The 55697-nt window shown below is 55.4% G+C and carries 63 protein-coding genes and 4 pseudogenes (1 of these 67 running past the window's edge); 4 read left to right on the forward strand and 63 right to left on the reverse strand.

The features are described 5' to 3' along the window. The 3 genes from NE609_RS03675 to NE609_RS03685 form a co-directional block, all read right to left on the reverse strand. The coding region (locus tag NE609_RS03675) for a hypothetical protein (protein WP_370867129.1) at positions 1–259 on the reverse strand (259 nt) is incomplete at its 3' end. Between the two features lie 35 nt (positions 260–294). Then, positions 295–831, reverse strand: coding sequence for a hypothetical protein (locus NE609_RS03680; protein ID WP_256151765.1), 537 nt, complete (start codon positions 829–831; stop codon positions 295–297). A 206-nt stretch (positions 832–1037) separates the two neighbouring features. Continuing rightward, positions 1038–1496, reverse strand: coding sequence for a hypothetical protein (locus NE609_RS03685; protein ID WP_256151766.1), 459 nt, complete (start codon positions 1494–1496; stop codon positions 1038–1040). Between the two features lie 671 nt (positions 1497–2167). Between NE609_RS03685 and NE609_RS17600 the strand changes: the two genes are divergently transcribed. Beyond that, positions 2168–2689, forward strand: coding sequence for a hypothetical protein (locus NE609_RS17600; RefSeq protein WP_305144845.1), 522 nt, complete (start codon positions 2168–2170; stop codon positions 2687–2689). A gap of 144 nt (positions 2690–2833) precedes the next feature. Next, complete coding sequence (gene brnQ, locus NE609_RS03695) at positions 2834–4159, forward strand: branched-chain amino acid transport system II carrier protein (RefSeq protein WP_256151767.1); 1326 nt, start codon at positions 2834–2836, stop codon at positions 4157–4159. A 124-nt stretch (positions 4160–4283) separates the two neighbouring features. On the opposite strand, the gene NE609_RS03700 is transcribed toward brnQ, so the two are convergent. From NE609_RS03700 to NE609_RS03965, 55 genes and pseudogenes are all read right to left on the reverse strand, one after another. Then, positions 4284–4706 carry a hypothetical protein gene (locus NE609_RS03700; RefSeq protein WP_256151768.1) on the reverse strand — a complete coding sequence of 141 codons (423 nt, stop codon included), beginning with the start codon at positions 4704–4706 and terminating at the stop codon, positions 4284–4286. After that, on the reverse strand, positions 4703–6232 hold the full coding sequence (locus NE609_RS03705) for a DNA methylase (RefSeq protein ID WP_256151854.1): 1530 nt from the start codon (positions 6230–6232) through the stop codon (positions 4703–4705). The genes NE609_RS03700 and NE609_RS03705 overlap by 4 nt, the downstream gene beginning before the upstream one ends. 102 nt (positions 6233–6334) lie before the next feature. Then, positions 6335–6724 (reverse strand): annotated as a pseudogene (locus NE609_RS03710) (DUF1016 N-terminal domain-containing protein); the annotation flags it as partial. A gap of 76 nt (positions 6725–6800) precedes the next feature. Then, on the reverse strand, positions 6801–8426 hold the full coding sequence (locus NE609_RS03715) for a recombinase family protein (protein ID WP_256151769.1): 1626 nt from the start codon (positions 8424–8426) through the stop codon (positions 6801–6803). Next, positions 8423–9244, reverse strand: coding sequence for a recombinase family protein (locus tag NE609_RS03720; RefSeq protein ID WP_256151770.1), 822 nt, complete (start codon positions 9242–9244; stop codon positions 8423–8425). Before NE609_RS03720 ends, NE609_RS03715 begins: the two co-directional genes overlap by 4 nt. Then, the gene (locus NE609_RS03725; RefSeq protein ID WP_256151771.1) at positions 9244–10842 is read right to left on the reverse strand and encodes a recombinase family protein; all 1599 of its coding nucleotides are present in this window, start codon (positions 10840–10842) and stop codon (positions 9244–9246) included. Before NE609_RS03725 ends, NE609_RS03720 begins: the two co-directional genes overlap by 1 nt. Positions 10843–10958: 116 nt before the next feature. Further along, positions 10959–11120 carry a hypothetical protein gene (locus NE609_RS03730; protein ID WP_256151772.1) on the reverse strand — a complete coding sequence of 54 codons (162 nt, stop codon included), beginning with the start codon at positions 11118–11120 and terminating at the stop codon, positions 10959–10961. Continuing rightward, positions 11072–11497, reverse strand: a complete 426-nt coding sequence (locus NE609_RS03735) for a type II toxin-antitoxin system PemK/MazF family toxin (protein ID WP_256151773.1) — start codon at positions 11495–11497, stop codon at positions 11072–11074. Before NE609_RS03735 ends, NE609_RS03730 begins: the two co-directional genes overlap by 49 nt. Positions 11498–12002: 505 nt before the next feature. Further along, a complete protein-coding gene (locus NE609_RS03740) occupies positions 12003–12440 on the reverse strand; it encodes a sigma factor-like helix-turn-helix DNA-binding protein (protein WP_256151774.1) in 438 nt (145 codons plus the stop codon). Between the two features lie 297 nt (positions 12441–12737). Then, the gene (locus NE609_RS03745) at positions 12738–12974 is read right to left on the reverse strand and encodes a hypothetical protein (protein ID WP_256151775.1); all 237 of its coding nucleotides are present in this window, start codon (positions 12972–12974) and stop codon (positions 12738–12740) included. After that, positions 12952–13677 carry an ImmA/IrrE family metallo-endopeptidase gene (locus NE609_RS03750; RefSeq protein WP_256151776.1) on the reverse strand — a complete coding sequence of 242 codons (726 nt, stop codon included), beginning with the start codon at positions 13675–13677 and terminating at the stop codon, positions 12952–12954. Before NE609_RS03750 ends, NE609_RS03745 begins: the two co-directional genes overlap by 23 nt. 18 nt (positions 13678–13695) lie before the next feature. Beyond that, positions 13696–14298, reverse strand: coding sequence for a transcriptional repressor LexA (lexA, locus tag NE609_RS03755; protein ID WP_256151777.1), 603 nt, complete (start codon positions 14296–14298; stop codon positions 13696–13698). A gap of 140 nt (positions 14299–14438) precedes the next feature. Continuing rightward, positions 14439–15407, reverse strand: coding sequence for a YafY family protein (locus NE609_RS03760; protein WP_256151778.1), 969 nt, complete (start codon positions 15405–15407; stop codon positions 14439–14441). 34 nt (positions 15408–15441) lie between these two features. Then, a complete protein-coding gene (locus NE609_RS03765) occupies positions 15442–16329 on the reverse strand; it encodes a DUF4261 domain-containing protein (RefSeq protein WP_256151779.1) in 888 nt (295 codons plus the stop codon). Continuing rightward, on the reverse strand, positions 16326–17039 hold the full coding sequence (locus NE609_RS03770; RefSeq protein ID WP_256151780.1) for a hypothetical protein: 714 nt from the start codon (positions 17037–17039) through the stop codon (positions 16326–16328). The genes NE609_RS03765 and NE609_RS03770 overlap by 4 nt, the downstream gene beginning before the upstream one ends. Positions 17040–17050: 11 nt before the next feature. Continuing rightward, a complete protein-coding gene (locus NE609_RS03775; RefSeq protein WP_256151781.1) occupies positions 17051–17830 on the reverse strand; it encodes a hypothetical protein in 780 nt (259 codons plus the stop codon). A 24-nt stretch (positions 17831–17854) separates the two neighbouring features. Then, positions 17855–18796, reverse strand: coding sequence for a DUF3885 domain-containing protein (locus NE609_RS03780; RefSeq protein WP_256151782.1), 942 nt, complete (start codon positions 18794–18796; stop codon positions 17855–17857). Positions 18797–18810: 14 nt separating this feature from the next. Then, a complete protein-coding gene (locus tag NE609_RS03785) occupies positions 18811–19170 on the reverse strand; it encodes a hypothetical protein (protein ID WP_071432722.1) in 360 nt (119 codons plus the stop codon). A gap of 20 nt (positions 19171–19190) precedes the next feature. Further along, complete coding sequence (locus NE609_RS03790) at positions 19191–19769, reverse strand: hypothetical protein (RefSeq protein WP_256151783.1); 579 nt, start codon at positions 19767–19769, stop codon at positions 19191–19193. Positions 19770–19782: 13 nt separating this feature from the next. Next, positions 19783–20295: a hypothetical protein gene (locus NE609_RS03795; RefSeq protein ID WP_256151784.1), complete on the reverse strand. Its 513-nt coding sequence runs from the start codon at positions 20293–20295 to the stop codon at positions 19783–19785. A gap of 74 nt (positions 20296–20369) precedes the next feature. Continuing rightward, a complete protein-coding gene (locus tag NE609_RS03800) occupies positions 20370–20987 on the reverse strand; it encodes a DNA alkylation repair protein (RefSeq protein WP_256151785.1) in 618 nt (205 codons plus the stop codon). Between the two features lie 101 nt (positions 20988–21088). Next, positions 21089–21838, reverse strand: a complete 750-nt coding sequence (locus NE609_RS03805) for an SMI1/KNR4 family protein (protein ID WP_256151786.1) — start codon at positions 21836–21838, stop codon at positions 21089–21091. A gap of 36 nt (positions 21839–21874) precedes the next feature. Further along, entirely contained in the window at positions 21875–22264 is a 390-nt protein-coding gene (locus NE609_RS03810) for a hypothetical protein (protein ID WP_256151787.1), read from the reverse strand. Between the two features lie 53 nt (positions 22265–22317). After that, a complete protein-coding gene (locus tag NE609_RS03815; RefSeq protein ID WP_256151788.1) occupies positions 22318–23430 on the reverse strand; it encodes a hypothetical protein in 1113 nt (370 codons plus the stop codon). Then, the gene (locus NE609_RS03820; protein WP_256151789.1) at positions 23427–23705 is read right to left on the reverse strand and encodes a hypothetical protein; all 279 of its coding nucleotides are present in this window, start codon (positions 23703–23705) and stop codon (positions 23427–23429) included. Before NE609_RS03820 ends, NE609_RS03815 begins: the two co-directional genes overlap by 4 nt. A 28-nt stretch (positions 23706–23733) precedes the next feature. Further along, positions 23734–24597, reverse strand: a complete 864-nt coding sequence (locus NE609_RS03825; protein WP_256151790.1) for a CbrC family protein — start codon at positions 24595–24597, stop codon at positions 23734–23736. Between the two features lie 15 nt (positions 24598–24612). Continuing rightward, positions 24613–30211 (reverse strand): annotated as a pseudogene (locus NE609_RS03830) (DUF2185 domain-containing protein). A gap of 11 nt (positions 30212–30222) precedes the next feature. Further along, positions 30223–31071, reverse strand: coding sequence for a hypothetical protein (locus tag NE609_RS03835; protein WP_256151791.1), 849 nt, complete (start codon positions 31069–31071; stop codon positions 30223–30225). Positions 31072–31150: 79 nt separating this feature from the next. After that, a complete protein-coding gene (locus tag NE609_RS03840) occupies positions 31151–32122 on the reverse strand; it encodes a hypothetical protein (RefSeq protein ID WP_256151792.1) in 972 nt (323 codons plus the stop codon). A 10-nt stretch (positions 32123–32132) separates the two neighbouring features. Next, complete coding sequence (locus tag NE609_RS03845) at positions 32133–32543, reverse strand: hypothetical protein (RefSeq protein ID WP_256151793.1); 411 nt, start codon at positions 32541–32543, stop codon at positions 32133–32135. Beyond that, positions 32540–33490, reverse strand: coding sequence for a hypothetical protein (locus NE609_RS03850; RefSeq protein WP_256151794.1), 951 nt, complete (start codon positions 33488–33490; stop codon positions 32540–32542). Before NE609_RS03850 ends, NE609_RS03845 begins: the two co-directional genes overlap by 4 nt. A 15-nt stretch (positions 33491–33505) precedes the next feature. Then, positions 33506–33802 carry a hypothetical protein gene (locus tag NE609_RS03855; protein ID WP_370867134.1) on the reverse strand — a complete coding sequence of 99 codons (297 nt, stop codon included), beginning with the start codon at positions 33800–33802 and terminating at the stop codon, positions 33506–33508. After that, positions 33788–34222: pseudogene (locus NE609_RS03860) on the reverse strand (Imm51 family immunity protein); the annotation flags it as partial. The gene NE609_RS03855 and the pseudogene NE609_RS03860, both read right to left, overlap by 15 nt. Before the next feature lie 23 nt (positions 34223–34245). Further along, entirely contained in the window at positions 34246–34704 is a 459-nt protein-coding gene (locus NE609_RS03865) for a C-GCAxxG-C-C family protein (protein WP_256151795.1), read from the reverse strand. Next, entirely contained in the window at positions 34692–35561 is an 870-nt protein-coding gene (locus NE609_RS03870; RefSeq protein WP_256151796.1) for an NADAR family protein, read from the reverse strand. Before NE609_RS03870 ends, NE609_RS03865 begins: the two co-directional genes overlap by 13 nt. Before the next feature lie 10 nt (positions 35562–35571). Beyond that, complete coding sequence (locus NE609_RS03875) at positions 35572–36744, reverse strand: hypothetical protein (RefSeq protein WP_256151797.1); 1173 nt, start codon at positions 36742–36744, stop codon at positions 35572–35574. Positions 36745–36758: 14 nt separating this feature from the next. Then, positions 36759–38240, reverse strand: coding sequence for a hypothetical protein (locus NE609_RS03880; protein ID WP_256151798.1), 1482 nt, complete (start codon positions 38238–38240; stop codon positions 36759–36761). Between the two features lie 15 nt (positions 38241–38255). After that, the gene (locus NE609_RS03885; protein ID WP_256173856.1) at positions 38256–38492 is read right to left on the reverse strand and encodes a hypothetical protein; all 237 of its coding nucleotides are present in this window, start codon (positions 38490–38492) and stop codon (positions 38256–38258) included. A 22-nt stretch (positions 38493–38514) separates the two neighbouring features. Then, positions 38515–38703, reverse strand: a pseudogene (locus tag NE609_RS17735) (DUF4241 domain-containing protein); the annotation flags it as partial. Between the two features lie 5 nt (positions 38704–38708). Continuing rightward, positions 38709–39035 (reverse strand): DUF5713 family protein, encoded by a 327-nt coding sequence (locus NE609_RS03890; RefSeq protein ID WP_193536958.1) that lies wholly within the window; start codon positions 39033–39035, stop codon positions 38709–38711. A gap of 16 nt (positions 39036–39051) precedes the next feature. After that, positions 39052–39597, reverse strand: coding sequence for a hypothetical protein (locus NE609_RS03895; protein WP_204801843.1), 546 nt, complete (start codon positions 39595–39597; stop codon positions 39052–39054). A gap of 16 nt (positions 39598–39613) precedes the next feature. Further along, the gene (locus NE609_RS03900) at positions 39614–40618 is read right to left on the reverse strand and encodes a DKNYY domain-containing protein (RefSeq protein WP_256151799.1); all 1005 of its coding nucleotides are present in this window, start codon (positions 40616–40618) and stop codon (positions 39614–39616) included. Further along, complete coding sequence (locus NE609_RS03905) at positions 40615–41169, reverse strand: SUKH-3 domain-containing protein (RefSeq protein ID WP_256151800.1); 555 nt, start codon at positions 41167–41169, stop codon at positions 40615–40617. Before NE609_RS03905 ends, NE609_RS03900 begins: the two co-directional genes overlap by 4 nt. An 11-nt stretch (positions 41170–41180) precedes the next feature. Continuing rightward, the gene (locus NE609_RS03910) at positions 41181–41684 is read right to left on the reverse strand and encodes a DUF2004 domain-containing protein (RefSeq protein ID WP_256151801.1); all 504 of its coding nucleotides are present in this window, start codon (positions 41682–41684) and stop codon (positions 41181–41183) included. A 13-nt stretch (positions 41685–41697) separates the two neighbouring features. Next, positions 41698–42537 carry a DUF2262 domain-containing protein gene (locus NE609_RS03915; protein WP_256151802.1) on the reverse strand — a complete coding sequence of 280 codons (840 nt, stop codon included), beginning with the start codon at positions 42535–42537 and terminating at the stop codon, positions 41698–41700. Positions 42538–42551: 14 nt separating this feature from the next. Next, the gene (locus tag NE609_RS03920; RefSeq protein WP_370867131.1) at positions 42552–43010 is read right to left on the reverse strand and encodes a hypothetical protein; all 459 of its coding nucleotides are present in this window, start codon (positions 43008–43010) and stop codon (positions 42552–42554) included. Positions 43011–43155: 145 nt separating this feature from the next. After that, positions 43156–43776, reverse strand: a complete 621-nt coding sequence (locus NE609_RS03925) for a hypothetical protein (RefSeq protein ID WP_256151804.1) — start codon at positions 43774–43776, stop codon at positions 43156–43158. Positions 43777–43780: 4 nt separating this feature from the next. After that, complete coding sequence (locus tag NE609_RS03930; protein ID WP_256151805.1) at positions 43781–44860, reverse strand: ankyrin repeat domain-containing protein; 1080 nt, start codon at positions 44858–44860, stop codon at positions 43781–43783. A gap of 7 nt (positions 44861–44867) precedes the next feature. Continuing rightward, positions 44868–45212 (reverse strand): hypothetical protein, encoded by a 345-nt coding sequence (locus NE609_RS03935; RefSeq protein WP_148316778.1) that lies wholly within the window; start codon positions 45210–45212, stop codon positions 44868–44870. Between the two features lie 12 nt (positions 45213–45224). After that, positions 45225–45737, reverse strand: a complete 513-nt coding sequence (locus NE609_RS03940; RefSeq protein ID WP_256151806.1) for a hypothetical protein — start codon at positions 45735–45737, stop codon at positions 45225–45227. A gap of 65 nt (positions 45738–45802) precedes the next feature. Next, a complete protein-coding gene (locus NE609_RS03945; protein WP_256151807.1) occupies positions 45803–46198 on the reverse strand; it encodes a hypothetical protein in 396 nt (131 codons plus the stop codon). Beyond that, a complete protein-coding gene (locus tag NE609_RS03950; RefSeq protein ID WP_055270385.1) occupies positions 46195–46407 on the reverse strand; it encodes a hypothetical protein in 213 nt (70 codons plus the stop codon). Before NE609_RS03950 ends, NE609_RS03945 begins: the two co-directional genes overlap by 4 nt. A gap of 13 nt (positions 46408–46420) precedes the next feature. Continuing rightward, positions 46421–46654 carry an Imm17 family immunity protein gene (locus tag NE609_RS03955; RefSeq protein WP_087170178.1) on the reverse strand — a complete coding sequence of 78 codons (234 nt, stop codon included), beginning with the start codon at positions 46652–46654 and terminating at the stop codon, positions 46421–46423. 12 nt (positions 46655–46666) lie between these two features. Next, positions 46667–48049 carry a DUF6138 family protein gene (locus NE609_RS03960; RefSeq protein ID WP_256151808.1) on the reverse strand — a complete coding sequence of 461 codons (1383 nt, stop codon included), beginning with the start codon at positions 48047–48049 and terminating at the stop codon, positions 46667–46669. 14 nt (positions 48050–48063) lie between these two features. Then, positions 48064–49179, reverse strand: coding sequence for a hypothetical protein (locus tag NE609_RS03965; protein WP_256151809.1), 1116 nt, complete (start codon positions 49177–49179; stop codon positions 48064–48066). A gap of 431 nt (positions 49180–49610) precedes the next feature. On the opposite strand from NE609_RS03965, the gene NE609_RS03970 reads away from it, so the two are divergent. After that, positions 49611–49970, forward strand: coding sequence for a helix-turn-helix domain-containing protein (locus NE609_RS03970; RefSeq protein WP_117546494.1), 360 nt, complete (start codon positions 49611–49613; stop codon positions 49968–49970). Between the two features lie 248 nt (positions 49971–50218). Here NE609_RS03970 and NE609_RS03975 read toward each other — a convergent pair whose 3' ends face one another. Then, entirely contained in the window at positions 50219–50539 is a 321-nt protein-coding gene (locus tag NE609_RS03975) for a helix-turn-helix domain-containing protein (protein ID WP_117546495.1), read from the reverse strand. 149 nt (positions 50540–50688) lie between these two features. Here NE609_RS03975 and NE609_RS03980 point away from each other — a divergent pair, with 149 nt between their 5' ends. Beyond that, on the forward strand, positions 50689–51129 hold the full coding sequence (locus NE609_RS03980) for a hypothetical protein (protein ID WP_256151810.1): 441 nt from the start codon (positions 50689–50691) through the stop codon (positions 51127–51129). Positions 51130–51258: 129 nt separating this feature from the next. Here NE609_RS03980 and NE609_RS03985 read toward each other — a convergent pair whose 3' ends face one another. The 4 genes in view from NE609_RS03985 to mobP3 are tightly spaced (at most 42 nt apart) and all read right to left on the reverse strand, a layout consistent with a single transcriptional unit that may run on beyond the window. After that, positions 51259–51519, reverse strand: a complete 261-nt coding sequence (locus NE609_RS03985; RefSeq protein ID WP_256151811.1) for a helix-turn-helix domain-containing protein — start codon at positions 51517–51519, stop codon at positions 51259–51261. Between the two features lie 18 nt (positions 51520–51537). Beyond that, the gene (locus tag NE609_RS03990) at positions 51538–53289 is read right to left on the reverse strand and encodes a VirD4-like conjugal transfer protein, CD1115 family (RefSeq protein WP_256151812.1); all 1752 of its coding nucleotides are present in this window, start codon (positions 53287–53289) and stop codon (positions 51538–51540) included. Positions 53290–53331: 42 nt separating this feature from the next. Further along, positions 53332–54258: a DUF3991 and toprim domain-containing protein gene (locus tag NE609_RS03995; protein ID WP_256151813.1), complete on the reverse strand. Its 927-nt coding sequence runs from the start codon at positions 54256–54258 to the stop codon at positions 53332–53334. A gap of 14 nt (positions 54259–54272) precedes the next feature. Then, positions 54273–55697: the 3' portion of a MobP3 family relaxase gene (mobP3, locus tag NE609_RS04000; RefSeq protein WP_256151814.1), read on the reverse strand. 51 nt of this gene lie beyond the right edge of the window; the window shows 1425 of its 1476 coding nt (coding positions 52–1476); the start codon falls outside the window, past its right edge; the stop codon is at positions 54273–54275.

The raw sequence follows: 55697 nt of genomic DNA on the forward strand, positions 1-55697 counted from the left end.
CGTCCTCGTTGTGGCGCCGCTCCTCGGACGGGCTTTCGCCGCTTGCGGACCCGCTTTCGGGAGGCTGCTCCCCACCCGGTTTGCTCTCCTCCGCGGGCGCGGCTTCGCTCGCCGGCGCGCTTCCCTCTCCGGAAGCTCCCCCGACGATATCCTCCGCGTATGTAAAGACCGGGATCGTACTCATCAGCATCAGCACCGCCAAAAGCAGCGCCGTATGCTTTCTCCAACCCATTCTCTTTTCCCATCCCTGCGACTTCATTCCTGATTCCCTCCATGCCTTAACGATTCCATATTTTAAACAGACGTTTGATTCTCAGGTCCCAAATCCAGCGCGCTCTCCAAAAGGTAGCTGAGCTCCAGCACGCTTCGGAACTTCCGTTCCTCCTTCGCCTCCAGCCAGCGGACCGTTCCCTGCCAGCTGCTGTTCTGCCGTGCGTACACATGCACCGAGAAGGTCGCGCAGCTGCCCCAGCCTTCCTGCATCACCCGTTCGTTCCATGGTTGTTCCAGCCGGGGAAGCAGGTCCTCTTTCATCTGATGGTAGCGCCTGATTCCATTCTTTCCAAAGGATCTGAGCGCGGTGTCCCGCTGGGGAAATGCCAAATGATCCAGCAGGGCGTCCAGTTTCATGACCAGGTCGTGGAACCCGGTAAACGGAATCTTTTCCGTAAAGCAACCGTTATGCAATTCACCCTGAACGATTCTCAGGGGAACGGCCTCCGTAAGGCTTCCGCCGCCCGAACGGCGGCGAACCACACACTCTAAAATCGTATTGACGTTAACGATCGTCACCGGGATGTTGCCGGAATACTGTCTGATCGCGGCTTTCATCCGCCCGCCCTCCGTTCGTTACCGCTTATAAGTCCCAAAAATGTCACAAAAGGTACACTTTTTGTGACCCAATTAGTCAAGAAATTTTAAGATTTTATGAACAATTTCTATTGTAATATGGATCTTTATGTGCTATACTTTTAACAGTATTTTCCTATATATACTAATATTATTCAGAACTAATAATATTTTACTGGGAATTCTACCTATTTCATATCGTGTACTTTTTGAGAATTTTTCCAACCGCCCCCGTAAAGAACAAAATGTCCAAATGCGCTTTGTAATTTATTTTTCATTTTCCAATTTGGAATCTTTAAAATTTGTGACCAAAAGGCCGCGTAAAAACCCAAAAGGTTTTCACGCGGCCTTTTTTGCGGGATTCCGCCCTTAATCACGTACCCGTTTCCCTGAAATTCGTATGAAATCCAATGGGATTTAATCCCTGAACAGGATATCCCCGAGGCCCGCGAAACCGTCCGCGGGCGGTATCCGCGGACCCGCCTCCGGTCACAGCGCCGCCGCAGGCCGCCGGGAACGAGTGAAAAAACACGCGCAAAACCGAATCCGGAGAGCAAAGTGGACAGCCGCAAAACAATTAGTCCCTTTTGGGGGTTTTTACTTTTTCCGGAGGAGCCCGAACGCGGTAAAAAACGAATGGAATCCATCGAAAGCCATCCGGCATTTTTGACCGGGCGGAGACCGGAACGGCATCCCCGCTCCCTGAATAAAATGGAGAGAGAACATTGGGATTTTTCCCTGAAAAGGATGAACGCATATGACAACCGAACGTTCAAACGAATACCACTGTCCCGGCTGCGGCCGGCCCTCCTGCTGCGGGCCCACGGGGCCCACGGGGCCAGCCGGACCCACGGGACCAAGGGGAAATACCGGACCCGCCGGGCCTGTGGGGCAGCCGGGCATGCAGGGACCCACGGGTCCGATGGGGCCCATGGGGCTTCCCGGCTTGACAGGGCCCACCGGGAACACGGGAGTGGCCGGCCCGCAGGGGAACACCGGGGCGACCGGACCGTCGGGACCCGCCGGCGCCACCGGACCAGCTGGCCCGCAGGGACCCGTCGGCGCGCAGGGGCCCATCGGCGCACAGGGTGTCACGGGACCTGCGGGTATAACCGGACCGGCAGGTCCGCAGGGACCCACCGGAAACACGGGCGCGGCGGGGCCTGCGGGCGGTACCGGCCCCACGGGGCCCACGGGCGCGACAGGCGCTTCTGTGACAGGTACAACCGGCCCCACCGGGCCTACCGGTGTCACAGGAGCTACCGGCGCGACGGGCGCCACAGGCGGCACCGGCCCCACGGGCGCGGCAGGCGCTTCTGTGACAGGTCCGGCCGGACCCACCGGAGCCACGGGGCCGACGGGACCGACCGGCGCGACGGGGCCCACTGGTGCGACGGGGCCGACCGGGCCGGTCATCGGCGCGGCGGCTTCCCTTTCGAGTCACGACGCCCAGACCTTCAACGGGCCCAACTACGGTCTGGTCACCTTCGACCAGACGGGCAGCCTGCACAATTTTTCCCTTTCCAACAACCGCCAGAACCTCATCGCCGGGATCGCGGGGCTCTACCTGATCGAATACGGCGTGCGCGCGACGACGGGTACGCCGGGGTACTGCACCGTCTCCTTTACGCCCGGCGGGTACGACGTGGCCGGGCGGGTCCCGCTCACGGCGAACACGATGGTGAGCGGCTCGATCATCAGCCGGCTGGGCGCGCAGACATGGGTGGGCCTGCACGTCGCGGCCGCCGACAACAACACCCCCGTATCCCTCCCCGCTACGCCCGATTACCGCAACGCTTACCTGACGATCACACGCATCGGCCCCTACCCCGACGCCTGACCGCCGCAACCGGGGCCGCGGGAACCCCCGCGGCCCCGGGTCCCGGCAGCGGGAGCGGGCCGGTATGGAGTGTTTTCACATTGCCAGCGCCCGCTATGCATGATAAAATGAAAACGGTGATTTTCAAGGAACGGGGAGGATGTCATGCAGCTGCGGGGAAAACGATTGCTTTTGGTGGGGTTCACCCTTTTTTCAATGTTCTTCGGGGCGGGGAACCTGATCTTCCCGCCCTTTCTCGGCGCGCAGGCCGGGACAAGCACCTGGCCCGCCATGGCCGGGTTCGCGCTCAGCGCCATCGGCTTCCCCATCCTCGGGGTGGTCGCCGTGGCGCGGTCGGGCGGGCTCTCCCGGCTGGCCGGACGGGTGCATCCGCGCTTTGCTGCCGTCTATACGATGCTCATCTATCTTTCCATCGGGCCCTGCCTCGCCATTCCCCGCACCGCCAGCACCTCCTTTGAAATGGCCGTCTCCCCCTTCCTCCAGCCGGACGCACCGTTCGGACCCCTTCAGCTCGGCTACTCCGCCCTCTTCTTCGGCGTGGCGCTCCTGCTCGCCCTCAAGCCGGAAAAGCTCACCGACCGGTTGGGCAAGGTCCTCTGTCCCACCCTGCTGCTGCTCATCCTCGTCATCTTTCTGGGCTGCGCCCTGCGGCCCCCGGGCGGGTACGGCGCGGTGACGGACGCGTACGCGTCCAACCCTGCGGTGCAGGGGTTTCTTGTCGGCTACCAGACGATGGACACGATCGCCGCGCTCAACTTCGGCATCGTCATCGCCCTCAACATCCGCGCGGGCGGCGTTACGGACGACGGCGCCGTCGTGCGCGGCACCGTCCGTGCCGGCTGGCTCGCCGGCGCCGTCCTGCTGGCCGTCTACGCCATGCTCGCCCATATCGGCGCCCTTTCGGGGAGCGCGTTCCCCGGCAGCCAAAACGGTGCGGAGGCCCTCACCCGGCTCGTCTCCGCCCTCTTCGGGCCCTTTGGGAGCGTTTTGCTCGCCGCCGTCTTCGTCATCGCTTGCCTCAACACCTGCATCGGCCTCATCAGCTGCTGCAGCGAGTACTTCCATGAGCTGTTCCCGCGCGTCTCCTACCGCTGGTGGGCACTCTTCTTCGCGCTCGTGAGCATGGCGATCGCCAACCTCGGTCTCAACCAGATCCTCGCCGTCTCGGTTCCCGTGCTCGGCGCGATCTATCCGGTGGCGATCGTGCTCATCCTGCTCTCCTTTTTCCACCGCTGGATCGCTCCGCTCGGGAAGATCTATCCCGTCGCCATCCTCTTCACCGCGACCGCCAGCGTGCTCTACGCGCTCGCGGACGCCCATCTCTCCATCCCCCTCCTCACCCCCGCGATGAAGGGCATCCCCCTTGCGGGACTTGGACTCGGCTGGGTGCCGCCCGCCGCCGCGGGCATCCTGCTCGGGGCGCTGCTCTCGCTCGCACCGGGGAAAAAGAGCAAAAAAGGGACCGCATGACGCGGTCCCCGCGCGGCCGACGTGAAACGGAAAAGGCTCCCGGGCGACTGAATTCAGTCGCCCGGGAGCCTTTTTTGGCAGGGGCGGTCAGTTTAGATCTCCTATCCCATGGGGAAGGCTAATATCAAGGATCATCCTGAAAGCTTTCACTCCTTATTTCCAATAAATCCTCTAAAGGAATCTGGTTTCCATCCGTCAGAGTAAGTCTGCCCTCCCGGGAATCGATCCTCTTGAGTTTTCCCGTGGCAGTATGGTATTGACCACCGGCTTTTTTCTTGTCCGGTGAAAACCATGTGACGGTGATCTCCGGTTGTTCATCTATCCGCTCCAGCAGGAGCTGCAGCGTCTGGTCCAGCTGTTCTTTGGCGTCCTCATCCAGCTCGATCCTTCGGTCGGTGACACGGGCGGTTTCCTCGATGGCGGCCCCGTGGCCGGTGAGGGCGGCAAAGGGGGAAAACTGTGCCGCCCGGTCTGCAATGGGCATCCGAGGGTGCCTTTTCGAGGTGGGATGGGGCAGATGGAGAATATCGTCATAGGGGCCCGTCATGCCTGGTGCCCTCCAATCTTTTCATTCTGGTCCTTTGCGGTGGCGCCTTCTTCCAGGTTCATTCCCTTGAGGATGGCGTTTTTTCCATACCGCTTTTTCACCCCCAGCATCGCCTCCTGGAGCTTGCGCTCCTTCGCGTGGGCGGCGGCCTTTTCTTCGGCCTGCTTCTGCTGGGCAGCATAGTCGGTGAACAAATCCAGCTGTTCCGGTGCTTCTTTTTCCCGTGCGGAGATTTCGTCCAGCAGGCGGTTGGCGCTGATGGTCAGCCGCCGGATCAGCAGGCCGGGGTCCGCCACCCGGTCATACAGGCCGGAAACGGCCTCCAGCAGGTCGCTGGCGGAGGAGGTGTAGCCCTCCAGGTTTGCCGTGCCGTGGCCATGTTTGGGGATCTTGCGCCCATAAGGGTCGGTGGTCACCGGCCCGGCATAGGCCCTCCGGCGTTCCGGGTCATTGAGGTTCTCAATATCATATCCCACTGTGAGGGTTAGCTGGTTGGTGACCAGCCCCTTATCCACCAGATCCAGTGCCAAGGCGTCCGCCATCTCCCGCACCACCAGCCGGGCCTTTTCAAATCCATAGGGACATTGCAACACCTGGCCGGATACGATGCTCTTGTTCTCCGGCTTGTAGGACTTCACATCCGCGATGGTGCAGGGCTCCCAACCCCAGGCGTGGTCGATGAGTAACTCTGCGTTGACCCCGAAGAGACGGTAAAGGAGTTCCTCGTTGTGGACTTCGTCCGATCTTCCGATAGAGCACCGGGCGATGTCCCCCATGGTGTAAAGGCCGTGAGCCTCCAGTTTGGCGGCGTAGCCCCTGCCCACCCGCCAGAAGTCAGTGAGGGGGCGGTGGGTCCACAGCTTCTGCCGGTAGCTCATTTCGTCAAGTTCAGCGATTCGTACCCCATATTCATCGGCGGGCACATGCTTGGCTTCGATATCCATGGCGATTTTGGCCAGGTAGAGATTTGGCCCAATCCCAGCCGCGGCAGTGATGCCGGTGGTTTTCAGAATGTCCAGGATGATGGCCCGGGCATATTCCCGTCCGGTCATTCGGAAGGTCTGAAGGTAGCTGGTGGCGTCGATAAACACCTCGTCAATGGAATAGACATGGATGTCCTCCGGAGCAGCATACTTAAGGTACACCTCGTAGATCCGGGTGCTCCATTCAATATAATGGGCCATCCGGGGCGGAGCTACAATGTAGTCCAGGGCTAGGGAAGGATTTTCCCGCACCTCCGGGTCGTTCCAGGAGGAACCGGTGAACGCCCGGCCAGGAGCCTGCCGCTTCCGCTGGGCGTTGACCTCTCCGACCCGCTGCACCACCTCGAAGAGCCGCGCCCGCCCGGAGATGCCGTAAGCTTTCAGGGAGGGGGTCACCGCCAGGCAGATGGTTTTTTCGGTGCGGCGCTGGTCCGCCACCACCAGGTTGGTGGTCAGAGGGTCCAGCCCTCGTTCGATGCACTCCACCGAGGCGTAAAAGCTCTTGAGGTCGCAGCAGATGTAGCACTTCTCCTTCTCTTTCACGCTCGGTTCCCTCCTTTCCCGGCCAGCAGTTTCACTGCCTTTAGTATACCACAAAGGCTGGGAATCATCGAGGGCGGCTTCACTCAAATGGGCGGATTCCGCCAACCTTTCTTTCAGAGTAGTCTTCGTCCACCCAAACCGCAGGGCAGCGTTCAGATACCAGGCCCGTTCCTCTAAGGTCAGATCCGCTTCCAGGATCAGCACATTGCGGGTCCAGCCAATCCGCATCGCCAGTTTCAGCAGGTCGGGATGGTTCCCATAGGTCTGATAAAAGGCCCGCATCCGGCGCAGGTTCCTGGGAGAAAAGCCGGAAAACTCCGGGTGGGTTTCCCGAAGGTAATCGGCGGCAGCCACCGCCGCGCCCTTTTCTGGCCGCAGGGCAACAGCCTTCCCGATGGCGGCATACTGATCCATCTGGTTTTTATTCCGGCACAAGGCTGTTTCCAACTGAGCATACAAATCGGTATAGTCCACCGGTTTACGGATATTCATGGCTTTCCTCCTTTCTGAATGCTATGTAAGACGCAAAAAGGGCGGCAAACCGCCCTTCGACTTGTTGGATTTCCCGTTATCCTCCCACTTTTTCCCGGATCTCCATCCCACCCTTTAAGCAGACTAAGATCTCGTGGGCCGAGAGGACCTTCACCGTTTCCACCGTCTGCCGGACCAGGGATTCATCCCACTCGGTGATCTCCGCAGGAGTACCAGCGAGCAGCGATTCCGCTTCCTGGAGCTTTCCGGTGATCGCCAGGTCCGCTTGCTGGACCTCCAGCAGCTGGACGCGCCTCGTCTGGAGGGTGGTCATCTGTTCGTTGATGGCCATGAACTCCTCCTGATAGGACAGAAAGTCCCCGCCGCAGTTCTGCACTTCCTCGAGGAGGGCCTGGAACCGGCTCTGCAGTTCCTCCAGGGATCGGTCGATCTCGGTCAGGGTCTGGAAGTCGTCCGTTTTGGGGGCCATCTCCTGGCGGATGGCGTTTCCAATGCGCTCTATGAGCACCTCTTTGGGTCCCATCACCGAATTGAGGGCCCTTAGGATCGCCTGCTGGAGCGGCCCTTCCTCCATCGTGGGGGAGTCCTTACAGTATTTGCTGCCATAGTCCAGCCGGCTGCTGCACCGCCAGACGATCTTTTTCCCACCCTTGCGGGTCCAGGTACAGCGGCGGTAGAGGGTGCCGCACTCTCCGCAGACCAGCCGGTCGCTGAGGGCATACCGGGAGGTGTAGCTGGAGAGCCCGGTGGCCGCCGCCCGCTTGTTAGGGGACCGGCGGGAACTGCGCCGGGCAAATTCCGCCTGGGCCGCCTGGTAGGTTTCCCGTCTGACGATCCCCTCGTGGTGGTCCTGGATGAGGTACATGGGAAGCTGCCCCACATTTTTGATGACCTTCCGGCTGATGCAGTCGCTGATGAAGGTCTTTTGCAGCAGCACATCCCCGCAGTACTTCTCGCTCTTTAAGATATTCTCAATGGTGGAGAGGGACCATTCCTTGCCCTTTCTGGGGACGATTTCCTCCGCATCCAGCCAGCCCTTGATTTGCCGGATGCTCTGTCCCTGCAGGAAGCCTTTGTAGATCCGTCGGACCACTTCCGCTTCTTCGGGGATGACGTATGGATTTCCTTCTTCGTCCTTCCCATAGCCGTAGAGGTTTTTGTACTGAACCGTCGCCCGGCCTTCCCGCATGGCCTGGCGGATACCCCAGCGCACATTGTGGCTGATGGATTCGCTCTCCGCCTGGGCAAAGGCTCCCATCATGGTGATGAGCATTTCGCTCTCCGAGTCCATGGTATTGATGTTCTCCTTTTCGAAGATCACCGCGATGCCCAATTCTTTTAAAACCCGGATGTAGTTGAGGCAGTCCACCGTGTTGCGGGCGAAGCGGGAGATGGATTTTACCAGGATCAGGTCTATTTTCCTCTGCCGACAAAGACGGATCATCCGGAGAAACTCCGGGCGCTTGGCGGCGGAGGTGCCGGTAATCCCCTCATCCGCAAAAATACCGGCCATCGTCCAATCGGGATTCCCCATGATCTTGTCGGTGTAGTAGGTCTTTTGGGCCTCGTAGCTGGTGAGCTGTTCCTCGTCATCGGTGGATACCCGGCAGTAGGCGGCAACGCGGAGCTGCCGTTTTACTGCCCTTCCTTTTACCTCCGGGTTTGCCGGGATTATGGTGATTTTCGGTACGGTTTCGGTCATGATTGTGGCTCCTTTCCAAGGATCTGTCCGTTTTTCAACTTCACTGCTATGGCTCCGGTCGGACCAAGCAGGATTTTAGCCGTGATTTGCCGGATCAAGGTGGGAGTAAGATCCGTTTGACATTTCCTCTCCAGCAGGCGGCGGATGCGGGCACTCTCATACCGCTCCGGCCCGATATCTGTTAACTGTGCAGCAGCCAGGGCAAGGGCGGCTTGGTAGGCCGGTTGTTCGGCCTCGTTGACTGAGGTCATGGCTTGCTCCAGGCGGAGTTCCAGATCACGATGCTCCCGGGGCCGGTATGGAGGCGCCTGGATCTTCTCCGGGTGCCGGGTATAGGGCGTCAGCAGGCGCTGGAGATCCGCCAGCAGCTCCGTCCCTGTTTTTTTGACCGGAGGGCCGCCGCACTGCGGGCAGGTCCAGTTGTCCCGCTGATTTCTGGCCATCGGAGTGCCGCAATGGGCACATACCACCAGATCCCGCAGCAGACGCAGTTCCTTGGCGTTCTCTGGCGATCCTCCTGTTTTCGGGCGCCTGGTTTGAACGGCCTGATAAAGTCCTGTCTCAATCATCGGAGGGAAATCGTCCATCCCGGTGTACCGCTCATCCTGGAGGATACGGGCTACCATGTTCTTGTTCCAGGGCTGGCCGTCTTCCCGATAGGACACCGGTTGGCTGCCAAGGAACCCTGCGATCCGATTGTAGGAAGCGCCCTCCTGATAGGAGCGGAAGATCTTCTGAACTACCTCGGCCTCTGATGCCTTGATACACACCTTGCCCATTCGCAGTTCATAGCCGAAGGGCAGCTTCCGGTTTTTCATCAGCGCACCGTCCTTTCTATGGTTTCCCGCAGTTCCAGACCGTTTTTCAGTCGGAAACAGAGGGTGGTGTTGCTCTCTACGATGATCCGCTCCACCAGGTCCAAAAAGATGGCCTCATCAAACTCGGGGAGGAATTCCGGCATAGAGGCCAGCGCCTCTATCAGTTTCCTGGTCTGCTCCAAGGTCTGGTCCTGGTCCGCCGACAGGAGGCGTTCCTTCTGCGCCTGGGCTTCCCGGAGTTTTCGGGCGATCTCGTTTGTTTGGGACAGAAAAAAATCAGAATTCACAAGGCCGTGCTTCTGCATCTCGGCCAGTATGTGATTCTGATCCATCAGGTTTCCTATTTGCTTGTTGAGTTCCACAATGTCCACCCGCCAGAGGTATTTCTGTTCCCGGATCTTCCGGCAGTTAGCGGCAAGCTGTTCCAGGACGGGGATGCCATCCATCCGAAGGCGGTGGTAGATCCGTAAGAAGGCGGATTGGATCTCCTGCTCGGGGATCTGAACGATGGGGCAGGTTTGAGAATCACTTGTGTGCCCCGTACATTCCCAGTAGGTGACCCCTCGGCAGAGCCTTCTGTGAAAACCGCTGCCGCAATGCCCACAGGTCATTTTCTGGTGAAAGACCGTCGGGTGATATCCGCGGGAAAGACGGCTCTCCCGTCGGGCATGGATCAATGCCTGGACCTGTTCAAAGAGTTCCCGTTCCACAATAGGCGGGTGTGTATCCCGCACATAGTATTTTTCCCGCTCCCCGTGATTCCTGACACTTTTGGGCGGGAAGGATCGGAGCGTATAAGTCTTTTGCCAGCAGGAATCCCCAATATACCGCTCGTTGGAGAGGATGTAGGCGACCGAGCGGATGCACCACTTCTGTGTTTTTCCCAGCTTATTGGGGACATTCTCCCGGTTTAACCTTGCGGCAATTTCGGCCAGGTTCCCGCCGGACAGATATTCGTGGAAAATTCCTCGAACGATCTCTGCCTCCCGGGGTTCTATGACCCAGGCTTTCCCTTCTCTCCGGTAACCATAGGGAAGGGTGGGGGAGCAGTAGGTCCCATTCGCCATCCTGCGCTGATTGCCCCACTGGGTGTTTTGAGAGATGCTTTCGCTCTCCTTCTGGGAGATGGCAGCGAAGATGGCTGTGAGGAGTTCCCCGCTCATCTGGGCCGTGTCAATGTTCTGTTCCTCAAAGCAGACGCCTACCCCGAGGCCCTTCAGCAACCGGATGGTTTCCAGACAATCGGTGGTGTTGCGGGCAAAACGGGAGATGGATTTGCAGAGCACCTTGTCGATGAGGCCGCGCTTGCAATCGGCAATGAGCCGCTGAAACTCAGTGCGCTTCTCGGCAGAGGTGCCGGTGATTCCTTCGTCGGCATAGAGGTCGACGAAGGTCCACTCCTCCCTGGAGGTGATGTAGGTGGTGTAATACCGCACCTGAGCCATGAAGGAGTTCAGCTGGTCGGTGGAATCGGAACTGACCCGGGCATAAGCTGCTACCCGCAGTTTCTTCGGACGGAGCTCCTTGTCCGCCTCGATGACGATGACCCGGGGCTGCTTTTTGGCCAGGCTGCCCTCCACCATCGGCTTTTCTCCCATCGCTCTCACCTCCTATCAGCAATACAACATACCACAACCTTTCTTCAATAGCTATGCCAACCCGAGTGGGAAACCCAACAAAGATTTCGCCTCAAATCCGGCGAGGATCGGGCATTTTACGCCGCTTGTTTCGATGCGGAAAGGCGGAGATCCGCTTCCAGTTCCGCCTCCAGCCGGGCCGCAACCCGCTTCAGTTCCTTTTCGGTAAAGCCGTGGTCCTCCAGGGCTTTCAAAAGCCGGAGCATCCCATAGTAATCGATGATTCCTCTTGCGTCCATTCCGGTTCCTCCTCTCTCTGTGGAGAAAGGGCAAAGCTGATACGCAATGCCCGATCCACCTGTTCCTGTTTCTCTGGGGAAAGCATCCCCACCCGTTCCAGCAACCGGGATTTGTCTATCGTCCGTACCTGCTCCGCCAGCACAATGGAGGGCCGCCGGAGGCCGCTGTCTGTGCCCACAGGCACATGAGTGGGTAAATGCACTTTGCTGCCCTTGGCAGTCATCGCGGCTACGATCACGGTGGGGCTGAACCAGTTGCCCACCTCATTTTGCAAAATCAGCACCGGGCGGATGCCGCCCTGCTCGGACCCGACCACCGGATTGAGGTCTGCGTAGTAAATCTCTCCCCGGTGGACTGTCCTCTCCGACCGATCCATGGCTTTCCTCCTTCCTGTCCGGGTATGTATCAGGCCGGCCTTCGGGTGTGATTCCGTATTGGAAAAGAGGACCGGCCTGGTTTTTCTTGATTGCAGCGCCTGGTATTCTTCCCGTCCCCCAAGCAGCGGGCAGCGGCTGAACTGTGCCTGGCGGCACACTCCGGGACTTTCACCCCTCCGAGGATCTCTCCGAGCTGCCCCCATTGGTTGAGTCTGTGGCTGGGCAGGGGTACCATTGTAGGCGGATCGGGTCATGGCGAAACAGCTTGCCAGTGCTGCTTTGGGATGGATGGGGACCGCTCGCCGTCTTGTTGGCCGTCTTTGATGCAGGTACTTCCTGCACAGGCGGGTCTTGGCGCATCCGACCCATCGCTTGCCCCCTCTCGGGGCCGGTCCGCTGATGTTATTCAGTCGCTGGGTATTCGGTTTTCAAAGTTCAGGCAGGGCCTCTAAAAAGCCCCTCACTATTAAGCCGAGTTCAGAAGGGGGTTGTACGAAACTTTTTTCAGTTTTCCAACAATTTTCTCAATTTTTTCAAAGCCTGCTCCTTGCGGTAGTGAATGGTCATGGTCGGTAAACCGAGTGTTTGAGCGGCTTGCCGGATGGTTTTCCCCTCATAGAAAAGCATTTGGATCAGCCTGAGATCTGCTTCAGACAGACTAATCAACGCTTCCCGGAGCGCCTCCCGCATCACATGGGTGACCGCAGCTGTTTCCACGGCGGGAGCATCCAAGTCAGGGATCATTTCCTCACCCAGGGTTTCCTCGGTGTCCAGATCGCTGTACCGGACGGTGCCGTTGCGGGTATCCTTTTCCTCCAGGGTCCGCAGATGGCGTTCGAAGCCGTAGTACGCCTGATAGACTTCACGGGTCACCTGTATGCGGGTCCTCTCAACAGGAATGGTGTAGATTTTCGTTTCTTTACGGTTAATTTTCTCTTTCATAGTCCCTTTCTCCTGGTTCAGACGGTGGTTGGTTGGTCTGAGCCAGGGGTCAGGGATAGGCCGCTACAGCGGCTTGCCAGCCTCGCAGGTACATCAGAGAGTCCTTTCCCGGCAAGCCGAGCGGGGACTCTCATCTTCCGTGCGAGGCAAATCGGGCAGCAAAAAGCGCCGTGGAAATCAGAAAACAGAAAAATCCTGTTTTCTGACCTCACACGGCGCTTGGTAGTCTTCGGTCCTATGGAACCGGCTCCGCTTGCTCGATTTGAGTAAGAATGTTTTTATTTAATTTTGATATGGTTACCTTCTCCACCTCCGGCGCTGCCGGCGGAAGTACGCCAGGTTCAGCACCGAAATGGTTTTGCATTTTTGGCACTTGGCAGTCATGTGGCCGCTCAGGTCGGAGTAGACGACCCCGATCTTGTAGCCGCAGTTGGGGCAGTAGAGGGTCCGCTCTGTCAGCTGCTCTGCTTCCTTTCGGGAGAGTTCTGCGAAGTATTGCCGCCGCTCCCGTTCACTGGAGGAAAGCATCGTCATCACCACCCAACCCGAGTTCCTTTGAAAGGTATTCCGACAGTGGATGATGGCTGAGGACCCCAAGGTTGTCCAATCGGATCACCAGGGCGGTATAGGAAACGCCCATCGCCTGGGCCATCTCGCTGAGGATCGCTTTCTCCTGGGGACGGAAGACCCGCTCCCCATAGACCGGCAGGCACTTTCCCTCCGTATGCCGTTCCAGTTCCTGCCTGACCAGGAAGCGGGGCATCAGCAGGGAGGCGGCCAGGGTATTGGCCTGCCATTCCGCCATGGAGAGCCGTTCCTTCAACTCCTCGATGGCGTAGACCCGGTCGGTATCATATGGCCTGTGAAAGTGGGCCATCTGTCCTGCGCCCATCCGGTTTGTCAGCACATGGCCCGCTTCATGGGCCAGGGTAAAGCGGCGGCGGTTTTGCTCCTCTTCCCGGAGAAGGTAGCGTTCCAGCACAATGGTATCCCTGGGGAAAACCACCGAAACCGGCTTTCCTTCCCGGTAGACTTTGAGCTTGGAACTCCCGTCTCCGCAGAAGCCGATCTTGTCCAGGTCTTTTTCGGCAAAGGCTTCATAGAAGACCGGGCAGCGCAGAACATCTTTTACAAATCCATCGATATCCACACAGGAGACCCCTTTTTCCTCGTGATATCGCTCCATCAGGCCATCGCAGATCTCATCGGCTTCGGCCCGGGAAAGGAAATTCCTCATACAAACCCTCCTTTTCTCTCACTTTACCTGTTTGATGATGTGCTGGGCAACGCCTTGGATATAGCAGTGGTCCACATAGATGTCCGCCATCTCCCGGTTTTCTGGGTGAAGCCGCACTTGGTGGCGTTCCCGGTCCAGATAGAACCGCTTGAGGGTGGTTTCGTTGTCCACCAGGGCCACGACGATCTCACCCTCTCTGGCGGTGTGCTGCTTCCGCACCACCACCAGGTCGCCGTCCTCGATCCCGGCCTCCACCATGGAATTCCCCTGTGCCCGGAGGATGAAGTGTGCCGAGTCACCAAAAATGACGGTCGGCAGCGGCACATAGCTCTCAAAGTTCTCCTCCGCATACTGGGGTTGGCCGCAGGCGACCGCTCCCAAAATCGGGGAAAGCTCCACCGCTGGGTCCGCTTTGCGGGTCACCGGCGTATCCAGATGCTTTCCGTCGTAGTGGATGCGCCCTTCCAGGTCCAGCTCCTTCAGGTAGGCGTGGACCCGGCTGCGGGAGAGCCCCGCCAGACCGACCAGCTCGGTGATGGTGGGCGCCCGGCGATGGGCCAGGAAGAAGGACTCGATGGCCGAAATGATTTTCTCTTTCATTTCCTCGCTTTTATACCGCATGGCGTTTGCCCTCCAGTCTAAACAGAATTAACCGTTCTGTTTAGCTTCAGTATACCAGAGGCGGATTTGCCGCACAAGAGGAAACCAAGCCAAATAGAAAAGGTGGGCGTTTTAGCGCCCACCTTGCAAGAATTTTCGGTTTATTTGCCTGTTTCCAGGCAGTTTTGCAACATCTGCTGGTACTGCTCCCGGATCGTTTCTGGGGCAGTGATCTGGATATCCCCGCCGAAGGTGAACACCCAGGCATAGAACGTGGGGCTGGCGGAGAGGAAAACCTCTGCTTCAAAGGCGCCGTCTCCCAGGTCCCTGGTCAGCACATCTTCCCCAAAGCGATCGATGACCTGCTTCATCAGGTTACCTGCACAGCGGAGGGTTACCTGACAAGGCTCTCCGTCATACATCTGGAACACCTGGCGGAAGTAGACCTCTACATTGTAATCTGTTGGTGGAGTATGGAATTCCTTCTGCGATAGGTCCGGGCGCAGCATCCGGTCTACCCGGAATTTGGCCACCTTTCCATGGCTTTCCGACCAGCCAACCACATAGTACCGGTCGCTGTCCCAGACCAGGTCATATGGGGAAAGGCAGTAGAATTGGCCGCCATGCTTTGGGACCTTTTCTTTTTGGCTGGTATATTCCAGGTATTGAAACTCTACCGCCTGCCTCTGTCGGATGGCAGTATGGAGAAGGTCAATGGTGTATAGGACTGCCTCGTTGGTGGTTTTGGCTTTTCCTTGGACAAACAGCCGCCGGTGGAGTTCCTCCCGGTCGGAAGGGCCGGCCATTTGGGTCAGCTTTTCCACGATGGCCTCTGTTTTATGCGGGGAGATGAACCGGGCGGCCTGCACCGCGTCGATGATGAGTTTCAGTTCCGCCAGTTCCAGCCCTCTGTCCCCGATGAAGTACTGGTTCTGGCGGCCCCGGTTGCAGATGATGTCCCAGCCAGCCTCCTGGAGATCCCGGATATCCGCCGCCACCGTTTTCCGGTCGGCATGGATGCCCTGGGATTCCAGGTAGGCGAGGATCTCGGTGATGATGGCTGGGCGGGACTCATCTGTGTGATTCCAAAGGTATTGAAAAATGGCCAAGGGGCGGTTTTTATCAGGCAATGGAGATCCCTCCCAGCTGCAGATCATTGGCAGTCTATTCAAAATTACGGTTTCCTGACGCGAATTCTCCCATACAGATATCCAGAACAGGGCGAGCCGGCTGGATCAGGGCGTCCTCATACCGGCACTTCCACTGGATCTCCCGGCTCATCTGGCCGTTCTCCACACCATCTACGGTTTCCCCATCCTGAATAGGGTTGTCATTGGCCAGAATATAGGACGCCACATTGTAGGCATGGTTTACCACCCAGTTGGGGTCCATGCCATGGAAGTGGTACTGGAGGTCAGGCAGAAACAGGGTGCTCATGCCCACCGTGTCGATGAGCATATCCTCCGTACCCTCAATGTTGAAGAATCGGACATTGACGCCAAAGCGGATGAACCGATCCGGGCCCTCAATCTGATGGGAGCGCACATCCTCCGCCAGAAACAGCTTGCCGCAGTTCTGGAAATAGAATGCTTCGCATGAGGGGTACAGCTCCGCCAGAGCCTCCAAGAAGTCGGCGTCCAGGTTGGCCCGCTCCAGCGCCGGAAGCGCCGCAGCCAGCATATCGGTGGCCACCACCTGATACCGGCACTCCCGGAAGATCCGCTCCCGGTCCTCCTGGCAGTCCCACATCTGACTCAACAAAAAGGCATCAAAGCCTTTGCCCTTGAACTTGTCGCACTTCATCACCATCAGCTGTACCGGGCACTTGCCGTCCTGAAATTCCGCTATATGATCCAGAGCGGCAAAGCCGGCCATTTTCTTGTCATAACAGAAACACTCTGCTGATCCGATGTGTTTTTCCATTACAGCAGTCATTTTTTCTTTGTCCGGCATGGGCACCGGCTCTTTGAACAGCAGCTGAATAAGATAGGGACCACCGGGCTGGGGGCCTCTTTTGTCATCCAGGTTCTGCTGGAACACTTGATTGCTCATACTTGTCCCTCACTTCTCCTGATGGCATCTGCGATCTGCCTGCTGGCGACATCCATGTAGAGATACACCCCATCTCGGTCGCAGTGGTATAGGTTGGAATAACTCGTACTCTCATTGGGGCGGATAGGGTTGGGTTCCACCACATCCGTGGCCTCCAACAGGCCAGCCCCTGATTTTGCAGCGGCAGAAAGTGCTTTTTTCAGCACAGCAATCTGTCCATTGCTCCAAATCCCCTCCAGATCTTCAAGCACTTTGGGGTCCTGCTCCATGTCTTTGAGAAGCTGCATAACTTGATCTGGAGACAGATATACACCGGAGCAATAGTTTTCGATGATTCGGTTCTGCATGGGGTTTGGAAAAGAAACAGGAGTCACTTGATCCCACGAGGTGAAGTACCGCTCATATTCCGGCTTTTCTTCCACCAGGAAAGAAAAGGCACTGCCTCTGGTGTAATAGTAATCCCGGAAAAAACCTTGGATCACTGCAATATAGAAGCCATGGCTTTTGTCAAACAGCTCGTCGGATTCTGTTCCAACCCCAACCCGCAGGGTATCCAGATATTTTTCTGCATAGAAATCTTCGATTCCATGCTGTACGGCAAGGGCCAGCACCTTTTCCTCCTGTCCCTGCCGTATCCAGGTTAGGGGAGTAAAATACCATTCCCGCATTTCCTCTGGTGAAATCGGGTGAAAACTTACATCATATCCCATAAAATTCCTCCTCAGTAATCCAGTAAAATGGGCACCTGCTGTTCCTCGGCAAACCGCATGGCCCTCCAGAACATGGAGAAGGCAAACTTGGCCAGGGATTGGGTGTCAAACTGGGTATGCTCCTGAATATCTGCCCTGCTGATTTTCCCATGCGCGGGAATAATGCCGTCTGTCGGATAGCCTTCCGTTTCGCTCCAGCTCAGAATGGTATCCTCATCGGCCTGCCATGCCAGCTGGTTCAGCTTCTCCAGCTCCTTCCGCAGTCCGCCCAGGGTGGCGATCATCGCCTGATTATCGGTGGGCAGAGGCGCCTGAAAGAAGAAGGAATCCGCCAGAGGCAGCCACCAGGTTGCCCCACGCAGCAGGGACCACACCCGCTCCTCGTCCGATGCAAGACGGGCGACCAGAGGATGCTCCCCGAAGTTCCAGTCCTTCTCCACAGTGGGGGGCATCGGCTCATCATATGTATGGCAGGCGGCCACCAGCAGCATAGCACCGAAGGCGTCCCAATCCGGCTTGTCGGTGTAATAGGGCTTCTCATTGTCCTCCGGCCAGGGTGCGTAGGGGGGCTGACCTGGCTGAGAAATAGCTTCCAGGATCTGATCCCGCCAGTTCTCCACTGCCGCCTGGATTTCAGCCGGGGATAGTTCTTCCTCGTTATCAGCAGCTTCTCCATCCGGCGTGATTTTTTGAAAGCCCCATCCATTTTCTTCCGCCCACTGCTGAACAACAGTTTTCCAGTTGTGAGAATAGTACCGGGTCAATGTTCCGGCGTAGATGTCAAGTCCCATAGTGATGCCTCCTTTTGTGCTTGGTCAAAGCCGTTCCAGGGTACAGTCGTGCCCGGAATGGTCCGTATCTAAAATGATTTCCACAATGGTGTCCATAGTCTCTTTCCCGAGATTACGGACGCTTTTTTCATAGGCCAGCCACTGGATGTGGATGGGTTGTCCATACTCATGCCGCCCAAAACCGCCCCGGAGAATATCGTTGAAAGCGTTCAGGTTCCGACCGATCTTCCAGTCCAAACCGGATGTAAACACCCGCTCCACCTCGTCATAAAAACCAGCCATGCTGGAAAAGCGGCGGCCGTCGATGGTGAACTTCTGCCGCTGTGGTTGGTCTGCTGTAAACACCCGGTCGATCTGCTCCAGATTATACTCCAAGATCCAGCCATGAAATTGATGGTAAAGCGGCAAAAGCAGTTCTCTGGAACTGCCCAGCACATCCAGCCCCCGGTCATCGTACAGGTGGTAGAGGAACGGTCCAGGCCCTGTCAGATAGACGCTGGACACAAAGCCGCTCCAGCCTCCGATATCTCCCAGAATGATCTCCTGCAAAAGTTGCTCCGGCTGAAAGGTAATCCCGCTGAGATCCCAGTAAAACTGCACTTGTGCATGGGTATCCCCATCTTCGTCCAGCTCTATGGCCGGAAGTTGCTCATTGGGAACCGGGAGTCCCATTCGCTGCCGGATAACGGTCAGCAGGGACTCGGCAGGTTCTTCATCGGGGTACCCGTCGATTCGCAGAAGGTCCGGCACCGCCGGAAGTGCCCGATAGATCGCGGCGGCCCGATTCAGCGCCCCCTGAACATAGGCGGGGTTGGTTCTCAGTTTCGCCGCACTCCTGTCCAGATAGATTGGTTCCTCCCCGCCGATCTCAAACCGAATGCCTACCGGCGCATGGTAGAACAGAGGGTGTTCCAGTCCAGCCATGCCCAGCTTATGTAAAATGTCTTCAAACCGCTTTGCCAGCATGATATCCCTCCGCCTTATAACATTTCATACAGCAGGGCAGCGTCGCCCTGCACCAGTTCCAGATGGGAGTGCAGCGTTTCAAGTCCGCTTTGCACCGCCTCGGCGGGCAGATCCCAGTCTGGGGCAATTTCAGCGGCCAGCTTCGGGAGGTCCTGCTCCCGAAGGGCTGCCAGCGCATTAGACGCCAGCTCTCCCTCCAGCAAAGCGCAGTCCAGGGTGTCCTCCGTCTGGGGAGCAGGAAAACGGACATCCAGATCCAGCTCGCTCTCACACCAGTCCCAGATGGCCATATAGACCGCGCCGGAGCAGTCGCCGTTGGACAGTTCCTGCCGCCGGCCGTCTTTGAGAAGATAAAAGGATGCGATCTGTGACATAGAGATTCCTCTTTTCTATTTCACCCCACATTAGGTGGAACACTGTTTTTTACATTATCTTTTTGTAAGTGTTGAATTAAAGCAATACTTCCTGCGGGCATAATCTCCTTCAATTCTTCCACTGTAAAATCTTTCATAAATCTGATATCACTTCTCTTTTTTGTCCCTGGAGTAAGGAATGCATCAACATAATCTTCCCTACAAAATCCGTCCCATGGCAAAAAACCAAACCACGCATTTAGCAAATGGTCGAAGTCCGTTGATTTGTTTTTATATAAACCAAGCGTTGGGGATATATCACTTTTATAGTTTGGAACATTTGTGTATGAAATAGTTTTATTCCCTATAAGATGTAATCCATATCCTCTTTGCGGGTGTCTATTCAGTGTTGTAATGATGATTGGCTTTGTTAAATCCAAGCTGTCAAGATTCTCCACCAATTCTTCCTCACTTGAAAACAGCACATCAAAGAATGCCATTGTATATTGTTTGTATTTTTGCCCTTCCAACTCAAAACGGCAGCAAAGTTGACCGATTGTCCATGCTGTTTCTTCCAATTGAATACTTAAGATTGCGCCTTCAGTGAGAGCTTTTGACAAGATAAATCCCTCCTTAATCCTCCATCAGCCCTTCTACCTGCATCCGGATCACATAGAAGGCCCGCACCCAGTCCAGCTCCTGCTCCATGGATTTCTCCAAAGCCAGCAGGCGGCGCTTTCCCAGCCTTCGATCCAGGAGAGCAAAGATGCGGACAAGAGGATTCTCGCTGACAAGGCTTTTCTCGATGCTCTGGTTGTCAAAGATACCAAACGCCTCATAGAACACCTTTTGGTCAAAGGTGCCCTGCTCCAGCGCAAAGGCATGAGCCTGGTCGATGGCCTCTTTTGCGGAGTCGCAATCTTTCAGCGTTGTGGACCTCAAATGATGAAATTTCGTCCACACATTCTCAAAATAGGTGTAGTAGTTGCTCCGGAGCACTTCCACGCCGTCCATGCGAATGGCTGCCCGGCCCTCATGGTCAGCACTCTTGCTGTAACTGGTGGCAAAATATTGGATATGGCCCCGGAGCGCCGGGCACAGGTAGTCATTCTCCAGCTTGTTCCAGATTCCGCTCCAAGTTGGCATAGCGACCGCCTCCTTTCTGCGGTTGTTGGTATCTTTGACTTTGGCAAAGCATTTTCCAAGCAAAACGGAATTCGCTACTTAATAAATTTGATTGCCAATTTATATACTTGATTAGTTTCTTTGCTATCCAATTTCCAACTGTTCAGTTCAGTTTCAATCAACTCTGGTAATTTTTTGCTGATATCTCTTAGAGCATTGCCGACGGACTTCCTGACATATTCGCTGGAGTCCTCTTTCAAACCAGATAACCGTTTAATCGCTTCCATAGGGTTCTCTTTGAAATATGGTCTGCTCGTCCAAATCCGCAGACCTTCTGTAACAGCCCTCCGGGTATTAGGATTGCTGCTTTTCATCCATTCATCAATCGTTGGAAGAGCATTTTGATATCCTTTTCGCTTACAGAACTCATCAAACGACTTTGCTAATATCTCCTGAACTCTCCAGTCATCGTCTTTCGAAACCTCATCTCTCATGAATACTAAAATGTCATCATCTTCTGATAAGTAGCCCAAAAGAAATACGCCATACATTCTTACCTGATATACTTCAGATTTGTACGCCAAAAGCGCCAACTCTTTGATGTATTCACGATCATGAGCCTTATAATCATCCAAAGCTCTTTTTTCTTCAACCTTAAAGCCATTTTCTATCAAGGAAAAGTCGTGCTCTAAGCTCTCAATGTATTCTCTCAAGTAAACTCACCGTCTTTTAAAGTCAGTTTTTTGGTCAACATTATACCGCATTTATATGCTGCGCCCGCCAGTCCCGATAGCGTTTTTCATGGGCAATGTTTTCAGTGCTCATTGAGATACCTCGCCAATTTCTTCTCCAGCAGTTCTGTCATATCATTACAGAGCCGCTTTACCTTGTCCTGCTCATGGGCGTAGTACCAGATGGTGTCTTCTCCGGGGCGGAGCAGGAGCTGGTCGCCATCCGCTTCTTTCCAGAACTCACCCAGCACACAATATTGCTCTCCATGGATGGTCAGATCAAACATCCCGGAAATGGTAAGGATCACGCCTGTGGATACATTGATGCCTGCGGTCAGCAGGAAAAACTCCCGCACCTGGGACGGGAGCGTGAAGTCCAGCACGCTTTCTTGATTCCCAATCTGCTCCTCCGTGGCGGCAGGCTTGATCTCATCAGAGGTGTCCAGCACCTTTGCCAGCGCCTTGGAGAACTTGGGGTATCGGCCAAACAGCTCCGGGTGGCTGGCCTTGAATTCCTTTTGCTTTTCCCGCTGCACTCGCTCCTGCTCCTTGCAGAAAGCGTCCAGTTCGGCCAGATACCGCTCCTGGTAGAGATTGCTGGCTTCAAATGCTAAGCCGCTCTTTTCCAGAATGGCGATGGCTCCCTTTTGGCTGCCAAACACCGGGACCCACTGAAAACCGTGTCGGCAGGGCTTCAGTTTCAGAAATTCACCCCGACTCAGCAGGGCTTCCAACTCCGTCTCATGTTCGTCCCACCAGTTCTGCCAGGTTTCAGGTGTTTCCCGTCCCTCAGCCAAGTCCAGGAGTTTTTCTGTCAATGATTCTTTGTTCATGGGTGTCCACGCTCTTTCTCCGCCATCACTTCCACATTACTCGGTAGCACAAAGCTCATTCATTTTTGGAATCAGTATTTTATCCATCCATTGACAAACAACCTCAAAGGCATTGTAAATCTTTTCTTCATTTCCTATATCAAGATATATTTCATTGTCTCTTAAACTGTAAAACAGCGGTTGTGTGTTGATGTCTGGTTTGGCATAACCATAAGGGTCGTATGGACTGGTGTTGATTATATAGCAAACCTCTATGCTTATGCTATCCTTTGTGTTCCCGCCGAATGAGGAAAACGCAATCATATAGGTGAAATTTTTACTGTGCATCGTAAGTGTTTTGTCGGATTTTTTATACTTGAATCCTAAATGCCCGTACTTTCCTTGCAACTTGGTTCCAAGCATTTGCATTGCTTCGCTAAAGTTCATTGTGCCCCCTCCATTTTCTCATCGTAAAAATAAATATAGTTCATTTCTCCGTTTCAGAGGGCGCAGGAATAGATGCTCATGGCCCCGTAATCGGTGTGCAGGACAAGTCCGCTCTTGGTAAAGGCAAAATTCACCTGCCGCACCACAAAGGGGTCGTCAATGGTGGCCAGCAGCTGGCCGCTTCCGGTATCCCACAGCTCTATGGGGGAGCTGCCACGATCCTGCTGAACGGCCATCAGGCTGCCCCTTGTCCTCACCGTACAGGTATCCGAAAAACTCAGCCCCTGCCGGACAGAAAACGGGAACGGATTGGCCATCTCCTCTCCGGTCTGGGTCAGATAGAACCTGCCGCCCACTGAGAAGCACTGGTCATCCGGAGAGAAGAAGGGATGCCAGCCCTCATTGGGAATCACCACTTTTTGGGCGGACTTCAGATCGACCAGCACATACTCACCCTCGGTGACGCGGTAGGCCGCTTTGCTCTGCCGGGGAGACAGCATTCCGAAGCAGTAATAGGCAAAATTCGGGTCTTTTGACTTCTTGCATTTTACCGCTTCCCGCCATACCGCTGTGTTGCTGCCAAAGTCAAAGACGACGATCTCCTCGCCTGTGTACCACAGGGCCAGGTTGCCGCTGGCATCCAGCATGGTCTTCATGCTGTTTTTCTTGTTGGCAAAGGGCGTGATTTCATGGGTGCGGAGTGAGAACTGCTGGAGAAGATAGCTGTTATTCAGAAGAAGGGTGTCATTGGGGCAGAGGACCTGCTCATAGGTCATTCTCTTTGCACCCAGGGAAACTGTTTCGAGGATCTCCCCGCTGCCATCGAAGTGATAGAGGGTTTCGTCCTCAAAATCTCCGGCCACCCTCGTCAGGAAGAAGTCGTCCCGTGTGAGGGCGGCAGCCAGGGGCATAAAGCCGTTGCTGTCCTTTCCAACAAATCGGTGGCACCGCGCCTGCCCAACAGCGGCATCCGGATTCTGATAGACAAATCCCTTCCGCATCTGGCCCATCATGGCGCCGGCCGCCTTGCTCTTGACCTGGAAGGCGGAGTCGCAAAGGATCTCCTTGACCTTCCCGCCATTCAAACAGGTTCGGATGGTATGTCCGTCAATTTCAATCCGCCACTGCTTATTTGTGGCGGGGTTGAGGAAGGTTTTTTCAATCATGGTTTTGGCCGTTCCTCCTTTCGGATCAGGATGCTTTTTCCCTCGGAGTTGATGCTATACAGGTCATCCAGATGGATGTGGAATCCATCCCCGCGAAGAGTTTCTGCCATACCCAAAGCGGCTTTCGCCAATAGAAGCAGCCCCGCCCGGTTTCCCGTTAGCTCCAATTCATTTCCATCAGCATGAGTGGTAAAGGAGAGGTGGGCTTCCGGTTCCATTGGAAGGATGGGCAGTTGTTCATCATTCAGTTGAATGGTCAGTGTTTTGGGTTTCATCGCTTGTATCCCACCTTTTGAAAACTCCTCAATCAAAATCCATCCAGACCAGGTGTTTTCCGCAGTGGAGGCACTGGAACAGATAGCATTGCAGATGCCCGCCATTGACGGATTCCTGAATCATTTCCCTCTGCTCATCGTCCCACATGGGATCGTCCAGCACATCCTCCAGCACACCCAGCGCCCGCAGTTCTCTGGCACCCACATGGCCCAGATAGGCACAGTAGTCGCCGCAGTGGGCGCGCCAGTATTCCTGCTGCCAACCGGAGTAGCCGGGAGTTCGGTGGATGAGCTCGTCCAACTGGGCCGGGTCCTCCACGCCATCGTCTACGGAGCAATCGTCCTGGAAGCTGCCGTCATATTTCCGGGCCGCCTCGCCGCTGGAGATACACTCCGGGCACAGATACTCAATATCCTCCACAGCGTAAAAGGGGCCTGTATAGAAAATATGGGTCGTCTTGCCGCAGCAGTCGCAGGCAACGCCATCCGCGGACTCCTCAAAAGCGCCGGTTTCCAGCGGATTGGGGTGATACCGGAAGGTGGGCAGGCCCAGCTGAGCCTGCCGCTCCTTCTCTTTCTGCTTTTCCTCCGGCGTTTTGGGCTTGGGGAGAGCATAATGATTGCCCCAGTTTTCCGCATATTCCTTCAGCGTGCCCAGCCGCTTGAGTGTCTTTTTATCGGAACGATTTCCAATTTGGCAGAGCAGTTCGTAGGCATCCTTCTTGAAGTCCAGCAGATCATACACATCCACCAGCACCTCCTTGGCCTGTTTGTCTTCCGACTGCTCCAGTTTCTCCTTGAAGGTATAGAGAGCGCGGACACTGTCCGGATTTCCTTTTGTCTCCCGAAACTGCTTTTGGAGTTCAATATATTGCTTCAGGTATTCGTTCATGGTCAAAATCTCCCATCAATCCCACCAGAGATACCAGACAGTGGACTGCCGCAGCACATCCGCCAGAGCGCCCACAGTGGCGTCCTCCGGCCCCTGGTCGATCACATCCGGGCAGAAGCCATACAGTTCCACCGCTGCATCCATGGCCTTCTCCTTGTGGACAGGGGCCGGGAGCAGGAACTCCAGCTCATCGTGGCTCATGGCGGCAGGCACCGCGCCGTGCTGCTCGAACCAGTATTTGGCCGCTGCCATCAGCTCCGGCGTATCGGGGCAGTCGTTCCAGTTTCCGAAGGGCAGGTAGGCAAAGATCTCCCAGGGGTTCTTGACCGGAATTTTCGCCAGAATGAGAGGGTGGGTCATATCGGTGTCGGAATCCCAGTAGCAGGAGATACGGTTATTCTCATAGCCGCCTTCCATCTCGCCCAGGATTTCCTCATCCCAGTCCATATCGTCATCCTCGGCTTCTTCCTTGCGCTGGCCGGTCAGCTCCCCCAGGACGGTCTTTCCGTCTTTGACGGGGGCAGAGAGCATCTTCTTCCGGTACTCCGTTACAGTTTTGAGGTCAAATTCGTAAATGTCTGCATCATTCTTTGGGTCGGCGTTCATCACCAGACACTCAAGCAGCGTTTCGTCATCCGCCTTGATGAGTACCGGCACAAAGCCTTCTTTGACACTTTCCCGTTTGGCATAGCTGTATGCCGACATGATGGGATCATCGTCCTTCATGGAGGGGAAATAGGTGCATTCACAGTCCAGATACTCCATCAACGCCTCAGCCAGTTCAGAGGGCTCCAGCGTGTCCTCGTCGAAGTCCTGTCCCTGCCAGTTGGTGAAGCGTTCCTCGATCACCTTTGCCATGGCCTGGTAGTAGTCCTCGTCAAAGGGGATGAACAGGTAGGCTTCATCTTGGAACTCATTGGAGTGATACCGCTCCGGGCCGAAGAAGCGGAGGGCGTTGTCATCAACATCGGCAGGATAGTAGGGGCTGTCGCCCTCTCCATAGTAATAGCCTGCAAAAGCACGGCCTTGCTGATTGAATAGCACAGAGAACAAGCAGCCGTCCAACTCATTCTGGATGAATGCCCGCAGGTCCACACTGGCAGGGTCGGCTTTGACCTGTTTGACCACTTCGCCGTATTCTTTCAGAAATTCCTCGCCCATCAAATCATGCTCCATGCACCAACGCAAGTAGATGGCCATATGGTTGTAGGCATTGATGGGGTCAATGGGCAGACCCTTCTCCTCAATGCTCTCGATATGATAGGAGGCATCGTCCATCTCACCGTCAAAATCATCATTGGAAAGGGTGCCACGAGTGATGGCATCCTGACGGTCAGGCTCCACCACAAAGCTGATGCCGTTCATTTTGTCCAGCAGGGCATCCGCGTCATGGGCCAGCTTATATTCCAATTCATCCCGGTAGAGAGGGATCACCTGATAGAAGTTGACCTCCTCGCCACTGGGCAGGATGCAGACCTCGCTGCCATCTTCGGTGTCCTGGGGACCGGTCAGAATGGCGGCGCACAGCTTTGTGCCTTTTGCGAAGTCCTCCTCATTGTCCATGGTATGGCCGAAGCCCAGCCAGGTATCGCTGGCAATGGGAAGGCGGGCCAGGGCTTTCAGCAGGCGAATGGGCCAGTACCATTGCTCATTCTTCAGGTCCTCACGCTTCAGTTTCCAGTTCCCCGGCAGCGCGATAGCAAGCTCCGCCCGCTCCAGCTTGTATTCGGCCAGTTCCTCCGGCACATTCATCCGGTGGGCACCCATGCCCATGGTTACCAGGGTGTAGTAGTCCCGATCCCCAGAGGGCGGCACCACGCAGATGTCCACATGGATGTCCGGGGAAGACAGCTCGTGGAACACATTCTCAAACTTGCCGAAATACTGCCGGATGTGCCCCTCGACGGCCTCCATCTCCTCCTCGGTGTAGACCTCGGGAACACCGTTTTCTTCATCCTCGGGCACTTCACCGTCCGGGTCATCGTCATCATCGTCAGGGTCATTGTCCGATGACGCCCAGGAGATTTTCAGAGTCATCTGCTCCTCCGGCAGTCCGACGCCAGGGCTGCGGGTGATGGTGTGCTTATCATCTGCATCAAAACCGATGGTCTCCCCATCGTGCAGTTCCACATCATTCTCCAGCACATAGGACACAAGGCTGGCCAAAAAGTCCCGCAGATCGCTCGGCTTGGCATCGGTACCCAGTACCTCCATCTCGTCTTTGCCAAACACATCCAGACCGTAGGTGTAGCCGTTCATGCCATTCTCATCCCGCCAGAGGCCGAACCAGATCCAGTTGAAGATGGGCAGCTCGTCCTCCTGCATCATGTCGGCAAAGCCCTCATAGAACCGGGGCTCAAACACCACGCCGCTGGTGTAGATGCCGGTGGCATATTCCTGGCGACAGCAGGCGGCAACCACCTTGGTGAACAGCTTGCCCTTTTCCAGCAAATTCTCCTCTTTACCCAGCACTGCTACCATCAGGTGGGCACGGTGCTTTTTGGCTACCTTGACCGCATCCTCCCACATATAGTTGTTTTCCGCGTTGCCCTCGGCCTCGCCGCCGGGGATAGGGTATTCAGCCAGACTGACGGCGGCCAGCATATCGCCCACCTCAAACACCAGGGCGTCATCGGCCTTCTCCTCGCTGGCGTCGTATTCATCCACGGGGATGTCCCACTTTTCCTGCATGTCCCGGATGAACTGCTCCTTGTCCCATTTTCCCTTGGACAGCAGTACAAAGCCGGTGAAGACGCCTGTGTAGTCACTCTCATCCTCGGCTTCTGCCTCGACTCGCTTTGCGATCTCCTTCTGGCATTCCTGAATCACCGCCGGGGCGTCCTCGTCCTCGGGGTCCAACTCCGCCCACCGCTGGGCGTAGAGGATAGCCTTTTCCTCCTGGCCATGGAGATACTGATATCCATAGGCCATCCGCATATTCCATTGGGCCTTATCCTGTCCTTCTTCCCGGACAGACTCCAGCACCTCGATGGCTCGGCGCAGGGCCTTATCTCCCTTATAATTAGGGGGGGACCTCCGTGTGGTCGCCCAGAATAGCGTAGTTCTCCAGCGCCCGTGCCATGGCATAGGCAATGCGGTAATTTCGCCAATCCTCCGGAATGGCGTTCAGTGCCTGGATACAGCGGGTGTACTCGTCCTCGTCATTCCACTGCTCCAGCTGCTGGAAAAATGCTTCTTCGTTCTGCGGGGTGTAGGGGATATAGTCCATACCCGTCAGCGTCTCGTCCAGCTCGGGGACCTGATCCTCATCGTCCGGCTCCTCCTCGGGCGGCGTTTTCAGATTCACAGTGCCCGCCTCCCGGCGGAAGGTGTGGAAGCTGGCCCAGGGGATGTCGCTGTCCTCAAAGAATTTCTTGGCCATCTGTAGCGCCGTCTGGATGTCCCAGGCGATGAAATCCACATAGCCGCAGAAAAGGCCGGTGGCTCCGCCGGTGAGGGTGAGCACCTCCGGGCCGTCCCCGGCGGCGAGGGCCTCCTCCAGCCGGTCCCGGAAATCGAAGATCTTCTCGCTCCCTTCCTCCTCCCGCAGGGTGTCCAGAGGATAGCAGAGGAAGCCCGCCACCGCGCCGTCGGCATGGAGAGCATCCATAAAATCGTTGTCCCCGTTCAGATAGCCATTGATGAGCGGCACACAGCAGGTGGAGCCGGCCATTACATCCAGCCGCCAGTCAGCATCCGGGTCCTTGTTGGGTTCCATTTCGTAGCCAAGGTAGCTGTTCAGATAGGCTTCCGGGTCGGTGGTAAGGTTCGCTCCCTTTTCCTTCAGCTTGTCAGGCAGCTGGGACAGGGGGAAGGACGGCTCCGCCTTGGGCTCCTCCAGCACATCGAAATCGTCAATGTACCACATGTGGGAGATCTCGCCCAGCACCTGGTCGGTGAGGGTGGTGAGCATCCACCAGACTCGGCCTTCCTCCTTCTGGAGCATGGGCAGCAGCTTTTCGCAGTAGGCGGAGATGGCGAAACTGTTTTCACCCTGCTCCTCCAGCCAGATCTGAACATCATCCCCAGAGATGTCCCATCCATCCTCGGTACGCAGGCCGATGTTCTTGGAGGGCTGACGGCCCACCAGGATGTTCCAGTGCTCCAGCACCTCCTTGGGGGCATGCTTCTGGAAGTAGACCAGCTCGAATAGTTTGACCCTGTCTCCCTGCGGGGTTAGGATCAACTCATGCTTTTCGCCATTGAATCCCATCTCGAAGAAAATCTCATCAAAGACCAGGTTCAGGGTTTCCTGCATTTGGGCCACGAGTTCTGCACCGCGGGTGTGATCCTTGTCCTCATCCATCATCTGGCGCAATTCTGCTTCCATCTCGGCAAAGGTCTCCCACCAGTTCTCTGTCCGCTCCCGGAAGCACGCCGAGAATTGGGGCAAAGTAATGCGTCTCTCGCAGTCATCAATGAGTTCTTGGGTGTCCTCGTCACCAGGAAGTTTCTCCAGTGCCTTGCGGAAATAGGGCAGCGCCCGGCCCTCCTGGTCCAGAAAGTAATAGGAATATCCCATACGGAAGTTCCAAAAGTAGTCTTCTGCAAAGTAGTCTGCATGGGGTTTCAGCAAGGAAAGAGCTTTCTGATACAGTTCCCGATCCTCTGGAGTAGCTAAGTTGTTATAGGCGCGGGCCAGTTCGCTGTCCATCTCAGGAGTGCGCTCCCCGGCAGAGATTGCCTCCAGTGCGTCAACGATTTTCTGGTGTTTGTCCTCCTCATGCCACTTCTGGCACTGCTTCAAAATATCCATATCCGGGTCCTCCTCGTCCTCATCTGGTTTCCAGTCTTTGATCTGCTGAAACACGCCGTTCTCATCCCGCTCAAAGGCGCAGGGGGTGGGGGTGTTCAGCAGAGGGATGATGTCGGGATCGTCGTTGCAGATTGTGTTCAGCTTGTAAATCCCGGCATTGTTGGGATCGTCCATGTACTCCTCACTCTCATCACTGGCGGTGAAGCGCCAGCCGCTGTCCCAGTCGCCGTCCGGCTTCTCCCGGTAACAGTAGCCAACCTTGTAGCCCTCCACCGTGATACGGTTGGTGGCAATGCAGCCATCGGCACCCTTCCAGTCAGAGAGTAGAGGTTTCACATCCTCCGCTTTCACATGGTAGTCCCGGTTGCGGCCAGCAGCCTCGTACAGCTCTTTCCGCAGCGCCTCCACATCCCGAGCCATCTCCTGGATCTCCTCGTTGTCCATCATCTCGCTGAGGTCATATTCCAGTGGGTTCTGGGCAAAATCCGCCAGGGCCTTGTTCATGGTGTCATGCTCATCTGGCGTGGCGGTGATGCGGATACGGCGGGAAGGGGTGTTGTACTCGTCCAGATCCTGAAGGTTTACACTGCCGCTGACGCTGCACTCCAGCAGAATGGCGGCCAGGTCGGTGACCACATCAATGGCGAAGTGGAAGTCCATCTCCACGCCATCGGAGTGTGTAAACTCCAGATACTCCACGGTCTGGCGGAAGTCCCAGTTCTGCTTGTCCAGCCCGATCTTGGCGAAAATCTCGCTGAGGGGGATTTCCTCTTTCTTCTGGTCCTCTAAAAAGGCCACAAGGTTCAGGCTGTCGTCCGAGCCTCCGATAAAGTTGCCCCAGTATTTTTTGATATACATGACCATCCTCCTCACTTGCGCGTCAAAGTTCCGTTATCAATAAGGGCAGCCTCCCGGATGCGCCGGAGGGATTCCGGCTCCATCAAAAACTCCCGCAGGTTCGGGTCCTCAAAGAAGGACATGGGACGCACCTGCGTCGGCCCGGCAACCGCCCACAGCCGCGATGTTGCCAACCGCTCCGCTGTCTGGAGCGCCTTCTCCCGTTCGCCTAAATAGAGATAGCGGGCGATTGCGTCCCGATAGGAGGAGTCAGCCATGGGCACGCCTTGAATCTCCTCAAAGAGATCTACGGCATCCCTGGCGGTTCCGAACATACAGCAGTGGTTATAGAGTTTCCGCTTGGCATCGGGATCGTCCGGCGAGAGTTTCTTATTCTGTTCCACCAGCTTTGCCCAGAGCTGCTCCTTTGTCTGCGGTTCCTCCGGTTCATGGTAGGGGTAGTTCTTGTCGTTGTCCGCAAAGGGCATAACGCCCCGCTTGAGGTAGTCCATCAGAATGTCACAGAACCGATCCCGCTGGGGGAGGCCGTTCTCAGCACGGATGCGCGCCTGTTCCTTTGTCAGCGCCTCAATCATCTCCTGCTCGCGGTGGAGCTGGATGGCGGCCACCGTCATGGCAATCATGTGTTCATCGCTCACATTGCTGTAATACCACTCCTCCAGCCAGGGAAGGATGGTCAGATCCAAAGCCAGAGCCTTTTCATAGTCCAGGTTGAAATATGCGACCTCGGCCTTGACCGCTGCTACCTGATGGGGGTATTTATCAGCAAAGGATTCCAGGGTGTCCAAGGCTTCTTCTTTGCCATCCATGATCTCATAGCAGACCATGCGGACTTTCTTGGGAAGTTTCACGACATCCATGTTGACGCCTCCTTCAGTCTTTTTTCTGTAAGTAGTAAGTTCCACACCGGCCCCACAGCCGAGTGTCCAGGTTTCCTTTCTAACAGTTCGTATCCACCCGAATAATAGGCCGGTAAAAGTCATAGTCGCCGTTCAGTTCCCTGTCCTTCTGCACTTCCGGCCTGCAGTGGGGCGAACAGGGCAGGTAGCCGAGGAAGATTCCCAGTCCGCCGCAGATATTGCATCCGCCGTCGCCGCCGCAGGTGGTAAACCCTTCGGCCTTCACCACCTCCCGCATATAGGGGTCATAGGCGATGGACAATCCGAAGAAGTTGGGTTCCTCCATATCATACGGCTTATCTTCCTCCTCCCGGCTGTCAAAATGGTGCAGGTGCATGGAGTAGTCCATCCCGTCGCCCCAGGGGAACAGGGTGCGGCACCCGCCGCCGCACAGGTAGGCCCACTCGTCTGCCGTAGGCAGCGAGAGACCCTGCTTTTCCAGCCCGGCAAGGAGTTCATCGTAATCAGTGCGGTTATAGATACAGATCTGAAAGCCCTTTTCCGTCCGCTCAATGCGGGCTGACTGGTGCATAGTAAGGCTGTCAAGGTCGCTCCAGGCAAACTCCCGGAACTTCTTCAGCCAGTCAGGGTGGGCAGTCAATCTGGGATCGTCCATTGTGACCGTCTCCCAGCAGAGTTCCTCCAGCTCCCGGCCTACCAGCATAGGGCCAATGGCTGTCTGCCGAACGGGAGCCATGCTTTCCCGGATCATCTCCTCCGGATCCTGTTCCATCTCCCATTCCTGGAACAGATCGTCCAGCTCCTCCCGGCTGTCGGAGTTCAGTCCCACGGCAAACCGGTCCCAGCCCAGGGTGACGGTATCGCCGGGGACAAAGACGAACTCCCGGCCGTCCCTTTCAAACACGCCGGTGGTGCAGCTCTGCCCCCAGCGGTCAAAGGTATGTAGGCCCAGAAAGGCCATATCATAACGAGCGGCCAGGCGCTCCATCAGCACCTGCTTCTCGGTGGTTTCCATTTGATTGAATTGGGTGCGAAATAGTTTTTCGTTCATGGGAGACCTCCTACAGTCGATCCAGATTCTCCTGTAAATCGCCCTGCATCAAATGCTGGGCAATGGCTCGGTTCAATTCACTTCGAGGGTAGTAGGACGCCTGCTCTACATCGTGGAGGCACTCCTCCATCAATGCCTCTGGAGAAACGCCCTTCCGCTTGCCATAGAGGTGGCCGAAGGCATAGCATACTGATTTGAGAAAGCCAAAAATATAGTCGTGATTTCCGCGCATACTGGGTAGATCATTGAACGAGCCCATGCCACCGTATGCCCGAAGATGGTGGGCAACCTCCCGCCGCTGGGTCCAGTCCTGAATGTCCCGCTCCAGCCAGTCAATCCAGTTTTGGAACTCTGGATGGTCTGCCTGAAGGATGGAGCGCAGACAGGTCAGAGCCTCGGTATAAATATCGGTCTGCTTCATTGGCCACCGCCCCCCAAAATACCTCCATAGAGAACGCCGTCTTTTCCGAGGAACAGCATCTGGCTGCGAAGCAGGCTGCACCGCTCCACAGCGACCTTGTTTCCGTCACAGGTGGGAATAGCCTTCTGTTTTTTCCCAAGGCGACCACCATGAGCAGTAAGGAAGTAGAATTTGTTGTGTTCCTGATACCCGCCCTGAAACAGAAAAGTATCACCAGACGGGGCAACAGAAAAAGCTCCGCTTCCTTCGATTGGCGGTTCAAACACAAGATCCTCTTTGAAGTTCGTCCGCACCAGCCGGAATTCATTGTAATAATAGAACCACAGGTTTTCTTCTTCGTCCAGGCTAATGGCGTAGCAGTCGTAGATGGGATACTTCTCATTCTTCCAGAGAGGAGTTCCCTCCGATGTCCATGCAATCAGGCCGCAAGCACCCAGAGGTTCATCCCAACCGTAATTACCAAATACACCTTCATCAAAGTAGCTGGTAATGATGGTGCCATCTTTTTTTACCACACAGTCTTGAATACCATCCCCCAGGCAGAAACGGGACAGCACAGCTCCGTCCCGGCTGACGATCCAGGCGTTCTGGTCGGGGCCGCTTTCCCGGTAGGCAGACCGTGCCCTAAACAACAGGAACTTCTCACCAATGGCCCGCACATAACGAAACTGGAATTTTAGACGCCCCAGTGGAAATACTGCTATGTCCAGAATTTCTCCACCTGCCCAGTCCATTTTTAACCCCACTGCTGTGTAGCCAGCGGGGGTCTTTGCAGTAATTTTATCTTGGGATTCTGCCATCTGTTTGAAAAGCAAATAGACATTCTGATCCCAACCTACAGAGAAGTCAGACAACACAGCATCCTCCAGATGGGTTTCCTGTCGTAGCTCGTTCAGGTCGAGGATGGGGAACAGCGGCAGGATTTTGGCTTTTATAGATTGGTTCATTGGATCTCCTCCTGGTTACTTTAACGCTCCATCATAGGTGTGAGTTTCCCAGATGGCCTCAAATTCTGCTTTCTCTATTACACAGGCGTGGAATTCCTCGCCCCAGACATGGGCGTTCAATTCCTCCACGGTGGGGATCGGCGTGATCTCGATGACACCGTCGTAAAGGTCAGGGATGTTGCGGGTGCTGCCATCCGCAAAGATGTCGATGGAGCGGAGGGCCAGCCGCTCATTTTCGGTATCCACTTCATAGAGGATGACCGATGGTTCACCCTCCGGTGCGCCCTCCCAAAAGAGCTTGATGTACTCGATCTTGCCCAGATAGGTCCGCATCGTTTTTTCATTGTCACAGGCCGCCCGGATCATTTTGGACAGTAGCATCAAATCGTCGATGTATTGGGAGTACACGCAGAACACATCTTCGTCGGAGTCGAAGTGAAACAGATCCACGCCGCTGTTATTTTCCTCAAACTCCCGGATCACGCCCCGAACAAGCCGTTCCCAGTCTTCGCTACTGCCGCTCAGTCCCAGCCTGCGGAATTCCTCCGTCCGGAATCCGTCGCTGATTTTCAGAAGAAGGGAGATCGCATAGGGGTGGTGAGGAATGAGAAAGAACGGCGCGATTTGCTCCGGCTTCACCCAGATTTTGAAGGGCGGACGCGGATCGGGTATCCAGGGCAGCATCTCCCACTGGTCGTCCGGTCTGTTTCCGTATTGGGAAAAGTCTTTCATGTCTTCCCTCCCTTTCCAGCATATCAGGAACTGAGCTGTCCCCCATTTATCGACTGGAAAATCCTGCGGCCCGCCAGCAACTCCTCCAACTTCTTGGCCAGAGCCTCCACAATAGCGTGGCAGGGATTCTCAACCCCCACGATCTCCAGCTTTTGCAGCTCGACGCAGTGGAGCGTTCCATAGAAGCCCAGCATGAAGTCCGTCAATTCAGCAATCATCTGGTAGCCTTCCATGTTGCTCACATCCGTCTGACCTTCTTTTGCGGTCATCAGACCGATAATCCCCACCGCCACAGTAAAGGCGCCGCAGCAGGAGTGCTCGGTCTGCATCCCAAGGCCCATGACGGAGAACATTTTCCTGGTCTCCTCGGACAAATTCAGATGGTAATATTCATTGCAGGCCATGAACATCGCCTCGGCGCAGGTCAGTTCCGTGCCGATGTGGTAGTGGTTGACCAGTTCATAGAGTTTCATTGTTGCCATACCATACTCCAATCGCAAAGCATTTCGTTCTCTGTCACCCGGCGCAGCGCGTCCCGCACTTCCATCAGCGCAAAGCCCAGCAGATTTTGTCCCCGCCACTTCATGGGGTCCTGAGCCTCCGGGGAGCTGGCCGCGAGGCGGATGCCCCAGATGGCATCATAGGGGCTGGCCTCCACCAGCACGCTGTCCCCGGTGGAAAGGAGAAACTCCCGCAGTTCGCGGTTCTGGCTGAATTTGTGCCAGTTGCCAAGCAGCACAATGGCGTACTTGAACTTGTCCCATACCTTCTGATCAAAGCCCCGCACCTTGCGGCCCAGGGCCTTGATCTGCTTTTGGTCGCTGCATTTCAAAATCTGGTCTCGGATCTCTTTGTCACCAAACAGCTCGGCCTTGGCAGCCATCATATACTGCTCCATGCAGAGGTAGGAGTCAGCCGTCGTATAGAAGTCCTCCATCCACCACTGGCTGAGGCAGCTTTTTGTCAGCTGGCCGTCCTCGGAAGGCTGATGGCCCCAGAACAGGCACAGCTCCCGCTTCCGCCCGGCGGCAAACTCCTGCTGGAGCCACTGGCGGGTGTACTTGGGCTGGCCTTCCGGCTGCCACGCATCCACCAAGAAGTCACCATGCTCCAGCATCTCGCTGCTGTCCTCGTCATCCCACCAGCCCTTCCAGGTCACAGGCTCGGGAAAGAGGGTGCGGTATTCCGTCCGCTCCTCCGGGGAGAGGGTGTCCAGCCAATCGCCAAATCGGTATATGTAATCCTCCCCATAGCCCATGCGCCAGCCAATGGAGTATCGCTCGATCTCCCGGTGGGCCAGCCAAGGGGGAGGCATGATTTTCTTATCTTGTAGTGCCATATTGTTTTCCTCATTTCTCTTGCAGCTTCTTCAGCAGCTTCACGATCCGCTCCCGGTTCTTTGCGGTTTTCATGAATGTGGGGAGATGATCTGCCTGGGTCTTTTTCTGGCTTCCCGATGGCTTTTCTCGCAGGTCGGCACTGAGATAGCCGATCAGATAGGCAAGGTGCTCCCGGTTGAGGGCCCAGACCGGCTTCCCCTGGAATGAGGTCAAAAACCACAGTTCCAGGCCGAACCAGGGGTCCTTGCCGCCCTGAATCTCTGCACCATAGGAGAAAGCCTCCGCCGTCTTATGTACTTCGCCCGGCATGGTTGCCCCGCAATAGGGGCAGGCCACATGGAGAACGGGAAAGTGCTGCCTTGCCCCATCTTCAATATCCACCCGATAGTACCTGCCGCAGTTTTTGCACTGGTTATGGACATCATAGCGGTAGATCGTCCGGTCGCGGGTCTCCTGATGGCCGCAGCTCAAGCAGCGGAAATAGGCGTTGTCATCGTCCGCTGTCACCACACCCGCGCCATGGCACTTGGGGCATTTTACCTGGATGCCGGTGGTGAAGGCGCTGTAGGCACTATGGGTGAAATAGGGTTCATCGATGATTCGGCTCATGCGCCCACACACTCCTTTCCATTCAAGGCTCGGCGGACAGCTTTTTTTCATCTCCGTCAGGTCTTTTTCATCTAAACCGTATGCCTGATCTATCAGATTCGCATACCGATCTACATACTGCGAGAACTCTGCTTCACAGTGCAAATCAAACAGCAGCAGGCAGCCGTTGTGGAATATAACAGGATCAGGCTCCGGCTTTTCGCCCTCGACAGCTGCCAGACGAAGCACCTCATCGGCAATGGTAAGTCGCTCTGACTGGTCTTTGATTTTAGACAATGCCATTCGCGCATAAGCGGCAATCTCATCCTGTTCCTGTAGGGCAATCGCTGTCAGTTCTTTCAGAACTAAGAGGAGGGCTTTTTCGTCCCACATCTCTGTGCTGCGCAGAAGATTTACTACCAGCATTCTTCTGTGAATATCACGATTCTCCCAAGAGTCCAGCTCCAGCAGCAAATCCTTTTGCTTTTTTTGATCTGGTTCATGGGCCCAATCAAACAGCTTTGCCCGAAAAACCTGATAGGCCGACATCATTTCCATCCATGCCGAGCTATGATCCTTGCTGAACTCTATCATGTTACTCGTTCTCCTCAAAAATCACGAAGTTCATCAAACTTCTCAATCATGGAATCTTTCTGGAGCGCATCACCCGGCAGGGCATCCAGGATACCCCGCAGGGCCATATAAATTTCATCCCGCTCCTCGGTTTCGATAAAGCCCATCTTGTTGAAGGTTTGGGTGTAGGCTTCCACCGCCTCCAGTGCCTGAGTCTGGGAGTCTTCGCCCGGCTCAGCGGCCAGCTTCATCAGCTGGGAACGGGTCTTGCGGTATTGATTGGCTGCCTTTTTCGCAGCAGCGGCAGGAATGTGTTCAGCACCGTCCCAACCTCGGAAAGGATTGTCCAGATTCTGCGCCAGCCACTCCGGTTTTCGTGGTTTGGTGATCCACAAATCCATTCCCGGCTTGCTTTTCCAGAGCTGTTTTGCCACTTTTGCCGCATCCTCCGGCAGACTGGTCATCCAGAACCAGCGAAGCTCCGGCATCTGCTCCGGGGTGGGGATGTCAGCTGCGCCGAAGCCGAACAGGTCGAAGGTGGAGAGGTTCGTCAATTCTCGGAACCCTTCCACGGCGGAGAAGTTCCCCAGGTTTCCCGGCGCGCCCCAGAGCCGCAGTTCCTTCAGGTGGGGATGGACAGCAGCCAGCCCGGTCAGATCAAAGTCCTTCAGCTCGATGCCATGCAGCCCCCGTAGGTTCGGCAGTTCCGTGTGCGGGCGGTATTCCCCGATAAATTGGAGGGTCAAACCGCTGCCATCTTCGGGGGCATGGATGGCACAGGCGTCCGGCCCCTTGTTCTGGAACAGGAGTAGCTCCGTTCCCTCACACAGCCACAGTTCCTCCAGCCCGGTCATATCCAGCATCAGCTTTCTGATGCTGGTGCCTCGCAGATCAAGTGTCCTCTGACCGTGGTTCAGCAAAGTAACTTCATCAACAAAGGGGTTTTCTCGCAAAAACTCCAGCAGATCCGGGTGCCACCGCTCGCAGATGAGTTCGGAGAGACAGGGCAGCGCCTTTAGTTCCAGCGCCGAATCGAATGGTTCGTACTGGTCCGTCACCCGATGGCTGCTGACCTTTACCGGGATACCGCCGATCTCCGTTTGCTCGTCACTGTCCATGGCCTCCTTGAAGGCCCGCCGCCGTTCCTCCGGAATGGCCTGCCACCGGATCTGGAGATACATATCATAGCCGTCACTCCAGCCGCCATAGGAGCGGCAGGGCTGGTCGGTGAAGGGCGGCAGTGTGCCCACCAGTTTATACTGGGGCGGGACCTCCAACGGCACCCGCAGCAGGTGAAGGTCACGGGGCCAGTACATGAAGTCCTTGTAGAGCGGGCGGAGATGGGGCAGTTCCTCCGCAGTCAGAGGGGCGTCGCCCACCCAATCCAGAGAGAGGACCACCGCCCAAGATTCTTTGCTCACCGTGTCCGGCGGCGCAATATAGGCCACCTGGCAGGCGGTGTAGCGTTTCAGATATTGGTTATAGACTGTATAGACCTCTCCGGCGTTGGCTTTCACGGCGCCACGCTCCTCTCATCCGTTCTTTTCCAGATAGAATCCCCATACACAGTTGGAGAACTCCCCGGCGGCAAAGCGGTGGATCTGCCCGTCAATCTCCACCTGCCAGACCTCGAAGGTATGGTCTTGGTGATAGATCGGGTCTTTGACTTTTACTCGCTTGCCGGTGGTTTGCCAGTCGTAGTCAAAGATGTTCACACCGAACAATTTGCATTGACCGTCTGGGCCAAAGGTTTCATATTCCCAAGACATAGGATCAATCTCTTTTCAGTGACTTGATGTACTCGCTCTTAGAGCCGTCCCAGCAGCAGTTCACACACCGGCCATTCAGGAAACGATGGGGACAATTTGGGTAGCCATAGAGGACATGGGCGCATTCCGGGCACAGTCCCATCATCTGTGAGGAGCCTTTGAAAAACAGGCTGCCACACTCATCACAGACGGCCAATTCTTTTTCTGCCATGAGGTTCACCAGTCCCTTTCCCGGATGGCCTCCTCCATATCAATGGGAATGCCAAACCACTTCAAAATGTAGTCTACAGTGACGCCGATGCAGTCCCGGGCCACCGTTTCGATCTCACTGTCGTTCTCGTCAAACTCCTCCTGGAGATCATTGATGCCGCAGACCGCCTCATCCAGCTTTTCCTGCACCACTTCGGTGTCGGTTTCGCCGCTCTCCAGCAGGTCGATGACTTTTTGGAGTTCGTCCTTTACCTTGTCTACCAGAAAAGCAGGATAGTAATCGTCCTGATACATCTCGTCCAGCAGTTTGTAATTGGGGTCAAATGCTTTCATAGGGATTGCTCCTTTCTCATTCAAACATCAAGCCATCTGATTCGGTCAAACTTCCATCGTCCTCATGGAATATACACTGGTACAGAGGCTCACGCTGTGTTGCTTTGCGGAATCGCTCCAGAACCGGAGCCAGTGGCTCACCGGTAGGGATACCAAGAGCATCGGATAGCCGCCGCCAACTGTCCGCGTCAACATCTTCCAAGATGATGCCGCGCTGCCGTTGCCCATATTCCTCCAATGTTTTGAAATCCACATACTCCTTTGCGTTACAATAGTCATGCCAGCAAATACTGTTTACCAGCAGAGAAAAGAGAGCATCCATGTTCTCAGCCAGACGCCCCGCTTGACCTTCGCTGCCGTTATAGCCGATGGAGCCATCCTCCAGCAAATGGTATTCACCGCCTGAGCCATCTCTGGCAAAGGCCATACCGGGCAGTGAGAAGGTGTATCGGCCTTCCGCATCATCCCTTGGGGACAACTCATCCAGCAGGAAGAAGTCAAAAAGGGAATCAAACTTCTCTGCCAAATCGGGGTTTTCATGCAGTGCCTTCAAATAATCCATAGCCGTTTTCCTCCGTCTACTGTTCTGCTTCTAACTCATGTAGCCTTTCCAGCCACAGTGGTTCTTCAATCATCTCATCGTTTTGGTAAAAATGTTCCTTGTCACGGGCCAGATGATCGGCAAGCGGTGGTGCGTCTGGCGGGGTGCATACCGTAAAACTGTCCCGATCCGCCCCCTTAATCTCCCGGTTGAGGTAGTACACCCGCCTGGCATCGCGGGAATACCAGTGACTGAGCAATTCCCATGAGGGAAGATCCGCCTTGGGAAGCTGCTTACCGTAAGCATAGATCCGTTTCTCATCCCTGGCAAAATAGGTGTCGCCCAACGAGCGGAAAGAGGAAACTCCCGCGCCTTTGATGATCTTAACCTTGCCGTCTCCGTTGTGGAAGTAGACCTGCCGGCTGTCCTTTGCATATCCCTGTGGCGCGCCCGAATCGTTCTGGCCATTGTCCAACACCTGGAAGGTTGCCAGCTCTACATCTGGGATTCTCCCGCTGGTAGTGTAGACGGCTGTTTTGTCCATCGCGTAGGCATAGTTTAACACCCGAAACGATGCCGGGTCTGCTCCACGCAGGCGAATCCCGCCGAGAAAGCAGGCCGTAGAGGATTTGCCCCAGTAATGCCAGCAGCAGAAGTCTTTGGGCGAAACACCCTTCAACAAGCCGTTTTCATATAGGCCGGAGAAATAGACGGCTCCATCTTGAAGGAAAAACTCATTGTCCACCGGCTCTGTTCTGGTGATCGGCTGCAGCAGTTCTTCGTGATGATCTGTTATGCTCAGCTCGATCTCATCGTCGCTGTAAACTAAGTAGAGCCCATGAGGGGCCTTTCTGTCGAAATGCAGTTCAATGTCATGATATTTGAGAATCAAAGGTTTTCCGTCGCTTCTCATGGTGGAAACAGCATCAGGATTCCCGAAGATTTCTATGACCTCATCCTGCGATATTCCGAATTTCAGCGGTGAAATGTCCCGCAGATTCTGCAATATTTGATTGCGCCAAATAGTAAAGTCCTGTTTCATAGCTTCCCATCCAGTGCCTCAACCGTTTTCATGGCAGCGGAATCAAATTTACACTGCCGCAGGTCCCGCTCAATCAGGGCAAACACATCTGGAAAGCACTCAATCTCATCCTGGTACTCATATTTCGCATACAGTTTCCCGTACTCAGAGATCCAAACCTCCGCCGGGTAGTAGTAGCCGATATGACCGATGGGCTGGCATTTTTCACCGGCAGCCTGTTCAACCTCTGCCAGTTCACAGCCGGACATATCCCGAAAATAGGCTTCTTCCAAATGATTTTTGATCCCGTTGACCAGGTAAGGGAACAAAGCAAATTGGAAGTCAGCCGCCCAGCTCAGTTTTTTCTGCTCCAGATACCACTCACAGCACAGGCCGAAATACTTGCGGTAAAACCGCTGGGTGGACTTCATCATCGGGGCACCATGCTCGGCGTAATACTTTTCCGCAATGGAGATGTCCACTTTTCGCCCTTCCTGCCATCCGGCGTACTCCATCAGCTGATTGATCTTGCTTTTGAGATCGCCGGAGATGGAGATGCGTTCTTTGATCATAGGGTATCTCCTCAGCTTTCATGAGTAATACAGAAAATCTCCTGGTTCAAGTCAAAGTAGATCACCAACAGCTCGTCGGTGATCTCCGGGTTGAAGGACAGATCCATAATGAAAACTTGTTGATTCATCTCGTCATCTACCAGACTGCCGAACCGCTTGAGCTTCAAAAAGTCCACCATCTCGGCAAAGGACAGCTTGGATGGGTCGGTTCCCGGAAATAGTTCCGCCGCGATCTCAGGGGGCACCTCATCCCGGTGGAACTGCATGAAGTACGTCACGAGGCTGTGATAGGGGCTGTCCTCATCCGCCAGCGCCGCTTTGATAGCGGCTTTGGCCTTCTCCGCCAATTTCTCCGCCTCATCCAGCATTTTTCCCACCGCATCCATGGCAGCAGGATCGCCGGTCAGTTCTTCCTCTACATCGAAGATAAAGGGTAGTCCCGAATCATCGGGAAAGGTGAAGATTTCCTCGCCAGGGGTATATGTAAAATCAATGCGTTTACAGCTCAGTTTCATAATGTTATCCTCCTTACCCCTCAATGTTGGCAGTTTTGAGGCCCTTTTTCAAGGAGCCGTAGACCGTCACCGCATGGTCGGTGAACATCTCGTCGCAGTCAAACCAGGCAGTGAAGCTGCCGCCGGAGGTGACGGACAGACTCGTCAGGCTGATCCGTTGGGCCAGTTCGTCCTCTGTGATGGGGTCGGTTTTCGGATTGCGGGGGTTTTCCTCATCTTGGGAGAGCCAGTTGTTGGCCAGCTCGGTCAGGTTCTTGGCTGCAAGCTCCCGCATGGCCTTGTCCCAGGTGTCACAGTCGGCCAGCAGCTTCTTGGCGGCACTGCGAGCGCGGGTCCAGGAGGGCTTGCTCTCGGCATTGACTTCCAGAGAAAGGCTCACATCCTTTCCGCACCACTGGATTTCGCCCTCGAAGGTATCATAGTCCTTGTCCAGTGTCAGTTCTCCCAGCACCTGGTCCTGGATCACCACCGGCTTGTGGTATTCCTCCAGAACGGCCTGGAGTTCCGGGCAGTCCTCGTGGGCCTTGACCACCTGGGAGATACACCAGGGCTGCACCACCAGGTCCTTTGCCCATTCTTCCTTCATCCGGCGGATCTTCAGGCGGCAGATCTGCTCCTTGCCAAAGCGTCCCCAGCCCTTATCGCTATTGCGTTCCTCCTCGGTGACCGGCCACTCCAGCCGCTCCTCTTTGGTGCTGACCTTGCCGGTGTCACAGAACACGATACCCAGCGTCACAACGGTCATTTCCCAAAACTTGCCTTTCCAGTTATATCCGCCCCCAATGCAGCGATTGATCAGAGCGACCACTTCCTGCTCCTCGGGCTCGTACATCTCATAGAATTCTTCAAACATCGGTGCAGCCTCCTTTACAGCAGTTTCAGTACCTCGGCAGCGGGCTTGGAAAACTCTGCCGGGACTTGCTCCAATACATCCTGGTAGGCTTTCACCGCCTGCCAGGAGTAGTAATAGAAGCTATAGAACAGGTCATCGGGGAAGACCTCGTCCTCCTCGTAGCGCATCTCATCTTCTTCCTCGTCGTATTCCTCCGACCACAGGTATTCTTCCCTCAGCAGATCGGAGAACATTGGCAGCGGCTCGGCGTGTTCCATCTCATCCCCGTCGTGGAAGCACTGGAGGATGCAGGAGAAGAAGTCCAGCAGTTCCCCGGCCAGGAAATGGGCCACAGGGTTCTGCCCGCTCTCTGCGATGGCCTTCTCCAGAATTCGGCACAGGAACACCATGCCAAAGGGGGTAGTGTGCCACAGGGTACTCTGGTGCTCCATGTTGGTGGTGAGCTCATAGAGGGACTTTTTGACAGACGCCAAATCACGCATCTGCTCCAGCACTGTCAGGTGTGCGGGAAACTCTGTCCCCCGGCCATAGGCGGTGGTGAGCCGGTGCCACGGGACATCCGTGACCTTGAGATGGGTGATATAGGTTCTGTTTTCTTCTGTCATGTTGCCGCCCTCCTTATTCCGTTATCTGGCTGCGGTACTCCTTCTCCAGCGCGGTGTACCACCGTTTCAGCATGGTTTCCAGACTGGTTTTTCCTTTGCGATCTGTAAAAACAAGGAACTTTTGCAGCAGTCTGGGGAATAGATATTTGCCCGCTGTTGTCAGATCCTGATTGAGATAGACCATTCTAAGGATACGGCCCTGTCGGTCCAGAGGGTTCTTTTTCAGCAGTTCCTTTTCAAAGCAGAAGCGCAGGAATACCACATTCTCGTCGTAGAAGTCCTCCACCACAGCCGCGCCAATGCTGGTGTATGTGATGTCGTACACCAACCGGCTCCAGTCAAATTTCTCAGCATAGAGCAATTTCAGCGCCTTCGCCCAGTGTTCCTCCGGGATCACCAGCATCCTGTGCTGGGCGGTGCTGGAGTATCCGCGATAGACGGGGTCCGGCTGCCCCAGCAGCTCGCTCACACTGTCGGTATAAACGAAGCACAGCTCCTCATCGAACAGGCCGCCGATAAAGTTGCCGTTGCAGTACAACATATAATTCTTGGACTTGGCCGGAGAATAAGAGAGGTTATATTCCTGCGAGTCCAGGCTTTTATGTACCTTGTTCAGAAAGTCTATTGATGTCATGGCTTTACTCCTCAAACTCGCCTTCAATCATCCCGTTCAGATACCGGCCGGGATCTGCGATGAAGTCATCCCATTTGGCCAGAGGGTGGAATTCCTCATGCTCGATGTCCAGATACCACAGCTTTTTGTCCCTGGGGCTCCACAGCAGCAGGTAGTCGCTGTAGTTGTCCATCTGCACCATGAGGGAGAGCAGCTTCTTCCGTTTCCAGGTCATCTCCTGCACATCCATGAAGGAGTAGAGCTCCGCCCACTTCACCCATTCCTGATCCGGAAACTCCAGCCGCAGGGGGCCGGTCTTCAAGTATTCCACCAGCTTGGCGGGTAGCTTGTAGGGCATGAGCTGCCGGATCTTTTCCTGCTCGTTGTGCCATTCCTCTGGCTCCAGGGCCTTCAGGTAGTCGGCCATCTCTTGATTCTTGTTTTGAACTGCCACACTGTAGGGACGGTCACCGTATTTGTCAACAAGGGTGATATCCGCTCCCTGTTCCACCAGCCAGCGCACCATGGAGAAATTGTTGGAGCGGGCGGCCTCGGTGACAGGGGTGGAGGCGTAAGGGAACACCATGTCCGGCTTGTGGTAATTGATATCCGCCCCTTTTTCCAGCAGCAGTTTGGCAAGCTCGGCCTGTCCATCGGACACCGCCGCCCGGAATGCCTCGCTGCCAAACTTGTCCACAGTGATCCCGGCTTGCTCCAGCACCTGGATATTCTCCGGGCGCTTGCCCCAGCGCACTTCCTGGAAGGCCCGCTCTTTCTGCTTCAGGCTGAGTTTTGCGGCCTGTCCAGCAAAGAGCGCCACCACCTCCGGCCCGCAGCAGCGGGCGGCGGTGAGCAGCAGGGGCTGTTCCTCTGCCAGACTGGGATCAGCTCCATGCTCCAGCAGGAAGTGGATCATGGGCACATCATTCCGAAAAACCGCGATCTCCAATGGCATCAGCTTGATGTATTCGCTGAGCTGGATGGGAACATCCAAATCCAGACCGCCCTGGAGCAACGCCTCCAGCTTGGGAGTATCATGGTCACAGATGGCGGCAGCCGTTTCCGGGAGGGTCTCCCAGCGGCCAATATATGCAATTTGGTACATAAGGCACCTACTTTCGTTGTGGCTTTACTTTATATGGTATCGTCCGGCCCAGCACCCGGCCCTTACCAACGACATTGGCTCCCTCATAGATCAAAAATTCCGCATTGTTTTCCAGCGGGCCGTAGTCCACAGTGTCCGGGTAGAGGGGCTGAGCATTCCCCAAAGCCGTTTCATCAAATGCACAACGCTCCGTTCCATCCAGGAAGCACACACCCAGATATTCATTGGTTCCTGTGACAACAAAATGGGGACGATACTTTCCACTGACCAGGCTGGGGGGAGACTTTCTCTTGCCGCCCCAGAAGATGACCTCCACATGGAGCACCGCCCGGTTTTCATCTGTCCCAATCATGCTGCATCACTCCTATCCCACAATAGTGGTCTCCTCGACGGCCAGATTGTCGTAATCCATGGCGATCAGTTTCTCGGCGGCCTCCGGGGTACACATGAACCAGGTGCTTACGCCCCAGGCGTCCGACCTTGTGACCGTGAAAAAGTCGGTTTCAGCGGGAACCGGATTTCTTGCGTCACGATAGTGGTCGGAGTAGAGATACACCAGATCCACCTCACGCTCCGGCAGCCACTTGGCCCGGCGCGCACGGGGTTTACCATTTTTCAAAGTCTTTTCTCTGGGGTTCTCAAACCACGCCAGCTCCTTGAGCTTCAGACCGGTGAAGATATCCATGAGCCGCTGGGCAATCTCCCGGTGGGTAAATACTCCGCAGTCCCAGGAGCCCATCAGCCATGTCTTTATAAAGTCGCCCACCTTGCTGCCAGGAGCAGGCGGCCCGTAGACGCTCTCATCCGCCCACATGACCTCTATCTTTTCACATTGATCTGGCCGGGGACAGGACTGCTTGTTGCCATAGCGGTACATGATATTTACATAGCCATAGTCTTCGCCGGTTCGGCCATGACCGACGGCTTCCACTTTATAGGCAGTTATGGACATTGCAGTTCCACCTCCTGAGCCAATACAAATCCACACAGCCCAAGGGAAGAATCAATGACAAATACCCGGATGTGCTCCCGATCCATGCGCTCCCGCAGTTCCTCGATGCTGCAGCAGGCGGGAAAGCCGTAAGAGATGGTCCCGCTCAGCAGGTCTTTATTCTGTTCAAAAAAAGCGTCCACGCTGATCTCATCCATGCCGAAGAGGATGTTGTCCTGAACCACATTTTCAAACCAGTGGGCCAGCAGGCCAGTAAAGTGAACGGATACTTTCTCTCCGGCCTCGGTCTGGGTATCCATGTGCAGGATGTGGGCTTCAAAGTCAGCGTAGTAGCGCAGGACTCTGTTGTCGTGCAGACCATCAAAAGAGCAAATCAGCGTACTCATAGGGATTCCTCCTCGTCCATGAGCTGCTCCTGGACCTCTTTGGGCAGGTCGTTCCATAAAATATCGTATGTAAAATCTCGAATTTCCGGGTAACACTCTCGTGCGGTCTTTTCCGCCGTTTCCCGATCCAGGTAGTGCATCTCTTGATGGAAAAACCAGTTGAGCTTTTCCATCAGCCGATAGAGGCGGATCTGTTCTTCTTGGGTCATGGGATCGCTCCTTTTATTGCAATTTCAGCACGAATCCCCAGATGCTCACCACGATCAGAAGGACACCCAGCAGGAAGAAGATCACCCGCCGGGAGCCGCGTCCATAGCGGTGAGAATCCGGCTTGCCGGTAGGGTCGCAGAGCCAGTTCCAGTTGCGGATTGCTCCAATCAAAATCACGACCCCAATGATCACTGAGGCAATATACCAATGCTCCTGTAAAAAAGCCGTGATCTGCTCGCTGTTCATTCTGTACCCTCCTTACGCAAACACTTGCTGATATTTCTCTTTCAGTTCCTTCGGTGCTGACTTGATAACCTTGCTGCCACCGTTTTCGGAAGATGTGCCCCAAATGGCCCGGAGCAGACTCTGCCAAGCGATAGCCCGGAATTTCGGGTCTTTGTTTTCTTCCGACAGAAGATAAGCAGAAAAGCGGTGCTTGACTGCCAGCAGTGCATCCAGACTTTCCGCATTGGCAATCAGGCGGCTGAATTCCTTAGCAGGCTCAAGCCACTGCATAGATAAAGTGCCCCGCACCAATACCCCCAGCGTCCATGGTTGGAAACCAAACTTCCGGATCAAGGCATGAAGGAATTTTGCTTGCAGTGAGGAGTGCTCGTCGTCGCAGAGATCCAGATACTCCGCCACCAGCGGTGCCCATTGTTCTCCCTCTAATCCAAGAGCGAACACAGCGAAAGAGCCGGGCATCGCGCAGGCTTCATCCGCGAGGTTTTGGTACCACTCATACTCCCGCATAGCCAGACGAGCGTATCGCTCTATAGCCGGATGCAGATTGGGGTGTTGCACAGCACAGGCAAAGAGCTGATTGACTCCCTTCTTGGGCAATCCGGGAATGGGCAGATAGAGTTTTTCTTTTCCTCTAAACTCCACTGAGTAACTGCGAGGGAATTCCTCCTGCTCCAGTACCGCGCATAGATAGTCCAGGGCTTCATCATAGCACTCCTCCGTGGAATCCTTGGCGGTGATTCGGATGGTGGCAAAGGCATCGTTGGCCGAGGCGGTTAGGTGCTTTGTTTTCCGCTTTTGGATGTTAGGCGGCAATTTGCCGCTGCCAGCCGTTTTCAGTTCCTTTACCATATCAGGGCGGAGCTGGGAAACCAGGCCGAGGATGTGTTCGGTGGTGAGGGATTCAAAACTCTGCCCATACACTGTATGGCAGACCGCCACATAGCAGGCAAATCGCAGCAGCCCTTCGTCTACATCTTCCGTTTGCAATTCCGGCCGCACTGTGCAGGGTGGAAAGACGGTAAACCCATCTTCACGCTCTCCTACAAGGAAGTAGCGTTCCTGCACCTGCTTTTCTATGTACTTCTCCAACGCATAGCGGATCTCCTGCCAGCCCGCCAGCCGCCGCATGGCGTCGCAGAGAGAGACAGCATCCTCACAGGGAAATCCTTTCAACGGCAGCTCGGTCAGATACCGCTCCAGCAGCTGATCAGGGAGAAATGGCGTCCCGTTGTGGTTTCGCACCGCGGTCGGGTAGGCGGAGTGATTTTCACGGGCGGTGCCGTTCAGCACATCCTGAATGCAGAGATCCGCCTCTGCCAGTACCTCCGGTGAAGTGTCCGGCTTGTGGATCAGATAGTAACGGTCATGTACGCCGTCACGCTTTGGCAAACTCATGGCAAGGTCTCCTCTCAGGTCTGCTGATGCTGCATGGATACGATATGGCAGTCCGGGCAGAACTCCACATAGAGCGTCCCCTCCGCACAGTCAAACACCGTATCCCACTGAATCTGGGCCAGATATTTCATAGGTTTCCCGCAGTGGGGGCAGGTCGTATATTCCGCGTCCTGTACCCAGTTGGCAAAGCCACCCACCGTGTTCACATCCTGGCAGGCCGCACCGTAAAACAGGGGCACAGGCGCTTCGCCCAGCACAAAGGGATTTTCCGTGAGGGCCTTGTAGTCCTCGGGACTGACATAGCAATCCGTTTTCTCCGCTCCGTCAAAGAGCTCGGAGGGAAAGACTTCCACGCCGCCATCCAGGGTAAAACTGTTAAAGGCTGGACCTTTCAAAAATCCCACACAGTTGGGGCAGCAGGTGGCAGTCAGGACACCATCCAGCCCCAGGAACCTCAGCCGCTCGTCCCGGCCATCCAGCACCAGCATGTCCACCATCCGCCCGCCACAGTGGGGGCAGGTGTCCTCCCGGGGCCGACCGATGCGGACGGGAGATTTCTCGCCAGCGGTTCCCTTGACCATAGGATAACAGGTGTCGAAGTTGAGCTGGATTTTCTGGCCCTCCTTGTCGAAGGTCCAGCCGCCGATCTGTGCATAGCTGGATGGGTCCACATAGAGGCCCTTGCGCCAGGGCCGGGGATTTCGCTCCAGCTCCAGCAGCGTCTCCATTGCCTTGTCATCTCCCTGCATAGCAAGGCAACTCATCAGGTTAGAAGCCGCGCTGGAATATTCCGCAGACAACAGCGCATGAATCAGACCATCCCGCACATCGGCGGGAGCGTGATAATAGATTTCACACGGCCAGAACACCTCTACGGCCAGTGCCGCCCGCTGAATCTCCGGAGTGATGGCATTATGGTAGCTAAGCAGCTGCCAGAAGTCGGTGAACTCCGGGTCTTCCATCTCCGCCAGCCGCTGAATGTTCTGGATCAGGTTTCTTTGCTTTTCAGCAACTTGTTCCGACGTCCAGGCAAGAGCAGCCTTCCGCTCCTGTTCAGATTTGCATTTCCAGCACAATCCCTCATAGCCCAAGGGGGTTCCACAGCTGGGGCAGGTATATTTCAGACTCATATTCTTTGACCCCTTTCAGGAAGATAAAAAATGCCCTGCGGCGCTTCGTCACAAGGACAGGCGGACGCAAGGCGTAAAAGAAACATCAAAACAAAACCGCATCCCAGCGGATGTAGTTTTCTCGATAGATTTCACCCTTTTTTCTATCCAAAAGATGGAATACCACCTGAAATGATTTCTCATCAAAACCTCGCTTTACATATGCAAAGGGAATAGTACTGAATTGGTTGGTCAAGTTCATTTTGCAGAGAAGCAGCATTTTTATCATCTTTTCTCATAAAAGAACCTGATTTTAATGCAAGTATACCATATCGTAAAGTGATTTGCTATAGAAACATTTATAAAATTATGCGTATACGCCATTTATTAGGCGTACACGCATTTCATATTTTTTGGGCGGAATAGTATCCTTTAAGAAAAGAGGTGATGGGATGGCCGCAGAAGACATTAATATTGCATTTGGGAAGCACCTTCGGGAAATTCGAAGCCAACTTGGTTTGAACCAGGACGATGTCGCCGCGACCTGTGGGATTGATCCCACTTCCATCAGCCGCTTGGAGCGCGGTGAAACCAACGCGACTCTTACCACATTGTTTCGGTTATCAAAAGGATTGCAGATCCCATTGCCTGATCTTATGGATATCGATCAGTTTTATCAACCCCCTCATATTGAGGATGATATGATTGAGGATCTGCGGATGCAGCTACAACGACTCAATCAGCAGGAACAGCAATTTATTTTAAATTTTATCAAGAGCTTTATATCGCTGAAAAATGGTTCTGATGACTGACCCGACTCAATCCATTTCTCAGAAATAACGCCTAAGGTTACATACCTATTGATCCGGCCAGCGGCCTTTACCCGCTGGCCGTTTTTGCCATACCCCTTTTCCTTTTATGATCTTTCTTCATCTACCTATTGACTTTTTATTTGCAGACTTTTGCTTGTTTCCTTTATTTCTGAAATTAGAAGGGAAGCTCTCCTCATCTGCTAAGATGAAGGGAGCTTCCCTTTTCGACTTGATATAACTGTGTCTTTTCAAAAAGTTTTCAGTAAAGCATCCACCACAGCGCAGACCTCTTTACGCTGCTGTGCAGAAAGGCCGCTCAGTTTCTCGGAAAGTAAAGACTCCTTGACTCGATAACCCTCCGCCAGTACATCTGCGAGAATGAAATCAGCCGAGGTACCAAGACAATTTACGATTGTGATGAAGGTTTCCAGCGAGGGGAGTTTTTCTCCCCGTTCAATGGCTCCCATATAGTTTACGCTCAGGCCGACCATTTCCGCCAGATCTTCCTGACGATAGCCCCGCTCTTTCCGGAAGCGCCGGATATTTTTACCTATAGATTCAAATTTCACATGGCACCTCCTATCAGTATGGATTCTATACCAATAGTATAGGTGCCAGTTTTTAAGAAATAAACAATCTATTAGGCACTAACAAACGCTATTAGTGTTGATTTTCAGAAATCTTCATCCTATAATCTCTCCAAAAGGAGTGGTTCAGGATGAAGGAAAACACAGCGACATTCATTGGCCATCGTCAGTGTACAGGGCTTGACACCGAAAAGCTGCGCAATGAAATAGAGGGCTTGGTTCAAAAAGGGGTATGTAACTTTTTGAACGGAGGCATGGGGTCACTCGATTGGACCTGTGCCCGCATTGTCCATGATATGAAGGGAAAGTATCCCCAGATCCGCAGCTATTTGGTTATTCCATACCTGTCTTTTCAAATTTCCGAACCTCGGTATTTTGATGAGATCATTTACCCGGAGGGGTTTGAAAAATACCATTTCAAAGCCGCCATTGTCAAGCGGAATCAATATCTTGTGGATCATTCCTCTTACGCATTGTGTTTTGTTACCCACAATTGGGGAGGTGCGGCAAAAACCTATCAGCGCGCAGTAAAAAAGGGGCTGACCATCCTGAACCTTGGCGAAATGGCGTAGAGGGGAGGCTGATTTGTCTATCCTCTGTACGCTGGTACTGTTCCAGTGGGTTCTTCCCCTTCTCGTTCCATCATGACCTATCCCATATGCCACACAAGGACGCAGTTTACCCCTGGCGTGGGCTTTTCTTTATTTCAGCAGCCGGAACAGCAGGCTGCTTTTTCCTCCGTTTTGACGCCACCGCTGCTGGGTTTCCAGGTATCCCTGCTCCCGGAGATCCTGGATCGCCCGCTGCACCGTAGACCGGGAGAGAGACAGTTCCCGGGCAATGGTGCCGATAGAAGGCCAGCACTGATGAAGTGCATCCGCCCGGTCCGAGAGATAGATGTAGACCGCTTTGGCCCGGTGGGTGAGATTCTGGTCATCATAGATCTCCTGCAATTTCCGCAATATTTCAGCCTCCCTTGGTCAGTCAGTACGGGGAATAACCTTCCGAACAGAGTTGTCCTGATCCTGCCGCTCCGGAGCCTCCTGTTTCGCCTGGAAAGCCTTTTGGATCTCCTGGAATAGTTCTTCCCGTCCTGCGTACTCCACCGCTCTGGCGGCGTTTTCCCGTAGGGTGAACGGCTCTCCGAAAGTGATGCCCCAATCCAGGAACAGGCGGAAGGTTGTTTTCATCGGGTGCATCCCTGTTTTCATGGTGATGAAGGTACCCTTGGGCATGGACTTCAGCTCATCCGGGGTCATGAGCCGGCGGCCCATCATCTGCATACTGCGGGAGTTGCTGTCCTTGCCCCTGCTCACCGAGCCGGAGAGGACCGTCTGCTCCCCCAGATCCCTGGAAAGGGTGTCCGCCGTTTCACTGCCGGGGGCGAAGCCGCCGAAGATGGTCAGCTGGCAGTTGTCCCGGATGATCTGGGCGCCCTCTTTCCCGTAGTTCTTGTCCAGCTGGATGAGCCCCTGGACGATGGCCACAATAGTGAGGCCCCGGGACCGGGCGGCGGAGAAGAGCATCTCCGCTCCCTCCAGCTTGGGGATCGTTCCGAACTCATCCGCAAAGAAAATCACGCGGTTTGGGAGTCTGCCGCCGTGCTCGTCCGCCACCGTCATCAGTTCCCGGTAAAGCTGCTGGATGATGAGGCTTACCAGGAAGTAGGAGGTGGGGTCTTCCTCCGGCATAACGATGAAAAGGGCCTGCTTGCCGGTACAAAATTTCTCAGCGTCAATGGCGCTTTCAAAACAGAGCACCTGCTCAAGTTCAGAATCCAAGAATGTGTTGAGGCGGCTCATGGCAGTGGAGAGGACCGACAGCATGGCCTGTTCCCCCGAGTTGAGAGCTGCCCCCGCCAGCCATCTCGCCTTGTGGTCATCGGGGAGCAGCTGCATCAGCAGCTGAAACTGGCTCTTGCCCTTGACCTTGCTGGGGGCCAGCAGGTCCTGAAGAAGTTTGAATACTGACACAATGTGCTGTTTCTCCTGGGGAAAGAATTCGGTCACCAGCAGGATCAGGCTGGTGAGCAGTCCCTCCGCCGCGTCGTAGAAGTAAGCGTTCTGGCCGTAGTTTTGCTCCCCATCCATCTGGATGATGGTCTTGGCACAGATTTTGGCGTACTTCTCCATCTTGGCCCTGGCCCGCAGATCCTTGGGGTTTTCCTGCACCCGTTTCGCGTACTTGGACACCAGGTGGAGCATATTGGCCCCATCCGAGCGGGTGGGATTTCGCAGGTCGATCACCGACACCTGGTAGCCATAGCACTCCTTTGCGATGGTGCCGTAGTTGCGGTAGACGTCGCCTTTGGTGTCGGTCACCAGAAAGCTCACCCCGGAGGCGCAGGCGTACTCCAGATTGGGATAGAGGTAGTGGGCGGTCTTGCCCACGCCGGAAGCGCCGATCATCAGGCAGTGAACATCCGAAGGATCGACGAGGGCGGTGGTCTTTTTCCCTCGCACCTGGGAACCGACAACCAGTCCCTGCTTTTCCGGCAGCTGACGGTTCTGCCTCCACTGCTGGGGAAGAAAGGGAACCGGCAGGTAAGCGTCGTGGATCTCCTTTGGAGTCGCCCAGCGGGCGGTGCCGTGTTGGCCGTCTCCTACCGGGCGGGACTTGAAACTGTCCAGGCTGCCTTGCCTGGCGAGGAAGGGGAGGATCGCAAAAACCGCCACAATCACAGCGGCGGTCAGGAGGATGTAGGGAAGGGTAGAAAAATCAAAGGGGAACATGGCATACCACCTTTCTTACCGTGATGTTCCTTTTTTAATCCGTTATCCCATCATAAGGGCTGGAGCTTCTTCCTGGCTATCACAGGTCAGGTCGTCGTTCCAGTCCTTATTATGTGGGCAGAGCCGCTCTGTGGCATATCCGCCCTGCTCCGCAAGCTGTTCCGCCAACCGTTTACAAGCGGCGTGGCCCGCCGGATCGTTATCCAGGCAGAGGAACACCTCACCCAGATCCGGCTGATCCCGAAGCTGCTGGAACAGTGCCTGGCCGGATACTCCGCAAAGGGCCACATAGCTGTGCCGCTGCCAACCCTCCGGGTGCAGGGTGATATAGGAGAGCAGGTCGATGGGGGCTTCGAACACATAGAGCTGTCTGCTGGTTCCCACCCAGTGGAAGCTGTAGGCTGGGTCGCTTCCCTCCACATTGAGGCGGAAGGGCTTCCCTTCGCTGTTGGTGCTCCGCTTATGGGCGTGCCGGGAAATCCCCGCCGCGTCCAGTCCCACAAAGACGGCGTTGTGGTAAGGCAGGTCCTCATAGATCAGGCCCTTCCGCACGAAAGCGGAGAGCACCGCGCGGTCGATCTGCCGCGTCCCCAGCAGGTAGCCAAACACACGCCGCTGATTTCCGGCGGCGGGTGGGAGTGCGAAGGGTTTTGAGGGTTCTGGTGCCGGCTTCGGTTTTGCTGTGGGGAGCGGCGCCTGGCCGTTTTCCCCCAGCAGGAGAGCCATCGCCTCCTGAAACGAAAGGCCGAAATGCTTTCGGGTAAAGCTGAGGGCGAAGCCGCCTTCTTCGGCAGCATGGTCATACCACTCATTGCCTCGGATGGTGACGCTGTGATCGCTCGCCAGCCGTTTCTCCCTGCCGGAGCGGAGAAGTTTCTCCCCGCTTCGCAGCAGCAGCTCCTCCAGATCCACCTGGTTGGCCCGTTCCACCTGTTCTTTGGTGTATCTGCCGTAAAAGAATCCACCCATAGGGAACCTCCTTCCTATCCCTGTTGTTGATCCGCCCCGCCGGGCTTTTGCCCCAGGGCGGCTTTTTTCTGCCGGAGTTTCCGGCGCAGCTTGCTGTCCACAAACCGTACCCCGGTTTGGGTCACCAGCTGCCGGTCCTGAAAGATACCGGCCACCTGCCGGAACAGCCGCAGCACCCCGCGGGCTACAGCCGCCCGCTGCCAGTCTTCCAGATGCTCCAAAAGCTCTCGGGCGTATTCGTTCCCCTGTTTGGCGGCGAGGGTGAGCCAGTGGATGGCAGACTCCCGATCTTGAGGAATTTGCTTCCCGGACAGGTACAGCCTGCCCAGAGCGTACTGGGCATACTGGTTCCCCTGGGTCGCAGAGGCTGTGAGAAATCGGACCGCCTCGGCGCTCTGATCCAGGCTTTTGGTGTTGGTAAGCAGCTGCCTGCCCAACAGGTACTGAGCCTTGGCATCTCCGCGTTCCGCTTTCTGCCGGAGGGATTCCACCGGTTCCTCCGACTGCGGCCCCTGGGGGTCGAAGTTCTGCAGGAGATCTCCCAGATTCGCTGCCTCCTGGATCACCAGGTTTTTGATCTGCCGGAACTCCTTTTGTTCCGAGAGGGGTATCCGCTCCGGGAGATCGTCCCGGTAGGTGTGCAGCACCTCCTCCCGCAGAGCATACCAACGGCGATAGGCTTCCGACACCGCTGGGTCCCTTGCCAGCTCCTCTACAATTTCATCCACCAGCTTTTTCACCGGCGATTTCAGATAGCCGTACCGCTTCTTGCCGCTGGTGGCGCGAAGCTTTTGCGCCAGCTGAAGCAGGAGCGGTTCCAGATCGGAGGATTTGGACGGTCCCTCCCGCATTTTTTGAATGGCATCCCGCAGTGCGGTTTGGCTCTCCTGCACCAGATCCTCCCGGCGCTGGGTCTGCCGTTTATAGATCTCGGTGAGATCTTGCCGGAAGATATCCCGCGCCAGCACCGAGCGCATCTGTGCCAGCCCCTCTTTGGTGAGGTACCCTTTGGATGGATCGGCGCTGTAGCAGACCATGTGGACATGGGGATGGTGGCCTTCGTTGTGGAAGGCCGCGTACCAGCGAAAGTCCGGGAAGGGGATTTTCATCGCCTCCGCAATCTCGGGAGCGTGGGCGCGCAGCAGGGCCTGCCACTGTTCCCAGTGGTCGTATCCCAACCGCGCCGCGTCCTCCCGCCGCAGAGAGAGGATGGGCGTCCACACATTGCCGGAGTGCTGTGAAAGTTCTTCAGCAGCCTTGGAAAGGGAGATGGGCTTGTCCGACGCGGAGAACAATCCATGCCGTCCGACCCGCTGCACATGAGGACGCTGGGCGATGTACTGGAGGTATCCCTCCCGGCCAGGCAACGATTCCTCGCCCTGGGTCAGTTCCACTCCCTCCCGGGTGGCGATGTACCGCAGGTAGTTTCCGCACCTGGC

The sequence above is a fragment of the Anaerotruncus sp. DFI.9.16 genome (assembly GCF_024461615.1).
Lineage (GTDB): Bacteria > Bacillota > Clostridia > Oscillospirales > Ruminococcaceae > Anaerotruncus > Anaerotruncus massiliensis.

Bases quoted from the DNA above. Each gene is read 5' to 3' on its own strand.
- NE609_RS03680 (WP_256151765.1), bottom strand. From the start codon at position 831: ATGAAAGCCGCGATCAGACAGTATTCCGGCAACATCCCGGTGACGATC.
- NE609_RS03685 (WP_256151766.1), bottom strand. From the start codon at position 1,496: ATGGATTCCATTCGTTTTTTACCGCGTTCGGGCTCCTCCGGAAAAAGT.
- brnQ (WP_256151767.1), top strand. From the start codon at position 2,834: ATGCAGCTGCGGGGAAAACGATTGCTTTTGGTGGGGTTCACCCTTTTT.
- NE609_RS03700 (WP_256151768.1), bottom strand. From the start codon at position 4,706: ATGACGGGCCCCTATGACGATATTCTCCATCTGCCCCATCCCACCTCG.
- NE609_RS03715 (WP_256151769.1), bottom strand. From the start codon at position 8,426: ATGACCGAAACCGTACCGAAAATCACCATAATCCCGGCAAACCCGGAG.
- NE609_RS03720 (WP_256151770.1), bottom strand. From the start codon at position 9,244: ATGAAAAACCGGAAGCTGCCCTTCGGCTATGAACTGCGAATGGGCAAG.
- NE609_RS03725 (WP_256151771.1), bottom strand. From the start codon at position 10,842: ATGGGAGAAAAGCCGATGGTGGAGGGCAGCCTGGCCAAAAAGCAGCCC.
- NE609_RS03730 (WP_256151772.1), bottom strand. From the start codon at position 11,120: ATGGACGCAAGAGGAATCATCGATTACTATGGGATGCTCCGGCTTTTG.
- NE609_RS03735 (WP_256151773.1), bottom strand. From the start codon at position 11,497: ATGGATCGGTCGGAGAGGACAGTCCACCGGGGAGAGATTTACTACGCA.
- NE609_RS03740 (WP_256151774.1), bottom strand. From the start codon at position 12,440: ATGAAAGAGAAAATTAACCGTAAAGAAACGAAAATCTACACCATTCCT.
- NE609_RS03745 (WP_256151775.1), bottom strand. From the start codon at position 12,974: ATGACGATGCTTTCCTCCAGTGAACGGGAGCGGCGGCAATACTTCGCA.
- NE609_RS03750 (WP_256151776.1), bottom strand. From the start codon at position 13,677: ATGAGGAATTTCCTTTCCCGGGCCGAAGCCGATGAGATCTGCGATGGC.
- lexA (WP_256151777.1), bottom strand. From the start codon at position 14,298: ATGCGGTATAAAAGCGAGGAAATGAAAGAGAAAATCATTTCGGCCATC.
- NE609_RS03765 (WP_256151779.1), bottom strand. From the start codon at position 16,329: ATGAGCAATCAAGTGTTCCAGCAGAACCTGGATGACAAAAGAGGCCCC.
- NE609_RS03770 (WP_256151780.1), bottom strand. From the start codon at position 17,039: ATGGGATATGATGTAAGTTTTCACCCGATTTCACCAGAGGAAATGCGG.
- NE609_RS03775 (WP_256151781.1), bottom strand. From the start codon at position 17,830: ATGGGACTTGACATCTACGCCGGAACATTGACCCGGTACTATTCTCAC.
- NE609_RS03780 (WP_256151782.1), bottom strand. From the start codon at position 18,796: ATGCTGGCAAAGCGGTTTGAAGACATTTTACATAAGCTGGGCATGGCT.
- NE609_RS03785 (WP_071432722.1), bottom strand. From the start codon at position 19,170: ATGTCACAGATCGCATCCTTTTATCTTCTCAAAGACGGCCGGCGGCAG.
- NE609_RS03795 (WP_256151784.1), bottom strand. From the start codon at position 20,295: ATGCCAACTTGGAGCGGAATCTGGAACAAGCTGGAGAATGACTACCTG.
- NE609_RS03805 (WP_256151786.1), bottom strand. From the start codon at position 21,838: ATGAACAAAGAATCATTGACAGAAAAACTCCTGGACTTGGCTGAGGGA.
- NE609_RS03810 (WP_256151787.1), bottom strand. From the start codon at position 22,264: ATGAACTTTAGCGAAGCAATGCAAATGCTTGGAACCAAGTTGCAAGGA.
- NE609_RS03815 (WP_256151788.1), bottom strand. From the start codon at position 23,430: ATGATTGAAAAAACCTTCCTCAACCCCGCCACAAATAAGCAGTGGCGG.
- NE609_RS03820 (WP_256151789.1), bottom strand. From the start codon at position 23,705: ATGAAACCCAAAACACTGACCATTCAACTGAATGATGAACAACTGCCC.
- NE609_RS03825 (WP_256151790.1), bottom strand. From the start codon at position 24,597: ATGAACGAATACCTGAAGCAATATATTGAACTCCAAAAGCAGTTTCGG.
- NE609_RS03835 (WP_256151791.1), bottom strand. From the start codon at position 31,071: ATGGATGTCGTGAAACTTCCCAAGAAAGTCCGCATGGTCTGCTATGAG.
- NE609_RS03840 (WP_256151792.1), bottom strand. From the start codon at position 32,122: ATGAACGAAAAACTATTTCGCACCCAATTCAATCAAATGGAAACCACC.
- NE609_RS03845 (WP_256151793.1), bottom strand. From the start codon at position 32,543: ATGAAGCAGACCGATATTTATACCGAGGCTCTGACCTGTCTGCGCTCC.
- NE609_RS03850 (WP_256151794.1), bottom strand. From the start codon at position 33,490: ATGAACCAATCTATAAAAGCCAAAATCCTGCCGCTGTTCCCCATCCTC.
- NE609_RS03865 (WP_256151795.1), bottom strand. From the start codon at position 34,704: ATGGCAACAATGAAACTCTATGAACTGGTCAACCACTACCACATCGGC.
- NE609_RS03870 (WP_256151796.1), bottom strand. From the start codon at position 35,561: ATGGCACTACAAGATAAGAAAATCATGCCTCCCCCTTGGCTGGCCCAC.
- NE609_RS03875 (WP_256151797.1), bottom strand. From the start codon at position 36,744: ATGATAGAGTTCAGCAAGGATCATAGCTCGGCATGGATGGAAATGATG.
- NE609_RS03885 (WP_256173856.1), bottom strand. From the start codon at position 38,492: ATGTCTTGGGAATATGAAACCTTTGGCCCAGACGGTCAATGCAAATTG.
- NE609_RS03890 (WP_193536958.1), bottom strand. From the start codon at position 39,035: ATGAAAGCATTTGACCCCAATTACAAACTGCTGGACGAGATGTATCAG.
- NE609_RS03895 (WP_204801843.1), bottom strand. From the start codon at position 39,597: ATGGATTATTTGAAGGCACTGCATGAAAACCCCGATTTGGCAGAGAAG.
- NE609_RS03900 (WP_256151799.1), bottom strand. From the start codon at position 40,618: ATGAAACAGGACTTTACTATTTGGCGCAATCAAATATTGCAGAATCTG.
- NE609_RS03905 (WP_256151800.1), bottom strand. From the start codon at position 41,169: ATGATCAAAGAACGCATCTCCATCTCCGGCGATCTCAAAAGCAAGATC.
- NE609_RS03910 (WP_256151801.1), bottom strand. From the start codon at position 41,684: ATGAAACTGAGCTGTAAACGCATTGATTTTACATATACCCCTGGCGAG.
- NE609_RS03915 (WP_256151802.1), bottom strand. From the start codon at position 42,537: ATGTTTGAAGAATTCTATGAGATGTACGAGCCCGAGGAGCAGGAAGTG.
- NE609_RS03925 (WP_256151804.1), bottom strand. From the start codon at position 43,776: ATGACATCAATAGACTTTCTGAACAAGGTACATAAAAGCCTGGACTCG.
- NE609_RS03930 (WP_256151805.1), bottom strand. From the start codon at position 44,860: ATGTACCAAATTGCATATATTGGCCGCTGGGAGACCCTCCCGGAAACG.
- NE609_RS03935 (WP_148316778.1), bottom strand. From the start codon at position 45,212: ATGATTGGGACAGATGAAAACCGGGCGGTGCTCCATGTGGAGGTCATC.
- NE609_RS03940 (WP_256151806.1), bottom strand. From the start codon at position 45,737: ATGTACCGCTATGGCAACAAGCAGTCCTGTCCCCGGCCAGATCAATGT.
- NE609_RS03945 (WP_256151807.1), bottom strand. From the start codon at position 46,198: ATGAGTACGCTGATTTGCTCTTTTGATGGTCTGCACGACAACAGAGTC.
- NE609_RS03950 (WP_055270385.1), bottom strand. From the start codon at position 46,407: ATGACCCAAGAAGAACAGATCCGCCTCTATCGGCTGATGGAAAAGCTC.
- NE609_RS03955 (WP_087170178.1), bottom strand. From the start codon at position 46,654: ATGAACAGCGAGCAGATCACGGCTTTTTTACAGGAGCATTGGTATATT.
- NE609_RS03960 (WP_256151808.1), bottom strand. From the start codon at position 48,049: ATGAGTTTGCCAAAGCGTGACGGCGTACATGACCGTTACTATCTGATC.
- NE609_RS03965 (WP_256151809.1), bottom strand. From the start codon at position 49,179: ATGAGTCTGAAATATACCTGCCCCAGCTGTGGAACCCCCTTGGGCTAT.
- NE609_RS03970 (WP_117546494.1), top strand. From the start codon at position 49,611: ATGGCCGCAGAAGACATTAATATTGCATTTGGGAAGCACCTTCGGGAA.
- NE609_RS03980 (WP_256151810.1), top strand. From the start codon at position 50,689: ATGAAGGAAAACACAGCGACATTCATTGGCCATCGTCAGTGTACAGGG.
- NE609_RS03990 (WP_256151812.1), bottom strand. From the start codon at position 53,289: ATGTTCCCCTTTGATTTTTCTACCCTTCCCTACATCCTCCTGACCGCC.
- NE609_RS03995 (WP_256151813.1), bottom strand. From the start codon at position 54,258: ATGGGTGGATTCTTTTACGGCAGATACACCAAAGAACAGGTGGAACGG.